At 72.2% G+C, this 54,135-nt stretch carries 56 protein-coding genes (2 of these 56 cut by a window edge); 30 read left to right on the plus strand and 26 right to left on the minus strand.

Annotation, left to right across the window (positions count from 1 at the left end; all coding sequences use genetic code 11):
- The 4 genes in view from narH to ABD999_RS10405 are tightly spaced (each overlapping or abutting the next) and all read left to right on the plus strand, a layout consistent with a single transcriptional unit that may run on beyond the window.
- On the plus strand, nt 1-352 hold the final stretch of the coding sequence (narH, locus tag ABD999_RS10390) for a nitrate reductase subunit beta (protein ID WP_271277828.1). The gene continues 1,400 nt to the left of window position 1, outside the view; 352 of the gene's 1,752 nt are visible here — the last part of the coding sequence; its start codon lies off the left edge, out of view; its stop codon occupies nt 350-352.
- Entirely contained in the window at nt 352-1,032 is a 681-nt protein-coding gene (gene narJ / locus ABD999_RS10395; RefSeq protein ID WP_271277827.1) for a nitrate reductase molybdenum cofactor assembly chaperone, read from the plus strand. Before narH ends, narJ begins: the two co-directional genes overlap by 1 nt.
- Entirely contained in the window at nt 1,029-1,763 is a 735-nt protein-coding gene (narI, locus tag ABD999_RS10400; RefSeq protein ID WP_271277826.1) for a respiratory nitrate reductase subunit gamma, read from the plus strand. The genes narJ and narI overlap by 4 nt, the downstream gene beginning before the upstream one ends.
- The gene (locus ABD999_RS10405; RefSeq protein ID WP_148035467.1) at nt 1,760-2,335 is read left to right on the plus strand and encodes an HPP family protein; all 576 of its coding nucleotides are present in this window, start codon (nt 1,760-1,762) and stop codon (nt 2,333-2,335) included. The genes narI and ABD999_RS10405 overlap by 4 nt, the downstream gene beginning before the upstream one ends.
- Nucleotides 2,336-2,358: 23 nt before the next feature.
- On the opposite strand, the gene ABD999_RS10410 is transcribed toward ABD999_RS10405, so the two are convergent.
- On the minus strand, nt 2,359-2,937 hold the full coding sequence (locus ABD999_RS10410; RefSeq protein ID WP_261808946.1) for a hemerythrin domain-containing protein: 579 nt from the start codon (nt 2,935-2,937) through the stop codon (nt 2,359-2,361).
- 189 nt (nt 2,938-3,126) lie between these two features.
- On the opposite strand from ABD999_RS10410, the gene ABD999_RS10415 reads away from it, so the two are divergent.
- Together ABD999_RS10415 and ABD999_RS10420 are read left to right on the plus strand one after the other, a co-directional pair.
- Entirely contained in the window at nt 3,127-4,326 is a 1,200-nt protein-coding gene (locus tag ABD999_RS10415) for a hypothetical protein (protein WP_271277825.1), read from the plus strand.
- A complete protein-coding gene (locus ABD999_RS10420) occupies nt 4,323-4,955 on the plus strand; it encodes a hypothetical protein (protein WP_271277824.1) in 633 nt (210 codons plus the stop codon). Before ABD999_RS10415 ends, ABD999_RS10420 begins: the two co-directional genes overlap by 4 nt.
- A gap of 5 nt (nt 4,956-4,960) precedes the next feature.
- Here ABD999_RS10420 and ABD999_RS10425 read toward each other — a convergent pair whose 3' ends face one another.
- Genes ABD999_RS10425 through ABD999_RS10450 form a run of 6 tightly spaced genes read right to left on the minus strand, consistent with a single transcriptional unit; the run spans nt 4,961 to nt 9,966 of the window.
- Entirely contained in the window at nt 4,961-5,776 is an 816-nt protein-coding gene (locus ABD999_RS10425; RefSeq protein ID WP_271277823.1) for an SAM-dependent methyltransferase, read from the minus strand.
- Nucleotides 5,777-5,823: 47 nt separating this feature from the next.
- Nucleotides 5,824-6,780, minus strand: coding sequence for a quinone oxidoreductase family protein (locus tag ABD999_RS10430; RefSeq protein ID WP_345482657.1), 957 nt, complete (start codon nt 6,778-6,780; stop codon nt 5,824-5,826).
- A 2-nt stretch (nt 6,781-6,782) separates the two neighbouring features.
- A complete protein-coding gene (locus ABD999_RS10435) occupies nt 6,783-7,142 on the minus strand; it encodes a hypothetical protein (protein WP_148035462.1) in 360 nt (119 codons plus the stop codon).
- Nucleotides 7,139-8,002 (minus strand): DODA-type extradiol aromatic ring-opening family dioxygenase, encoded by an 864-nt coding sequence (locus tag ABD999_RS10440; RefSeq protein WP_271276790.1) that lies wholly within the window; start codon nt 8,000-8,002, stop codon nt 7,139-7,141. The genes ABD999_RS10435 and ABD999_RS10440 overlap by 4 nt, the downstream gene beginning before the upstream one ends.
- Nucleotides 7,995-8,807: a citryl-CoA lyase gene (locus tag ABD999_RS10445; protein ID WP_271276791.1), complete on the minus strand. Its 813-nt coding sequence runs from the start codon at nt 8,805-8,807 to the stop codon at nt 7,995-7,997. Before ABD999_RS10445 ends, ABD999_RS10440 begins: the two co-directional genes overlap by 8 nt.
- Nucleotides 8,800-9,966: a CaiB/BaiF CoA transferase family protein gene (locus ABD999_RS10450; protein WP_271276792.1), complete on the minus strand. Its 1,167-nt coding sequence runs from the start codon at nt 9,964-9,966 to the stop codon at nt 8,800-8,802. Before ABD999_RS10450 ends, ABD999_RS10445 begins: the two co-directional genes overlap by 8 nt.
- 178 nt (nt 9,967-10,144) lie before the next feature.
- On the opposite strand from ABD999_RS10450, the gene ABD999_RS10455 reads away from it, so the two are divergent.
- Both ABD999_RS10455 and ABD999_RS10460 read left to right on the plus strand, forming a co-directional pair.
- On the plus strand, nt 10,145-11,581 hold the full coding sequence (locus tag ABD999_RS10455; RefSeq protein WP_271276793.1) for an amidohydrolase family protein: 1,437 nt from the start codon (nt 10,145-10,147) through the stop codon (nt 11,579-11,581).
- A 35-nt stretch (nt 11,582-11,616) separates the two neighbouring features.
- Nucleotides 11,617-12,417, plus strand: coding sequence for an IclR family transcriptional regulator domain-containing protein (locus ABD999_RS10460; protein WP_219542879.1), 801 nt, complete (start codon nt 11,617-11,619; stop codon nt 12,415-12,417).
- On the opposite strand, the gene ABD999_RS10465 is transcribed toward ABD999_RS10460, so the two are convergent.
- Complete coding sequence (locus ABD999_RS10465) at nt 12,404-13,360, minus strand: NAD-dependent epimerase/dehydratase family protein (RefSeq protein WP_148035456.1); 957 nt, start codon at nt 13,358-13,360, stop codon at nt 12,404-12,406. The genes ABD999_RS10460 and ABD999_RS10465 overlap by 14 nt on opposite strands.
- 59 nt (nt 13,361-13,419) lie before the next feature.
- Here ABD999_RS10465 and ABD999_RS10470 point away from each other — a divergent pair, with 59 nt between their 5' ends.
- The 5 genes from ABD999_RS10470 to ABD999_RS10490 all read left to right on the plus strand — a co-directional run bounded on the left by ABD999_RS10470 (nt 13,420) and on the right by ABD999_RS10490 (nt 18,455).
- A complete protein-coding gene (locus tag ABD999_RS10470; RefSeq protein ID WP_271276794.1) occupies nt 13,420-13,962 on the plus strand; it encodes a hypothetical protein in 543 nt (180 codons plus the stop codon).
- A gap of 44 nt (nt 13,963-14,006) precedes the next feature.
- The gene (locus ABD999_RS10475) at nt 14,007-14,162 is read left to right on the plus strand and encodes a hypothetical protein (RefSeq protein WP_271276795.1); all 156 of its coding nucleotides are present in this window, start codon (nt 14,007-14,009) and stop codon (nt 14,160-14,162) included.
- 198 nt (nt 14,163-14,360) lie between these two features.
- Nucleotides 14,361-15,518 (plus strand): AI-2E family transporter, encoded by a 1,158-nt coding sequence (locus tag ABD999_RS10480; protein ID WP_148035455.1) that lies wholly within the window; start codon nt 14,361-14,363, stop codon nt 15,516-15,518.
- 25 nt (nt 15,519-15,543) lie between these two features.
- Nucleotides 15,544-17,094, plus strand: coding sequence for a PucR family transcriptional regulator (locus ABD999_RS10485; RefSeq protein WP_271276796.1), 1,551 nt, complete (start codon nt 15,544-15,546; stop codon nt 17,092-17,094).
- 101 nt (nt 17,095-17,195) lie between these two features.
- On the plus strand, nt 17,196-18,455 hold the full coding sequence (locus ABD999_RS10490; protein WP_372452394.1) for an NAD(P)/FAD-dependent oxidoreductase: 1,260 nt from the start codon (nt 17,196-17,198) through the stop codon (nt 18,453-18,455).
- A 51-nt stretch (nt 18,456-18,506) separates the two neighbouring features.
- Here ABD999_RS10490 and ABD999_RS10495 read toward each other — a convergent pair whose 3' ends face one another.
- From ABD999_RS10495 to ABD999_RS10505, 3 genes are all read right to left on the minus strand, one after another.
- Nucleotides 18,507-18,803 carry a hypothetical protein gene (locus ABD999_RS10495; RefSeq protein WP_271276797.1) on the minus strand — a complete coding sequence of 99 codons (297 nt, stop codon included), beginning with the start codon at nt 18,801-18,803 and terminating at the stop codon, nt 18,507-18,509.
- Nucleotides 18,804-19,044: 241 nt separating this feature from the next.
- A complete protein-coding gene (locus tag ABD999_RS10500) occupies nt 19,045-20,298 on the minus strand; it encodes a C39 family peptidase (RefSeq protein ID WP_271276798.1) in 1,254 nt (417 codons plus the stop codon).
- Between the two features lie 80 nt (nt 20,299-20,378).
- Nucleotides 20,379-21,626 (minus strand): serine/threonine-protein kinase, encoded by a 1,248-nt coding sequence (locus tag ABD999_RS10505; RefSeq protein WP_271276799.1) that lies wholly within the window; start codon nt 21,624-21,626, stop codon nt 20,379-20,381.
- Nucleotides 21,627-21,918: 292 nt separating this feature from the next.
- Between ABD999_RS10505 and ABD999_RS10510 the strand changes: the two genes are divergently transcribed.
- Genes ABD999_RS10510 through ABD999_RS10520 form a run of 3 tightly spaced genes read left to right on the plus strand, consistent with a single transcriptional unit; the run spans nt 21,919 to nt 25,863 of the window.
- Nucleotides 21,919-22,950, plus strand: a complete 1,032-nt coding sequence (locus tag ABD999_RS10510) for an ABC transporter substrate-binding protein (protein WP_271276800.1) — start codon at nt 21,919-21,921, stop codon at nt 22,948-22,950.
- Nucleotides 22,951-22,999: 49 nt separating this feature from the next.
- A complete protein-coding gene (locus tag ABD999_RS10515; protein ID WP_271276801.1) occupies nt 23,000-24,739 on the plus strand; it encodes an ABC transporter permease in 1,740 nt (579 codons plus the stop codon).
- The gene (locus ABD999_RS10520) at nt 24,739-25,863 is read left to right on the plus strand and encodes an ABC transporter ATP-binding protein (protein WP_271276802.1); all 1,125 of its coding nucleotides are present in this window, start codon (nt 24,739-24,741) and stop codon (nt 25,861-25,863) included. Before ABD999_RS10515 ends, ABD999_RS10520 begins: the two co-directional genes overlap by 1 nt.
- A gap of 34 nt (nt 25,864-25,897) precedes the next feature.
- On the opposite strand, the gene ABD999_RS10525 is transcribed toward ABD999_RS10520, so the two are convergent.
- On the minus strand, nt 25,898-27,070 hold the full coding sequence (locus tag ABD999_RS10525; RefSeq protein WP_271276803.1) for an NAD(P)/FAD-dependent oxidoreductase: 1,173 nt from the start codon (nt 27,068-27,070) through the stop codon (nt 25,898-25,900).
- A gap of 120 nt (nt 27,071-27,190) precedes the next feature.
- Here ABD999_RS10525 and ABD999_RS10530 point away from each other — a divergent pair, with 120 nt between their 5' ends.
- From ABD999_RS10530 to ABD999_RS10540, 3 genes are read left to right on the plus strand one after another with little or no spacing between them, the layout of a single operon-like run.
- Nucleotides 27,191-28,429 carry a cytochrome P450 gene (locus tag ABD999_RS10530; RefSeq protein WP_271276804.1) on the plus strand — a complete coding sequence of 413 codons (1,239 nt, stop codon included), beginning with the start codon at nt 27,191-27,193 and terminating at the stop codon, nt 28,427-28,429.
- On the plus strand, nt 28,426-29,403 hold the full coding sequence (locus ABD999_RS10535) for an SDR family oxidoreductase (RefSeq protein WP_271276805.1): 978 nt from the start codon (nt 28,426-28,428) through the stop codon (nt 29,401-29,403). The genes ABD999_RS10530 and ABD999_RS10535 overlap by 4 nt, the downstream gene beginning before the upstream one ends.
- 14 nt (nt 29,404-29,417) lie before the next feature.
- Complete coding sequence (locus tag ABD999_RS10540) at nt 29,418-29,825, plus strand: nuclear transport factor 2 family protein (protein WP_271276806.1); 408 nt, start codon at nt 29,418-29,420, stop codon at nt 29,823-29,825.
- A gap of 5 nt (nt 29,826-29,830) precedes the next feature.
- Here the strand turns inward: ABD999_RS10540 and ABD999_RS10545 are convergent, their stop codons facing one another.
- The gene (locus ABD999_RS10545) at nt 29,831-30,184 is read right to left on the minus strand and encodes a DUF488 domain-containing protein (protein WP_261808945.1); all 354 of its coding nucleotides are present in this window, start codon (nt 30,182-30,184) and stop codon (nt 29,831-29,833) included.
- Between the two features lie 181 nt (nt 30,185-30,365).
- On the opposite strand from ABD999_RS10545, the gene ABD999_RS10550 reads away from it, so the two are divergent.
- From ABD999_RS10550 to ABD999_RS10560, 3 genes are all read left to right on the plus strand, one after another.
- Nucleotides 30,366-30,905: a DoxX family membrane protein gene (locus tag ABD999_RS10550; RefSeq protein ID WP_271276807.1), complete on the plus strand. Its 540-nt coding sequence runs from the start codon at nt 30,366-30,368 to the stop codon at nt 30,903-30,905.
- Between the two features lie 122 nt (nt 30,906-31,027).
- Nucleotides 31,028-31,222: a CsbD family protein gene (locus tag ABD999_RS10555; protein ID WP_271276808.1), complete on the plus strand. Its 195-nt coding sequence runs from the start codon at nt 31,028-31,030 to the stop codon at nt 31,220-31,222.
- Between the two features lie 100 nt (nt 31,223-31,322).
- Complete coding sequence (locus ABD999_RS10560) at nt 31,323-35,015, plus strand: AAA family ATPase (protein WP_271276809.1); 3,693 nt, start codon at nt 31,323-31,325, stop codon at nt 35,013-35,015.
- A 283-nt stretch (nt 35,016-35,298) separates the two neighbouring features.
- Here the strand turns inward: ABD999_RS10560 and ABD999_RS10565 are convergent, their stop codons facing one another.
- Nucleotides 35,299-36,045, minus strand: coding sequence for a GntR family transcriptional regulator (locus tag ABD999_RS10565; protein WP_271276810.1), 747 nt, complete (start codon nt 36,043-36,045; stop codon nt 35,299-35,301).
- 55 nt (nt 36,046-36,100) lie between these two features.
- On the minus strand, nt 36,101-37,054 hold the full coding sequence (locus tag ABD999_RS10570) for a MaoC family dehydratase (RefSeq protein ID WP_261808944.1): 954 nt from the start codon (nt 37,052-37,054) through the stop codon (nt 36,101-36,103).
- A gap of 136 nt (nt 37,055-37,190) precedes the next feature.
- On the opposite strand from ABD999_RS10570, the gene ABD999_RS10575 reads away from it, so the two are divergent.
- The 3 genes from ABD999_RS10575 (at nt 37,191) to ABD999_RS10585 (ending at nt 40,340) form a co-directional block, all read left to right on the plus strand.
- The gene (locus ABD999_RS10575) at nt 37,191-38,387 is read left to right on the plus strand and encodes an acyl-CoA dehydrogenase family protein (RefSeq protein WP_148035436.1); all 1,197 of its coding nucleotides are present in this window, start codon (nt 37,191-37,193) and stop codon (nt 38,385-38,387) included.
- Between the two features lie 72 nt (nt 38,388-38,459).
- Nucleotides 38,460-39,329 (plus strand): amidohydrolase family protein, encoded by an 870-nt coding sequence (locus ABD999_RS10580; protein WP_271276811.1) that lies wholly within the window; start codon nt 38,460-38,462, stop codon nt 39,327-39,329.
- A gap of 9 nt (nt 39,330-39,338) precedes the next feature.
- On the plus strand, nt 39,339-40,340 hold the full coding sequence (locus tag ABD999_RS10585) for an LLM class flavin-dependent oxidoreductase (RefSeq protein WP_219542896.1): 1,002 nt from the start codon (nt 39,339-39,341) through the stop codon (nt 40,338-40,340).
- Between the two features lie 50 nt (nt 40,341-40,390).
- On the opposite strand, the gene ABD999_RS10590 is transcribed toward ABD999_RS10585, so the two are convergent.
- From ABD999_RS10590 to ABD999_RS10615, 6 genes are read right to left on the minus strand one after another with little or no spacing between them, the layout of a single operon-like run.
- On the minus strand, nt 40,391-40,849 hold the full coding sequence (locus tag ABD999_RS10590) for a MaoC family dehydratase (RefSeq protein ID WP_271276812.1): 459 nt from the start codon (nt 40,847-40,849) through the stop codon (nt 40,391-40,393).
- Entirely contained in the window at nt 40,849-41,604 is a 756-nt protein-coding gene (gene fabG, locus ABD999_RS10595; protein WP_271276813.1) for a 3-oxoacyl-ACP reductase FabG, read from the minus strand. Before fabG ends, ABD999_RS10590 begins: the two co-directional genes overlap by 1 nt.
- Before the next feature lie 43 nt (nt 41,605-41,647).
- Nucleotides 41,648-42,439, minus strand: coding sequence for an enoyl-CoA hydratase/isomerase family protein (locus tag ABD999_RS10600; RefSeq protein WP_271276814.1), 792 nt, complete (start codon nt 42,437-42,439; stop codon nt 41,648-41,650).
- An 18-nt stretch (nt 42,440-42,457) separates the two neighbouring features.
- Nucleotides 42,458-43,603, minus strand: coding sequence for an acyl-CoA dehydrogenase family protein (locus tag ABD999_RS10605; protein WP_271276815.1), 1,146 nt, complete (start codon nt 43,601-43,603; stop codon nt 42,458-42,460).
- Nucleotides 43,600-44,802 carry a CaiB/BaiF CoA transferase family protein gene (locus tag ABD999_RS10610; protein ID WP_271276816.1) on the minus strand — a complete coding sequence of 401 codons (1,203 nt, stop codon included), beginning with the start codon at nt 44,800-44,802 and terminating at the stop codon, nt 43,600-43,602. Before ABD999_RS10610 ends, ABD999_RS10605 begins: the two co-directional genes overlap by 4 nt.
- Nucleotides 44,799-46,073, minus strand: coding sequence for a hotdog family protein (locus tag ABD999_RS10615; RefSeq protein ID WP_219542899.1), 1,275 nt, complete (start codon nt 46,071-46,073; stop codon nt 44,799-44,801). The genes ABD999_RS10610 and ABD999_RS10615 overlap by 4 nt, the downstream gene beginning before the upstream one ends.
- Nucleotides 46,074-46,147: 74 nt before the next feature.
- On the opposite strand from ABD999_RS10615, the gene ABD999_RS10620 reads away from it, so the two are divergent.
- The 3 genes from ABD999_RS10620 (at nt 46,148) to ABD999_RS10630 (ending at nt 48,978) form a co-directional block, all read left to right on the plus strand.
- Nucleotides 46,148-47,002 (plus strand): enoyl-CoA hydratase/isomerase family protein, encoded by an 855-nt coding sequence (locus tag ABD999_RS10620; protein ID WP_271276817.1) that lies wholly within the window; start codon nt 46,148-46,150, stop codon nt 47,000-47,002.
- Nucleotides 46,999-48,282, plus strand: a complete 1,284-nt coding sequence (locus ABD999_RS10625) for an acyl-CoA dehydrogenase family protein (RefSeq protein WP_271276818.1) — start codon at nt 46,999-47,001, stop codon at nt 48,280-48,282. The genes ABD999_RS10620 and ABD999_RS10625 overlap by 4 nt, the downstream gene beginning before the upstream one ends.
- A 93-nt stretch (nt 48,283-48,375) precedes the next feature.
- Nucleotides 48,376-48,978, plus strand: a complete 603-nt coding sequence (locus ABD999_RS10630) for a hypothetical protein (RefSeq protein WP_271276819.1) — start codon at nt 48,376-48,378, stop codon at nt 48,976-48,978.
- 1 nt (nt 48,979) lies between these two features.
- Here the strand turns inward: ABD999_RS10630 and ABD999_RS10635 are convergent, their stop codons facing one another.
- The 5 genes from ABD999_RS10635 to ABD999_RS10655 all read right to left on the minus strand — a co-directional run bounded on the left by ABD999_RS10635 (nt 48,980) and on the right by ABD999_RS10655 (nt 51,592).
- A complete protein-coding gene (locus tag ABD999_RS10635; RefSeq protein WP_271276820.1) occupies nt 48,980-49,420 on the minus strand; it encodes a tetratricopeptide repeat protein in 441 nt (146 codons plus the stop codon).
- Nucleotides 49,417-50,133, minus strand: coding sequence for a hypothetical protein (locus tag ABD999_RS10640; RefSeq protein ID WP_271276821.1), 717 nt, complete (start codon nt 50,131-50,133; stop codon nt 49,417-49,419). The genes ABD999_RS10635 and ABD999_RS10640 overlap by 4 nt, the downstream gene beginning before the upstream one ends.
- Nucleotides 50,126-50,362, minus strand: coding sequence for a hypothetical protein (locus ABD999_RS10645; RefSeq protein WP_271276822.1), 237 nt, complete (start codon nt 50,360-50,362; stop codon nt 50,126-50,128). The genes ABD999_RS10640 and ABD999_RS10645 overlap by 8 nt, the downstream gene beginning before the upstream one ends.
- The gene (locus ABD999_RS10650; protein WP_271276823.1) at nt 50,359-50,955 is read right to left on the minus strand and encodes a hypothetical protein; all 597 of its coding nucleotides are present in this window, start codon (nt 50,953-50,955) and stop codon (nt 50,359-50,361) included. The genes ABD999_RS10645 and ABD999_RS10650 overlap by 4 nt, the downstream gene beginning before the upstream one ends.
- A 79-nt stretch (nt 50,956-51,034) precedes the next feature.
- Complete coding sequence (locus ABD999_RS10655; protein WP_271276824.1) at nt 51,035-51,592, minus strand: TetR/AcrR family transcriptional regulator; 558 nt, start codon at nt 51,590-51,592, stop codon at nt 51,035-51,037.
- A gap of 53 nt (nt 51,593-51,645) precedes the next feature.
- Between ABD999_RS10655 and ABD999_RS10660 the strand changes: the two genes are divergently transcribed.
- Together ABD999_RS10660 and ABD999_RS10665 are read left to right on the plus strand one after the other, a co-directional pair.
- Nucleotides 51,646-52,794: an FAD-dependent monooxygenase gene (locus ABD999_RS10660; RefSeq protein WP_271276825.1), complete on the plus strand. Its 1,149-nt coding sequence runs from the start codon at nt 51,646-51,648 to the stop codon at nt 52,792-52,794.
- A 104-nt stretch (nt 52,795-52,898) separates the two neighbouring features.
- Nucleotides 52,899-54,135, plus strand: the 5' portion of a protein-coding gene (locus ABD999_RS10665; protein ID WP_345482658.1) for an OmpA family protein. It continues 305 nt past the right edge of the window; the window shows 1,237 of its 1,542 coding nt (coding positions 1-1,237); the start codon lies at nt 52,899-52,901; its stop codon lies off the right edge, out of view.

Here is a 54,135-nt window from a genome sequence, read left to right on the forward strand (position 1 = left end):
CGTACGGAGCCTGGAGGAGACCGCGCTGAGCGGATGCAGCCTCGACTACGAGGGCGGCCCGGGGATGGGCGGCACCGAGTCGTCGGGGCCGTTCGGCGAGGCGTCCGGCCGGCCGGCGCCGCAGGCCGTGGAGACCTTCCACGTCCTGCGGCAGCGCCAGACCTCGGAGTCGGCCGCCGACACCTCCGGCCACGAGGGCCGGATCAACCTGCTCAACTGGGACGGCCGCGGCCTCCCCGAGGGGCTGTTCCCGTACCGGTCGAAAAGCCGGGGCGGTCAGGTGGACAGGGGCGAGGACCTGGGCGCCGAACCCGGCGAGATCAGCGAGCGGCGCGAGCGCGGAGAGTCGTGATGAAGCCACCCTGGACCTCGCGGCGGCCCCGGCTGTCCGCCGACGGCGTGGCCGTGGTGCGGCGGGCGGCCGGGATGTGCCTGCGCTACCCCGACCGGGCCCTGTTCGACCGGCTGCCGCTGATCAGGGCCGCGCTCGCCGAGACCGGCGCGCACCCGCCGGTGTCCGCCGTCGCCGAGTTCGCGGAGCACCTGGCGGGCCTGGAGCCGCTGCGGGCCGAGGAGCACTACGTGGCGGTCTTCGACGTCCGCAACCGCCGCTCGCTGCACCTGACCTGGTGGACCGACGGCGACACCCGCCGCCGGGGGTTCTCCCTCGCCGCGATCAAGGCGCGCTACCGGGCGCACGGCCTGACGCCTCCGGGCAGGGACGAGCTGCCCGACTACCTGCCCGTCGTCCTGGAGTACGCGACCCTGGAGCGCGAGGACGGCACAGAGCTGCTCCAGGAGCACCGGGCCGGGCTCGAACTGCTGAGGTTCGCCCTGGTCAAAGCCGCCACGCCGTACGCGCGACTGCTGGAGGCGGTGTGCGGCACGCTGCCCGGGGCCTCTCCCGGCACCCCCGAGGAGGCCGCCCGGATGGCCCGCCGCCCGATCGGCGGCGGACCCGAACTGGTCGGGCTGGACACCATCGGACTCCCCTCGTCGCTTCCCTTCGCCACCACCGGGGGTCTCAAGTGATCTCGCCCGTCGACGTCTTCCTGTGGGGCGCGTTCCCCTACATCGCCGTGGCGATCCTCGTCACCGGCCTCGTCTGGCGATACCGCTACGACAAGTTCGGCTGGACGACCCGCTCGTCCGAGCTGTACGAGTCGCGGCTGCTGCGGTGGGGGAGCCCGATGTTCCACATCGGGCTGCTCGTCGTGCTGATGGGCCACATCCTCGGCCTGTTCATCCCGGACAGCTGGACGGCCGCGATCGGGGTCAGCGAGACCACTTACAGCTTCCTGGCGATCTCGCTCGGCGTCGCCGCCGGCGTGCTCACCTACGCCGGCATCGCCCTGCTCGTATGGCGGCGGCGCACCACCGGGCCGGTCTTCCTGGCCACGACCGTCAACGACAAGTTCATGTACGTCGTCCTGGTCGCGGCGCTGACGCTCGGGCTGGCCACCACGCTGATCAACGCCTCGACGCTGCACTACAACTACCGCGTCGACGTCTCGCCCTGGGTGCGCAGCCTCTTCGTGTTCCAGCCCGAGGTGGCGCTCATGGCGCGCACGCCGATCGAGTACCGCGTCCACGCGATCTCCGGGCTGGTGCTGTTCGCGATCGTGCCCTTCACCCGGCTGGTCCACGCGTTCACCGCGCCCGTGCACTACCTGTTCAGGCCGTACATCGTCTACCGGGCCCGCGACCCGCGGAACATCGGCACCGCGGCGCTCCGGCCGGGGTGGAAGCGGAGCGACGTATGACCCGCGAGGCGAAGCCCTACTATCTGGAGTCGCTGGAGGACCGGTATCCCAGGTGGGCGGTGCGTTCGGTCTACACGGGCGTCAACAGCTTCATCTCGATCTTCCTCATGGCGATCATCGCCTACAACACCCACGCCCCGTTCGTCTTCCCGTCACTCGGGCCCACGGCCTTCCTGCTGTTCTACACGCCGCTGGCGGCCGCGTCCGCCCCGCACAACACCCTGGTCGGGCACCTGATCGGCCTGCTGGCCGGATGGTTCTCGCTGGCGGTCACCGGGCTGCTCGCCGTGCCGCCCGACCTGGAGAAGATCGACTGGCAGCGGATCCTGGCCTGCGCCATCGCGCTCGGCCTGACCTGCGGGCTGATGCCGATCTTCCAGGCGGCGCATCCGCCGGCCGGCGCCACCACCCTGATCGTCTCGCTGGGCCTGATACGGACCCCGGAACACCTGCTGATCATGATGGTCGCGGTGTTCGTCATCGTCCTGCAGGGCTTCGTCATCAACCGGGCGGCCGGCCTGCCCTATCCGATGTGGCGCAAGCGCGCGCAGAACGCGCCGCCGGACGACTGACAGGCCGGCCGAGGCGGCCCCGGTCAGTGTTTCTTGTCCCTGGCCTTCCTGATGACGTCCCTGGCACGGTCCATCATCGCCATCGGGGTGCCCACGAGCAGGTTCTTGGTCGCCGACTCGGTGCCGGGATGCGGGTGGGTCGGGGCCATGGCCTCGGCGGCCTTGACGCCGGCGCCCAGCGCGCGCCGCTCGGCCTGGGAGGTGTGCTGGACGACCTTCGCGAACTCGTACCGCTCCTCGGCGCGGGCGTGCGCCTCGACGGCGGCGCGCAGCGCCAGGAGGTTGCGCATGAAGTTCGGCGCGTCCGGGCCGGCCTGGTCCATCTCCTGGAGGAGCTTCTTGGCCTCGTGCTCCTCTTCGAGGCGGTCCTGGACGACCCCCGCGCCGCCGTCGAGCTTGGTGCGGGCGTAGGGGTGGAGGATCTCCTCCTCGGCCGTCTCGTGCACGGCCAGCAGCCGCACGAGGCGGGTGAAGGACTCGCCGCGCCGCTCTGGCGGCGCCTGCTCGACTTCGTCGAACAGATTCCTGATCATGCCGTGCTGGGCGATCAGAAGTTCGATGACGTCCGTCTCTTCCATCTTCTCGGGAACTGTCTTCGTCACGGTCCATCTCCTCTCGGATTACGGCGGGTGCCTACCCGTGGTCCGGCTGGTCACGCATGCGCTTGCCGTTTCTGGAGGGACCGGCGGTGAGCTGAGGAGATTGCACCCGAAAGCCTCGGGTAGGCCCGATTCGGACGTCGCCCACCCCCCGGCGCACGCGAGTCGAGCAGCCGAAGGAGCGCGAAACACATGACCTTCAATCCCTTGCGGGAGCGGGGCATCCCGCTGGACAAGCAGATACGTAACTGGCGTGAGCTGAACGTCATGCCCATCGACCCCGATCACGCGGACCCGTACACGCGCTGCCGCGTCATCGCGATGAACGGCATCGAGACCGAGGCGATCTTCTTCAGCCACCACATGGCCCGGCACTGCCCGAGCATCGACATCAAGCAGCAGCTCGCCCGGGTCCGTTACATCGAGGCCCAGCAGCAGAAGGTGGTCAACTGGCTGCTGCCGGGCGTCGCCTCGGTGCTGGAGACCACCATCGCCTACGAGCAGGTCGCCGTCGACCTGACCGCCTGGGTCGCCCGGATGGAGCCCGACCCGTACCTCAAGCAGGCCTACCAGTTCGGTGTCCTGGAGGACTTCGACCACCTCTACAGGTACTCCAACCTGTACGAGATGATCGAGCACCGCAAGGCCGAGAAGATCGTCGACAACCTGACCGAGATCATGCCGGGCAGGCCGACCCCCCTGCACCACCGCGACCCGATGGACAACGTCCGCGACCCGTACGACAGGTCGACCGCGGCGCCCATCTCCAAGCTGCACGCGCTCACCATCATGGCCGCCGAGCAGCAGACGATGAACTTCTACATGAACGTCGGCCCGACCTACATGGAGCCGATCGCCCGCCAGCTCTACCAGGAGATCGGGCTGATCGAGGAGGAGCACGTCACCCACTACGAGTCGCTGGTCGACCCGGGCGAGAGCTGGTGGGAGATGCTGCTCAACCACGAGTACAACGAGTGCTACCTCTACCACTCGTTCATGGAGACCGAGTCCGACCCGAAGGTGAAGAACATCTGGGAGCTCCACCTCAACATGGAGCTGGAGCACCTGCGCCTGGCCGCCGAGCTGTTCAAGACGCACGACGGCCGCGACCCGGAGCAGGTGCTGGCGCCGGAGCTGCCGGCCCCGGTCACGTTCGAGCCGAACAAGGACTACATCCGCGAGCTGCTCGCCACCCAGATCGACTACACCACGCTGGGCACCGGCTACGTCCAGGAGGCCCACGAGCGGTTCGAGAGGATGCAGGAGCAGCTCATGGGCGGCGAGCCCGCGCCGTCGCAGGTGGCGATGCAGGAGAACGTGCACAAGTCCGGCGAGGAGTACCGGCTGGAGACCGAAGGTCCCCACCCGGTGCCGAGTCTCAGGCGCCGATGAGGAGACTAGCCACGCTCGGGGCCCGGCTGCGTCGCGGCCGGGTCCTGCACCCGAGGGGCCGCCTGCTGGCCGGCACGCTGGAGGTGACCGGCGCGGGCGGGCTCGGCGTGCCGGTCCTGGACGAGCGCGGACAGTACGAGGTGATCGCCCGGCTGTCGAAGGGCGGCTCGCTGCCCGGCCGCCTGCCCGACGTGCTCGGCCTGGCGGTGCGCCTGCCCGGCCCGGTCGACCTGTTGTTGTCCACCTGCGGGGCGGCGCCGTGGCTGCTGCGACCCAGGGCCGGGTTCACCGCGGGCCCGTACTCCAGCGTGGTGCCGTACGGCAGCGACGCCGGGCCTGTCTGGCTGGTCGCCGTGCCCGAGGGCGAGGACGTGCCGGCCGATCCCGCCCTGCTGCCCGCGGCGCTCAGGCGCGGCCCGCTGCTGTTCCACCTGCTGGCCGCGCGCCGGGACACGCCCGCCCGGCCGCTGGCGACCCTCAGGGTACGGGCGACGCTGTCGGAGCGCGCGGACCTGTCCTTCGACCCGGTGCGGCACGGGCACCCGTCGCTGCGGATCGAGGGGTCGCTCGCCCGTCTGCGGCGCGGCGCCTACCAGGGCTCCCGGGAGGGACGCCACGCCGAGCTCTGAGCCCGTCAGCCCGGCTTGCGGCCGACTCCGGCGGCGATCCAGGTCTTGACGGCCTCGGCGTCGGACACCGGGGTGTGCGGCCGCCACTGCCTGACGTAGACGAAGCCGGGCTCGATCAGCTCCAGGCCGTCGAAGAAGCGCTTCGCCTCCGCCATGGTGCGGGGGCCGCCCGAGGGGCGCTTGAGCGCGTCGCGGTAGATGTCGGCGACCGCCTCGGCGATGTCGGGCCGCGTGTCGAACACCGCGTGGGTGATCGCGACGTAGCTGCCGGGCGCGAGCCGGTCGCACAGGGCGGCCACGCTCTCGTAAGCGCCGAAGTCGTCGGGGATGTACTGCAGCATGCCGAAGAGCAGCACCATCACCGGCTGGGAGAGGTCGATGAGCCGCCGCGTCACCGGATGGTCGAGGATCGCGTCAGGCTCCAGGATGACGCCCTCCGCCACCCCGGTGCGCTCGTTGGTGGCCAGGAGGGCGCGGGCGTGGTTGAGCGCGACCGGGTCGTCGGCGACGTAGACGGCCCTGGACTCGGGCGCCAGCTCCTGGGCGATCTGGTGGACGTTGCGCTCGACCGGCAGCCAGGCGCCGATCTGCAGGAACTGCCGCACGCCCGCCTCGACCAGATGGGCGACCACCCGCTGGCGGAACTCCTGGACGTGCTCGCCCATGGCCTTGGCCTCGGGGGCCAGCGCGAGCACCTTCTCCGCCAGCTCGCGGTCGATGGCGAAGTTGTCCTTGCCGCCGGCGAAGTAGTTGTTGATCCGAGCGACACTGGGCGTGCTGGCCGACACGCCGGGGCTCGGCGGCTGAGTGGCATCGCTCATGAGTGATCTCCTGTTCGCGGAGCGCTACGGACAACGGTAGCGGCTTCTCAACGGACGGAAAGGACGATCCGCCCCGAAGGAGCGCCCGCCGCCTGACGTTGCCACGCTTTTTCCGCGTAGTCGAGCGGCATGATCTCATGAACGACCGACAACGCGCCGCGCGCCGCGTGTCCGGCGATCTCGGTGATGGCGGCGGCGCGCTGGGCCGGAGTCAGCTCGTTGTTGGTGTAGCCCAGCAGCCGCAGCGACTTGCCGCGCAGCGTCGAGGAGTCGATCGGGCTGGTCTCGGAGGCGGAGCCGCCGAGGTTGACCAGGCGCCCGCCGGGGCGCAGCACCCGGGTCGCCGCCGCGGCCGGCACTCCGAAGAGCGGGTCGAGCACCAGGTCGGCGGGGCCGTCGAGGGCCGCGGCCAGCCGGGCGGCCAGCTCGCCGGCGTCGTCGCCGTCGAGCGGGACCACCGCGTCGGCCCCGGCCCGCTCGGCGCGCTCCCGCGCGGCGGCGGAACGCGCGGCGGCGACCACCCGCCGGGCGCCGGCCAGCCGGGCGAGCTGCACGGCCGCCTGCCCGACGGTCCCGCCCGCGCCCAGCACGATCACCTGCTCGCCCGGCCTGAGCTCGCCGCGCCAGCCGAGCGCCATGTAGGCGGCCACGGCCGACAGGCCCAGCGCCGCCACGGCCACCGGGTCGGCGCCGGGCGGCAGCTCCACCAGGTCGCTCTCGGGCACCGCGGCCAGCTCGGCCATGCTGCCGTCGCCCGGCGCCATCCCCGCCGTGGTGGGGAACCAGACGGTCCGGCCGCCGACGGTGCCCACCCCCTGGACGCCCGGCACGTACGGGGTCGGCGGGGTGCCGAAGTAGGACGTGCCGGTCGCGCAGAGCAGGTCGAGCGGTGTCACCGGGGCGGCGGACACCTCGACGAGCACCTCGCCGGGCCCGGGCGCGGGCGCGGGGCGCTCGGCCACCGCTGGCGGCTCTCCGCAGGTGTGGATCTGGGCGGCGCGCATGGTCAGGTCGCGATGTCCGGGTAGGGCAGGCTCATGTGGGCCAGCTTACGGGCGTACTCCTTCTGGAACCCGAGAGGCTCGTAGTCGCGCTCGAACATGGCGATGAAGAGCGTGAGCGTGAGGAACGGGTGCGCGCCCATCTCGAACAGCCGCACGTAGTCGTGCGCGGCCAGCGCCTCCCGCTCGGCGTCGTCGAAGCGCAGCCAGGTCGACGCCTCGCCGCCGTGGCAGTTGAGCACGAGGTTGGCCCGCGTCGACTCCCACCACTCGACCGTGCCGCGCGGGTCCTCGCGGTAGCGCTCGACCAGCTCGGGGTCGCGGTCGACGGTGAACAGGAACTTGTTCAGCAAATACTTGCTCACGACCGGCCTCCGCGCGGGTACCAGGTGAAGTACGCCTCCATGGTGTGGAACAGATCGTAGGTGTCGACGTAGTCGGCCTTCTGGCCCTCGCCCGCGACGCCCATCATCAGCATGAAGTCCATGAACCCGTGGGTGGCGTTGCCCGGCGCGTGCAGGCTGTCGAGCGTGACCTCCGCCAGGCAGCCCTCGATGTCGCCGCCCGCGATCCACTCGACGGCCTTGGCGTCGAACTCCGGGTCCGGCCCGTGCGGCCCGAACTGGCGCGGCCCGCCCAGCTCCAGCGACAGGTGGCCGGTGCCGATGACGGCGACCCGCTGGTCCGACGGCCACGACTCGACCAGCTGCCGGATCGTGCGGCCCAGGTCCACGAACCGTTTCGGCCGAGGCAGCGGCGGCGCGAAGATGTTGGTGTAGACGGGCACGATCGGCAGGTCGTTCTGCGGGCGCAGGGTGATGATCGGGCACGTGATCGAGTGGTCGATCCGCAGCTCGTTGGAGAAGGCCAGGTCGAAGCCCGCGTCGAGGCCCTCGCGCAGCACGTGGGAGGAGAGGTCCTCCTGGCCGGTGAAGAGCATCCGGGGCAGCCCGAACTCGCGCTCCTCGTTGTACCAGTTCGCGTCGTAGTAGGGCGCCTTGCCGACCAGGAACTGCGGCATGTTGTCGAGCCAGAGCTGATGGAAGTGGTCGGACCCGACCATCACCAGCACGTCGGGCCTGGCCCTGGTGAGGGTCTCACGGAACGCCTCCACCTTGCGCACCCACTCGTCGGCGAACGGCGGCCGGTCCTCACCGGTGGCCGTGCTGGCGCGGTAGTAGAACGGATGGTGGGTGGATGCGATCACGGCGACGAGTTCAGCCATGCGTGCCTCCAGGGGGGTACGGGTCGGGGGCGACGGACCGGTTGTTGAGATCGACCGACAGGAAGATGTCGTTGGCCACCGGGTGGCGCAGCTCCTCGGCGAGCTGGCCGATCAGTCCGGCGGTCCTGGCGAGCAGGGCGAAGCCGCGCAGCAGCTCCAGCGGCAGCCCGAGGTCGGCCAGCGCCGCCCCGCAGACGCCGGCCCCGTTCAGCGGGAGCGTCTTGCCGAGCACCTCGGGGTGGACGCGGCCGATGGCGGCGAACAGCGACAGGTGGGGCCCGTAGAGCCCTTCCTCGGCGGCGATCCGCAGCAGCCGTGGGGTGCGCGGGTCGCCGTTCTTGTGCACGTGGTGGCCGAGCCCGGGGACGAACCTGCCCTCCGCGCGCCGGGCGCGCACGGTCTCCAGGGCGAGCGCGTCCCACCCGGCGTCGTCCTCCGGCGGCTCGCCGGCGGACTCCAGCACGGCGTGCAGGAACCGGCCGCAGTCCTCGGTCACGCCGAGGAACCGGGACCCGCCGCCGAGCAGCCCCGCCGCCAGCGCGCCCTGGATCGAGTCGGGCGCCGACAGGTAGGTGAGCCGGGTGACGATCGCGGTGGGCGTGAACCCGTGGTCGGCCAGCGCGGCGAGCACGGCCTCGAACACGCGCGTCTCGCCGGGTGACGGCCTGCGCTGGGCGGCCAGCCAGAACGCCAGCTCGCCGAAGCCCACCTGGCCCATCACGTCCTCGGCGAGGTCGTGGCCCAGCAGGGTGATCTTCTCGACCGAGGACGCGCCGAGCGCGGTCGGATACTCCCGGTCAGCCACGATCGCCGCCTTCCCCGCCCGGCTCGGACAGCCAGGCGCGCAGTTCCGCGCCGTGCTCGTCCAGCTCGGGCGGCGGCAGCTCGTACGTGAGCGCGCTCTCGGAGAACCGGATCGGGTGCCGCGTCGTCGGCACCGCCCGCTCGCCCTCGCCGACCGCCACGACCGGGTCCAGCCCGAACCGCTCGGCCATCGCGAACCCGCCGTCGACGGTGTTGATCGGCCCGCTCGGCACCCCCGCCTCGACCAGCAGGTCGAACCACTCCACGGCGGTCTTGGCGCGCAGCCGGTCCACGAGGATCGGCCGCAGCTCCTCCCGGTTGGCGGTCCGCCCCGCGTTGCGGGCGAAGCGCGGGTCGTCGGCCACCTCGGGGATGCCGAGCACCTCGCACAGCTTGCGGAACTGGCCGTCGTTCCCGGTCGCCACGATCAGGTCGGTGTCGGCGGCCGGCAGCGGCTCGTACGGGAACACGCTCGGATGCGCGTTGCCCATCCGGAACGGCACCACGCCACCCGCCACGTAGGCGGAGCTCTGGTTGACCATCGCCGTCAGCGCCGACGACAGCAGATTGATCTCGACGTGCTGCCCCCGGCCGGTGGCGTCCCGATGGCGCAGCGCGGCCAGGATGCCGATGACCGCGTGGTTGCCCGCCATCACGTCGAACACCGAGATGCCGGCCCGGTACGGCGGGCCCTCCGGGTCGCCGGTGAGGCTCATCAGACCGGACATGGCCTGCACCATCAGGTCGTAACCGGGCACATTGGCCCCAAGGCCGGAGCCGAACCCGCTGATGGACGCGTACACGATGCCCGGGTTCGCCTCCAGCACCGCGTCGAAGCCGAGGCCGTACTTGTCCAGCCCGCCCGGCTTGAAGTTCTCGATCAGCACGTCGGCCCGCCGCGCCAGCTCCCTGGCCAGCCCGGCGTCCTCCTCGTCGCGCAGGTCCAGCGCGATCGACCGCTTCCCCCGGTTGACGCCCAGGTAGTAGGTGGCCGCCTCGCCACGGGCCGGCGGTGTCCACGACCGGGTGTCGTCCCCCTTGGGCCCCTCGACCTTGACCACCTCGGCCCCGAGGTCGGCCAGGAGCATCGTGGCGTACGGGCCCGCCAGCACGCGGGAGAAGTCGGCCACCAGCACACCGGACAGTGGTCCTGCTGTCATCCGGCTCCGCCCTCCATATCCGTTACACGGACAGATGTCCGTGACGCACATTCTCACCATCCAACAGGAGAAGCGTCAACCATTGACAGGCCGCCCGAGCGTCATCAGAGTGTCCCTTAACCAGCGGTGACCGTATGACGGACAGTCGTACGCAGAATTCGGGGTGAGGGAGTCCACCATGACAGAATTCGAGGCCGGACGCCCCGTGGTGCTGCGGGGCGGCACGGTGCTGCCGATGACCGACGGCCACGAGGTGCTCTCCGGCGTCGACGTGCTCGTCGAGGGCGACCGGATCGCCGCCGTGGGGCCGGAGCTCGCGGTGCCCGACGGCACGATCGAGATCGACGCCACCGACGGCATCGTCATGCCCGGCATGATCGACACCCACCGGCACATGTGGCAGACCGCCATGCGCGGCTACGGCGCCGACTGGACGCTGACCCAGTACTTCGTCTGGTACTACCTGGAACACGGCAGGCTGTTCCGCCCCGAGGACGTGCACGCGGGCAACACGCTCGCCGCCATCGAGGCGATCGACGCCGGCGTCACCACGGTCGTCGACTGGTCGCACGGCCTGCAGACCGTCGACCACGCCGACGCCGCCGTGGACGCGCTCCAGTCGGTGCCCGGCCGGTTCGTGCTCGCGTACGGCAACATCCAGGCGCCGCCCGCCGAGTGGACCGCCGCGCCGGAGTTCCGCGACTTCGTGAGCCGCCGCATCACCGGCGACGACATGCTCGGCTTCCAGCTCGCCTTCGACGTGGTGGGCGACCCCGCCTTCCCGGAGAAGCCCGCCTTCGAGGTGGCCCGCGACCTGGGCGTCTCCGTCACCACCCACGCGGGCGTCTGGGGCGCCACCAGTGACGAGGGCATCAGGCAGATGTACGAGCACGGGTTCATGACCCCGGGCACCGTCTACGTGCACGCCGCCACGCTGGAGCCCGACTCCTACCACCGCATCGCCGCCACCGGCGGTTCCATCTCGGTGTCCACCGAGAGCGAGCAGAGCGCCGGCCAGGGCTACCCGCCCACCTGGGCGATCCGCCTGCACGGCATCCCGGTCTCGCTGTCGATGGACACCAGCGTCTGGTGGAGCGGCGACCTGTTCTCCGCCATGCGCACCACGCTCGGCGCCGACCGCTCCCGCGCCCACCTGGAGGCGCACGCCAAGGGCGACACCGTCACGCACTGCGCGCTCCGCGCCGACCAGGTCGTCGAGTGGGCGACCAGGGGCGGCGCGCGGGCGCTCGGCCGCGACGACCTCGGCAGCCTGGAGCCCGGCAAGAAGGCCGACCTGGTGCTCATCAAGAACGACCGGTCGCCGGTGTCGTTCCCGCTGCTCAACCCGTACGGGCACGTCGCCTTCCAGGCGCAGCGCGGCGACGTGCACACGGTGGTCGTCAACGGCCGGGTGGTCAAGCACGAGCACGAGCTGGTCGGCGTCGACCTGGCCGCGGCCCGCCGCCAGGTGGAGTCGACGGTCGAGTACCTGCGCTCCACCATGGGGGAGGAAACCTGGCTGAAGGGCATGAACCCCGACATCACGGAAACGAAGATCCTCGACAACCCGTACACGTACACCGACTACCGAAGCTCCGCCACGCGCGACCGTTAAAGTCCTACCCGTGAGACCTGCTGAGCGAGGCGTCGATGGCACGCGCTGACACCGGACCCGATTTCATCGAGGCGCTGGCCCGCGGCCTCGACGTGATCAAGGCGTTCCAGCCCGGCCGGCCCGTCATGACGCTGACCGAGGTGGCGACCGCGACCGGGCTGGCCCGGCCGACGGCCCGCCGCATCCTGCTGACGCTGAGCGAGCTCGGCTACGCGCGGGCCGAGCAGGGCGGGTTCGCGCTCACGCCGCGGGTGCTGGAGCTGGGCGTGTCGTACGTGCGCTCGATGGGGCTCTGGGAGGTCGCCAGGCCCCACCTGGAGTGGCTGGTCGCGCGGACGCACGAGTCGTCGTCGATCGCCCAGCTCGACGGGTCCGACATCGTGTACGTGGCGAGGGTGGCGGTCCCCAAGATCGTCACCCTCTCGGTGCAGATCGGCACCCGGTTCCCGGCGCTGCAGACCTCGCTGGGCAAGGTGCTGCTGGCCGCGCTGCCGCCCGCCGAGGTGGAGCGGGTGCTGGCCGAGCCGAGCCGGTCGGGCATCACGCCGCGCTGGCGGCCCGGCCGCGAGGAGCGCGAGAGCGCGCTGCGCGCGGTGCGGGCCAAGGGCTGGGCGCTCACCGACGAGGAGCTGGCGCTCGGCATCAGGTCGGTGGCCGCCCCGCTGCGCGACGGCATGGGCAACGTGATCGCCGCCGTCAACGTCAACGCGCACGCCGCCGAGACCTCGGTGGAGAAGCTCACCGAGGAGCATCTCCCGCTGCTGCTCAAGACCGCCGGCGCGATCAGCGCCGACTGGTCGCAGTATGCGGCGGTGCCGCAGGTCACCGCGTCTTGACGACACCCTCCCCGACCAGCCGGTCGACCGACTCGCGGATCGCCTCGAAGGGCGAGTAGCGCGGCCGGAACCCGAGCAGCCGCGCCGCCTTCTCCATGCCGCAGTGGGGGCTGTGCGCGATGTGGTCCCAGGTGGCGTCGGCGTCCTCGGCCGAAACGGTCTCCTTCCACCGCTCCCACGGCAGGAACGACAGCCGCGCCTCCCGCCCGAACCAGCCGGCCGCCGTCTCGGCGTAGCCACGCAGCGTGACCGCGGAGTCGGCGACGCAGTGGAACGCCTCGCCGAGCGTGACCGAGCGGCCCGCGAGCGCGGCCATGAACAGCCGGGCCACGTCGTCGGCGTGGACGTGCTGGAGGGTCTCCAGGCCCAGGTTGGGCAGCGCCAGCTCGCCGCCGTCGGCGAGGATCTGGAAGGTGACCGGGTTGACGTTGCCCGCCGGCGTGACCGGCACCCAGCCGGGCCCGACGATGTGGCCCGGGTGGATCACCGTGGCGGGGAAGCCGTCGCGCTGCGCCCGGTCGAGCAGGTAGGCCTCGATCGCGGCCTTCTTGACGCCGTAGTCGCCGAAGGGCCGGCGCGGGGCGTCCTCGGTGGTGGGCACGTGGACGCTGGGGCCGTGGACCCAGACCGTGCCGCAGTGGAGGAAGTGGCGGATCCGGCCCGCCAGCGCGTCGGCCAGGTGGCGGGCGCTGGACTCCTCGAAGCAGATGAGGTCGATGACCGCGTCGGGCTCCAGCCCGGCGACGCGGTCGCCGAACGTGCCGGCCGCCTCCTCGGCCGCCCGGTCGGCGGTCACCGTGGTGACCCGCTGCCAGGCGCCGTGGGGGGTGTAGGGCCGCCGCGTGCCGCGGCTCACGGCGACCACGTCGTGACCCGCCTCGACGAGCCGGGGAACCAGGTAGGTGCCGATGTGGCCGCTGGCACCGATCACCACTACGCGCATGGCGCAAGCTTAGAACGCCGCCCGGTTTGCCGACATCCCGCGAGGGCAGCCGCGGGAACATGGCCGAAAGGAGCAGCCGCCGGGCCGACGCCGTCCGGCTGGCGCGTGCGCAAGGACTGTTCAACATGGCGTGCGGGCTCTGGCCCTCACTGTCCATGTCCAGCTACGAGAAGGTGTACGGGGCCAAGACCGACCGGTTCCTGGTCCGTACCGTCGGGAGTCTGCTCGTCGGAGTCGGGCTCAACCAGTTGCGGGCCGCCGCCCGCCCGGAGGGGCTGCCGTACGCCAAGCGCCTCGGCACCTCGGCGGCCCTGACCCAGCTGCGCCTGGACCTGATCAACGTGTTCACCGGCCGGGTCCCGCCCACGTACCTGATCGACGCCGCCGCCCAGGCGGGCTGGCTCTACGCGTGGCGGCGGACCGCCGAGCCGCCGCCGGCCCGTACCGGGACGAAGATCGCCACCCAGCTCGGCGTGGCGCTCGCGGGTGCCGCGATCGGCGGCGGCGCGGCGTGGGCCGGCGACGCGCTGGGACGGCGTGCCGCTCGGCCCGCGGGCGAGGGGGCGGTCACCGTGCCGAGTCCGGAGGTGCAGCCCGTCTGAGGTGACCCGCCCGGGGTCAGGGGACGGGGGACAAGGGGGAGAACATGAGCGAGCAACCAGGTCATGAGGTCGAGCGCGACATCAGGGAGGCGGCGGAGACCTCGCCCCGCCCGGCGGGCGCCACTCCCGGGATCGAGGACAGCATCGACGAGCACGAGCTGCGCCGGCTCACCGAGCTCAACCCGGACGACTTCGAGTGACGGCCGGCGGGCCGCCTTCACCGGCCGCCCGAGAACCGCGCTGAACCGCCGCCCCGGCGTTCGCCTCGGGAACCGCCCGACCGGTTCTTGCCACGCTGCCTGCGAGGACGGACGATCACGCGTGCCGCCAGGTGTGAAAGCCGCGTAAAACGGCATGTTCCTGGCAGATCGTAGGCGGAGACGCACGCGGGAGGGTCCATGACGACGGGAAAGAAGGCGGAGCCCGCGCCGGCGGCGACCGTCCGGGTGCTGTTCTCGCCGGGGAACGTCTGGCGGGCCGCGCTCGTCGTCGTCGGCGTCCTGGCCCTGGCGATGTTCCTGCGGTTCGTGCTGACCGACGCGGGCTCGTTCCTCTTCCTCGTCGTGATCGCCTGGTTCCTGTCGCTGGCGATGGAGCCGGCGGTGGGCAGGCTCGCGCGGCACATGCGGCGTGGCGCCGCGGCCGCGGTGGTGATGGCCGGGCTCGGCCTGTTCGCCGCGATCTTCCTGGTGCTGTTCGGGCAGCTCTTCGTGGAGCAGGTGGCGCTGCTGGTCAAGGGCCTGCCGGACGTGCTGGCCGCCGCGACGGAGTGGGTCAACCGGCAGTTCGGGACGAACTACAACGTCTCCGACATCCTGGAATCGGTCAAGCTGACGCCCCAGGAGGCCGCCGGATACGCGCAGGGGGTCCTGGCGGGCGTGCTCGGCGTGCTGGGCACCGTGGCCGGGATGGTGTTCAACATCTTCGCGCTCATGCTGCTGACCTTCTACCTGTCGGCCGACGGGCCGCGCGCCCGCCAGTGGCTGGCGCGGCGGCTGCCCGGCCGCTTCCAGCAGGTCTTCACCAGCGTGTGGGACATCTCGCTGGCCAAGACCGGCGGCTACGTGGCCGCCCGGGTGATCCTGTCACTGATCAACAGCACCGCCTCGACCATCGTGTTCCTGGCGCTCGGCATGCCGTCGTGGCTCGCGCTGGGCGTGTGGACCGGGGTGGTGGCCCAGTTCGTGCCCACCATCGGCACGTACATCGCGATCGCGCTGCCCGTCGTGGTCGGGCTGGTCTCGGACCGGCCGTGGATCGGGCTCGCGGCGCTCGCCTGGGGCATCCTCTACCAGCAGGTGGAGAACCTCACCCTGGAGCCCAGGATCAGCGCGTGGGGGGTGGACATCCATCCCGGGGTCTCGTTCTCGGCCGCGATCACCGGAGCGCTGCTGTTCGGCGTGACGGGGGCGCTGCTGGCGATCCCGACGGTGGCGATGCTCCTGGCGCTGCTGGACACCTTCGGCACCCGCCACAAGCTCGAACCACCGGTCCAGGCCCCCCAGCCCGAAGAACCGCCGAAGGAACCGCCCGCCGGCCAGAAGCAACCGGGCTGACCAGGCCGGGTACGCTTCGGCGGAGATGCTGAAGCTCGATCGGTTGGTGAACGTCCTCGGTGGATACGGGACGCGCCTGGTGTGCGCGCCCGCCTCCCGGGACGTGCCGCTGCGCAGCGTGGTGGTCCACGACCCGGCCGATCCGCGACCGGCGACCGGCGACGTCTTCCTGGCCGTCGGGGTCGGGTCCGCGCCGGAGGCGGTGCGGTTGGGCGCCGCCGCGCGGGCCGCCGCGGTGCTGGTGCGCGACAGCGACAGCGACAGCGGCAGCGACGGCGGCGACGGCGACGACGCGGCGGCCGAGGGCCGGGCCGCGGGGGTCGCGGTGCTGCTGGTCGACCCGGCCGTGTCATGGAGCCAGTTGCTCGGGATCGTGTACGGGCTGGTGCTCGAAGGGCGTGAGACCGAGGCGGGCCGGGGCCCGACCGACCTGTTCGCGTTCGCCGACACGCTGGCCGGAGAGCTGGGCTACCCGGTCACCGTCGAGGACCAGATGTCGCGGGTGCTCGCCTACTCCGGCTCGCAGCAGACCGCCGACCCGGTGCGGCTGGAGACGATCCTCGGCCGGCGGGTGCCCGAGGAGATGCGCGGGCTGCTGGAAGGCAAGGGCGTCTTCTCCCACCTGGCCGCCTCCGACGAGCCGCTGTTCGTGGAGCCGTCGCCCGAACACGGGCTGCGCGGCCGCATGGTGGTGGCGGTGCGGGCCGGGCGCGAGCTGCTCGGGTCCATCTGGGTCGAGTGCCAGCGTCCCCTCGCCGGGCGGCAGCGCGACCGGCTGGCCGACGGGGCCAGGGCCGTGGCGCTCCACCTGCTGCGCTCCCGGGTGAGCGCCGACCTCGAACGCCAGGTGGAGTCCGACCTGGTGATCCAGCTCGTGGAGGGCACCACCGACGCCCCGGCGCTGATCAGCAGGCTCGGGCTGCCCGGCGGCCAGTTCCGGGTGATCGCGCTGCAGGCGCACGTCGGCGCGGAGCGGCACGCGGCGGTGCTCACCGCGTTCGAGCGGGCGACCACCGGGTTCGGCTGGTCGCGGCCGGGCCGCAGCGCGCTGTTCGGCAACACGCTCTACACGGTGCTGCCGTGCGGGAACGACGCCGCCCCGGCCCGCGACTGGGTGCGCGCCATCGTGTCCGTGCTGCCGCGCGGCGTCATCGTGCCCGCCGGGGTGGGCGGGCCGGCCGAGCCGGCGCAGCTGCCCGCGAGCAGGCAGGAGGCCGACGAGAGCCTGGCCCTGCGCGCGGCCGTGCCCGCGGGGCCCGTCGTGTACGACGAGTCGTGGGACGAGATCCTGCTCCAGCGGCTGCGCGCCGCCGCCTCCTCCGGCCGCACCCCGGCCCGCGGTCCCGTCGCCGACCTGACCCGCCACGACACCGAACACGGCACCCGCTACGTCGAGACCCTGCGGGCCTGGCTGGAGGCGCAGGGCGACCTCGCGGCCGTGGCCACCCGGCTCGGCGTGCACCCGAACACGGTGCGCTACCGGCTGCGGAAGATGGCCGCCGTCACCAGCCTGGAGCTCGACCGGCCGGAGAAGCGCCTGGCCATGATCATCGGGCTCGCGCTCCACCAGGGCTGAGCCTTTGTCGCCGATGGACAAAGAGGCGTTGGGCGGTTGTTCTCCCAGCACAGCGCCTTTTGCTCGCGTACCGGTAATCCTTCCCTTATCTGAGGAAGGGGATGGCAGCAATGGGCATCGACGGTGGGCCGCGTACGGCTGTGGTGATCGGCGCCGGTGTGGTGGGTCTGTCCACCGCCTGGTTCCTGCAGGAACGCGGCGTGGAGGTCACCGTGGTCGACCGCGACGGGGTCGCCGCGGGCGCGTCATGGGGCAACGCGGGCTGGCTGTCCCCGGGGCTGGCCATTCCGCTCAACGAGCCCGGCGTGCTCCGTTACGGGCTGCGCTCGCTGCTCGACAAGAACGCTCCGCTGCACGTCCCGGTGACCCCCGACGTGGGGCTGTGGTCGTTCCTGACCCGGTTCGCGCTGCACTGCAACTGGCGCTCGTGGGGCCGCGCCGTGCGGGCCAACCTCCCGTTCAACGAGGAGTGCCTGGAAGCGTTCGACGTGCTCACCGGCAACGGCGTCGAGGCTCCCACCATCGAGGCGCCGATCATGGCGGCGTTCGAGACCCAGAAGCAGGCGGTCTCGTTGCTGCACGAGCTGCGCCGCATCAACGACTCCGGCCTGGAGATCCGCTACGCCGCGTTCGAGGGTGACGAGCTGCGCGCGCAGATGCCGCAGCTCTCGGCCGGCGCCACCGCCGGTGTCCGGCTCGACGGCCAGCGCTACATCGACCCCGGCGCGTTCACGCACGCCCTGGCCGCCGCCGTCACCGCGCGCGGCGGCGAGATCCGGCCGGGCTTCCGGGTCACCGGTGTGACGTCCGAGGCCGGCGGGCACGTGGTCCGGTCCGGCGCGGGCGACGAGGTCAAGGCCGACGCCGTGGTGCTCGCCACCGGCGCCTGGCTGAACAAGCTCGGCGCGGAGTGGGGCGTGCGGACGCGCGTCCAGGCCGGGCGCGGCTACTCGTTCACGGTGCCGACCGACGAGCCGGTGCCGAGCCCCCTCTACCTGGCGGCCGTGCGCGTCGCCTGCACCCCGTACCAGGGCAAGCTGCGGGTGGCGGGCACGATGGAGTTCCGCGACGCGGACGCGCCGCTGTTCGAGCGCCGGGTCGAGGCGATCATCAAGTCGGCCCGGCCGCTCATGACCGGCGTGCGCTGGGAGGAGCGGACCGACACCTGGGTCGGCGCGCGTCCCGTCACCCCCGACGGCAAGCCGCTGGTCGGCGCGACCCGGGTGCCCGGCGTCTACGTGGCGGGCGGGCACGGCATGTGGGGCGTCACGCACGGCCCGGCCACCGGCCGCATGCTGGCCGAGCAGATCACCACGGGCAAGACCTCCGCGATCCTGCGCGAGTTCGATCCCACCCGCTGACACACGCGAAAGGCCACCGCCCCTGGAGGCGGTGGCCTTTCCTGCTTCGGCTCAGAAGCCGATGGACTGGTTCCTCAGCCGGTAGCCGTTCGGGCAGTCGAGCACGTGGCGGCGACCGGTGAACTCCTCCCTGACCTCCACGATCCGGGTGCCGCTGTCGCACCGGATCCAGTGGACGTAGTCGCCCCGGTTGCGGCAGGTGGCCAGCGAGGCGTTGCCGTTGTCGACGGTGCGCAGCTGGCACTCGAAGCGCTCGCCGGTGGCGGCGCTCGCGCTCCCGCCCATCGCGAGGAGCCCGGTGGCGAGCATGGCGGGAACGGCAAGCGAGATGAGGGTCCGCTTGAGCATGAAAACCTCCTGAACGAGGCGATACTTGGCTGTATCGCACCTTTCGTTACGGCGCGTTCACGCCGCGTAGCCATGCTGTCCCCCTGGGCGCGCGAAGCGGGGGACTGGCAGGGCCGAAGAGGTTCAAATCTCCGTCACGTCGGCGGGGCTTCTCGGGCATAGCGGTGTGAACCCCACGGGAACGGGAAGACGGCCCGAACACCATGATCCACCCTGTCCACGGACGTTACGCATCCACACATCACCAGTTGGCGGGCAGGCCGGGCGTGGTCGCGGGCAGGTCGTGGCCCGGCGGGTGGATGACGTAGACCACGCCGCCGCTGCTGGAGCCGCGCAGCCAGACGTTCTCGAAGGCGGCCCGAGGATAGACGCGGCGGACGGCGGCGTTGGTGGCCGAGGCCGGGTCGTTGGCGATGACGTCGCCATCGGCGGTGAAGCCGACCACGACCATGATGTGGCCGTTCGTGCCGTAGCCCGCGCCGGGCAGCTCGTTCTTCTTGAACGACTGCGAGGTGATGACCGGGATGCCCGCGGTGATCAGCTTCTCCAGCTCGGTGAGCGTGCGCAGCCGGGTGACGAAGCCGTCCATGCCGTAGCGGCCCGCGTAGGCGGTGTTGAACGGCCAGTTGCCGGCGCCCTGGTAGGCGTGGTCGTAGGTGTGGCGGGCGGCGTGGTCGACCTCCGGATCGGGATCCGACGGGTCGACCCAGGCGGTGTCCTCCGCGCTCGGCCAGCGGCCCCAGTAGCCGAGCACCATCGTGGTCGAGGTGGGGCTGCACCAGGCCTGGCCGCCGCCGTCCCACTCGGGGTAGTGGCCGGAGTGGACGCTCTGCGAGCGGCGCGGCACGTCCAGCTCGGAGCCCCAGGCGCCGCCGCCGGGGCTCACCGGCACGGTCTTGCGGTCGGGCACGTTGGAGGCCATGGCGCCGAGCGTGCGCACCCGAGGCACGACGGACGAGCCGGGCGCGCGGTAGAGGGTGACGCGCAGCTGGTAGGCCGAGATCTGCCTGCCCTCCGCCGCGACCAGCGTGTCGACGGCCACCCGGGCGTCGTCGTCGCCCTGGCCCGGCACCGACGTGCGGTCGATGTCGCCCTCGCCGTAGGCCCACCGGCCGAGCACGTACCACTTCGTCAGCCCGGAGGAGTTACGGGCGCGCGCCTCGACCTGCACCCAGCTGCCCGCGGGGACGTCGGCCGTCCAGGACGCGATCAGCTCGGTGGCGGTGAACTCCAGCGGCCGCTCGGGGCCGGTCCAGCGGGCGTACTCCCACGTCCTGGTGCCGAGGCGGTCGGTGTAGGAGGTGGTGCCGGCGGCGGTGGCGAAGGCGAGCCCGTCGCCCGCGCTGGTTCCCTCGGGCGTGCCGGCGGCGAAGTCGGCCCGGTCGAACACCACGTCGGCGGCGCCCGCGGCGGGCTTCTTCGGGGCGGCCTCGGCGGGCGCCGTGAGCGCGGTCGCAAGGAGGACGGTGGAGAGGAACGCGGTCAGCGTGCGCATGGACCCACCTTCGTCGGACGCGGCCTGGTCAGCCGACAGTAGGCGCGCCGCCCGGGTCACGCATCGGGGAATCTACGTAGTCACTTGTAGTGACCCTTGGCCTTCCCCTGGGGCTGTGAGTTGCCGGGCGTCTTCGTACGGGCCCGGCCGGAACCGTCGGCCGCCCGTCTGGCGGGGGACGTGGTGTGTCCGGTGACGGCGGTGCGCTGCGTGTGCTCCGTGCGGACCTGGACGCCCTGCTCGCGGGCTTCTCCGGCGCGCGGCCGCGACGAGGGCTCGGCCCTCATGACACCGCTGGGCGCGTCGGCCGTCGGCTGCGGCATCGGGTGGGCGTGCCGGCGCGGCGCGGACGCCGAGTTCAGCGACACGGTGGCGATGACGGTGGTGACCAGGGCCGCGACCGCGGCGGCCTCCCGCCACCGCGAGGCCATCAGCCGCCCGGCCCTGGCGGCCCTCGGCGCCGTCGCCGCGGTCAACGGCCGGGTCCTGGCACGCTTGGACCGGCCGGGCACCTGCCGCAGCAGCTCCTGCGCCCGCGCGGCGTCGGCGCGCTCGGACGGGTCCTTGGTCAGCATCGCCGTGATGACCGGCGCCAGCTCGCCCGCCTGCTCGAAGGGCGCCGGGTCGCGGGTGAGCACGGCGTTGAGCGTGTCGGCCCGGCTGCCGCCCTGGGCGAACGGCGCCCGCCCCTCCACGGCGGTGTAGAGCGTGGCGCCCAGGGACCACACGTCGGACAGCGCGGTCGCCCGCTCGCCGGAGGCGCGCTCGGGGGCGAGGTAGGCGGGCGTGCCCATCACCATGCCCTGCTGGGTGAGCGTGGAGTCGTCGTCGAGCGTGGTGGCCAGCCCGAAGTCGGTGAGCACGGCGTGGCCGTCGGCGGTGAGCAGGATGTTGGCCGGCTTGACGTCGCGGTGCAGCACCCCGGCGGCGTGCGCGGCGCGCAGCGCGGCCAGCACCTCCAGCCCGATCCGGGTGACGGTCGGCACCGCCAGCGCGCCGCGGTCGTAGATCTCGTCGGCCAGGCTCCGCGACCGGACCAGCTGCATGACGATCCACGGCCGGTCGTTGGCCAGCACCACGTCGTACACGGCGGCGATGTGCGGGTGGTGGAGCCGGGCGGCGATGCGCGCCTCCCGCATGGTGCGCTCGATCAGGACGTCGCGGTGCTCGGGCGGCGAGGCCGGGATGGACAGCTCCTTGATCGCCACCTCTCGGTCGAGCAGCTCGTCGTAGGCCCGCCAGACCGTGCCCATGCCGCCCCGGCCCAGCTCGGACCGCAGCCGGTAGCGTCCGGTCAGTAACCGTCCCTCGTCGCGCGCGTCGAGCATGGCAGCAGACTTACCCGACCGTCGCCGCCCCACACAACGCGTCCTCCGGACTCCGTTTGAATATCGTTGTCATGGACGCCCTGGACGGGCCCTCCGACCCGTACGCCCCGACTCTGCCGGAATCGGCCCCGGGCCGCGCTGATCCATGCATACCATTAACCGCATACTGTCCCTTGTCCTGCTTGATAATCATCCCTATGATTCGCCTAAAGACGGGCCTGTGGCACGGTTGTCTACCCTGCCCGCCAGGCTGACGAGCAGAGGATTTGGATCAGTGGGAAGAACCACCCGAGTGGGCATCGCAGTGGTCGCGGCGGCACTGCTGGCGGCGTGCGGCGGCCAGGCGGCCGCCCCTGGCGGGGGCGGCATGTCGACGGCGGCCTCGACCTGGGACGAGGTCCTGAAGAAGGCGTCTGAAGAGGGCACGGTGTCGCTGTACTCGGCCCTGCTCCCCGAGGTGAACAAGGAGCTCGAGACCCGCTTCGAGAAGACGTACCCGGACATCGACCTCAAGATCACGCGCATCGTCGGACCTGAGGTCAGCGCCAAGCTCGACGCCGAGCTCAAGTCCGGGTCGCTCGGGGCCGACATCGTCAACCACGTCAACTACGAGTGGGCGAAGACCAAGGCGGACGAGGGGCTCTTCGCCGAGCCAGTCGGCCCCAACGGCGCCGGTCCCGAATGGAAGGGCACCCCTTACCTGATCGACGATGTCCTGCAGACGTCCGCGCTCACCGCGCTCGGCATCGCGTGGAACACGGAGAAGGTGACCGACCCGCCGGCCACCTACGAGGGTCTCGTCGACCCGAAGTACGGCGGCGGCCAGCTCGGGCTCGTGGACAACCTGGCCGCTCCCATGGCCGACCTGTACGCCTGGCTCGAGGACACCTACGGCGCCGACTACCTGACGAAGCTGGCGGCGCTCAAGCCGAAGTTCTACCCGAGCGCCGTCCCGCTGCAGGAGGCGCTGCTGTCCGGCGAGATCTCCATCGCCCTGTGGGGCGCCAACTCGACGGTCAAGCCGATCAAGGCCTCGGGCGGTCCCATCGACTGGCTCATGCCCGACCCCGGCTGGGCGCCGATGAACCTGGGCTACATGTTCAAGGAGTCGAACAACCCGAACGCGGCCCAGGTGCTGTTCGACTTCATGGCGTCCGCGGAGGGCCAGGAGTCGCTGGCCAAGGACAACCTCAGCGTCCTGCCGAACGTCGCCGGCGCGGTCGAGGCCCCGAAGGAGCTCACCCTGCTCGACCTCACCCGGGCGACCAAGCCCGGCTGGCTCGGGTCGGCGCAGAGCGAGTGGAAGCAGACCTTCGGTCGCTGACGCCCGTCTCTCCCTTCTCCACCAGTCCGCTCCATCGGAGGCCGTAGTAGTGAAAAGCATCAGTGAGGCGCCGCCGGCGGCGGCCCGGCGCGGCACGGACCCGAAGGGTGGGACCAGGTCCGGCCTCTCCCGCCGGAGAGCGCTGCGCCGCCATGCCCTGCCGATCGCCGCGATCATCGTGATCGGGTACCTCGTGCTGGCGCCCCTCGTCCGCCTGCAGCTTCTCGCGCTGGCGGACGGCGGCGCCGGCTACGCCCGCGGCTTCGGCACCGCCGACATCGCGCGCACGATCCTCACGACGCTGCTGCTCGGCCTCGGCTCCCTCGTCATCGGGCTGGTGTTCGGGGCGGTGCTGGCGTGGTACTCGATCCAGCTGCCGCCCCGGGCGCGCTGGATGGCGTCGCTCCCGATCCTGCCCATCGTGGTGCCGCCGGTCGCCAGCATGATCGGGTGGGGGCTGCTCCTCGCCCCGAACTCCGGCACGGTCAACCGGTTCATCCGGTCGCTGCCCTTCTGGACCGGCGGCGACACCGGGCCGATCGACGTCTTCACCGTCCCGTGGATCGTGTTCCTGACCGCGCTCGGGCTGACGTCGTTCGTGTACGTGTTCCTGCGGGCGGGCCTGCTGCGGGTCAACTACGAGCTGGTCGAGGCCGGGCGCACGGCCGGGGACGGGCCGGTGGGCGTCTTCTTCCGCATCCTGCTGCCCGTCGTGCGGCCCTCGCTCATCTACGGCGGCGCGGTGGCGCTGCTGCTCGGCCTGGGCCAGTTCACGGCGCCCCTGCTGCTCGGCTCGATCAAGAACGTCAAGGTCCTGACGACCGAGGTGTACTTCTTCGCCAACGCCGGCCTGGCGGACTACGGCGCCGCCGCCGCGGTCGCGTCCCCGCTCCTGCTGGTCGGGTTCGGCATCGTCGCCCTGCAGCGGATGCTCCTCGGCGAGGAGCGGCGGTTCGTCACCGACGGGGGGAAGACCTCCCGCTACTCCGCGCGGCGCAGCCCGGCCGCGGTCGTCGTCATCGGGCTGTTCTCCGCCGTCGTGGCGCTGCTGCCGCTGCTGGCGCTGATCGCCGCCTCCCTGTCGCCGTTCTGGACCGGCCAGATCGACGTGAGCACGTGGAGCCTCAAGAACTTCCGCGAGCTGTGGGACACGCCGACGGCGGTCAGCGCCGTCCAGACGAGCCTCGTCGCCTCGGGCATCTCCGTGCTCGTGTCGCTGCCGATCGGGTACGTGCTGGCGGACATCCTGCACCGCCGCTCGCTCGACGCCCGCGTCCGCGCGATCGTCGACATCCTGGTCTCGCTGCCGCTGGGGGTGCCCGCGGTGGTGTTCGGCGCCGGGTTCCTGTTCACCTACACCGCGCCGCCGTTCGTCCTGTACGGCACGCCGTGGGTCCTCGTGGTGGTCTACGTGACGCTGATGCTGCCGTTCGCCACCCGCATGCAGCTCGCGGCCCGCATGTCGCTCGGCGACAGCTACCAGGAGGCCGCCCGGGTCAGCGGGGCCGGGCCGGTGCGCACGCACCTCCAGGTCGTCATCCCGATGATCCGCGGCTCGCTCGGCGGCGCGGCCGCGCTCATCTTCGTCCTGCTCACCCACGAGTTCGCCGCGTCGCTGCTGGTGCGGTCGACCCGGACCCAGGTCATGGGCACGACCCTGTACGACCTGTGGCTCAACGTTTCCTACCCTCTGGTCGCCGCCATGGGACTGGTGATGTGCCTGGTGACGGCCGCGGGCGTCATCCTCGCGGTACGGCTCGGGGGCTCCAAAGCATTGGAGAGTTTGTGATGTTCGGTATCGAGAACCTGACGAAGACCTTCGGGTCCGGAGCGGGCCGTTTCACCGCGATCGACGGGCTGAACCTCGACATCCAGGAGGGCGAGCTGGTCGTGCTCCTCGGGCAGAGCGGTTGCGGGAAGACCACGGCGCTGCGCTGCGTGGCGGGCCTGGAGAGCGCCGACGAGGGCGTGATCCGCTTCGGGGACACCGTGGTGTTCGACTCCGGCAGGGGCGTCGACGTCGCCCCGGAGAAGCGCGAGCTGGGCATGGTCTTCCAGTCGTACGCGCTGTGGCCGCACAGGACGGTGCGTCAGAACATCAGCTACCCGCTCAAGGTGCGCAAGCTGACCAAGGCGCTCAAGGAGGAGAAGTGGGTCGAGCAGGCGGCCGACCTGGTCGACTGCGGGCCCCTGCTCGACCGCTACCCGCACCAGCTGTCCGGCGGCCAGCAGCAGCGGGTGGCGCTGGCGCGCGGCCTCGTGTCACGGCCCCGCCTGGTGCTCATGGACGAGCCCCTCAGCAACCTGGACGCCCTCCTGCGGGTCCGCGTCCGCAACGAGCTGCACGAACTGCACCAGCGCCTGGGCTTCGCGGGCCTGTACGTGACCCACGACCAGTCCGAGGCGATGGCCCTCGGTGACCGGGTCGCCGTCATGAACAAGGGCCGGATCGAGCAGATCGGCACACCCCAGGACGTCTTCGAACGTCCCGAGACGTCCTACGTCGCCAACTTCGTCGGTATCACGAACGTCCTGGACCTGGTCCGCGAGGACGGCCGGTGGCGGCTCAAGGCGGCGCCCGACGAGCCCGTGGAGCCGGCGTCGCTCCCGGAGGAGCTCGGGGCGGGGTGCCAGGTGCGGTTCCGGCAGTCCGACGCCGTGATCGTGCCCGCCCCCACGTCCCGGTCGTGCCTGCGTTTCCAGGCCACCGTGGCCGACTCCGTGTACGTGGGCCGCAGCTACGACGTCAGCGTCAGCCTGGGCGACGTCCGGCTCAACGCGCGCGCGGACGCGGCCGTCGCGGCGGGTCTCGACAGGGGCAAGCCGGTCACCGTCGAGGTGCCGTGGCCGGCCTGCGTCTGGTTCGGGACCGACGGCCTGCGGGTGCCGGTGGGTGACCTCGTCCCGTCATGAGGGCCGCCGGGCCGGCATGCCGGCCCGGCCGCTCTCACGCGACGATCGCGCCGATGGCCGTCGCGTCGAAGGCCGTGTTCACGTGCGGCCGGCACCGGTTGAGAGCCAGGGGCATGTCCAGCGCGGCGACGCCGGTCACGATCCCGTCCCTGGTGTAGACCGCGAGGAAGCCGTGCTCGTCGTCGCGCAGGACGCGCAGGTCGTCCGAGGGGGCAGGGGTGCCCAGGCACTGCAGCTTGGAGCCGTGCTGATCGCTCCAGAAGTACGGGACGTCGGAGAGGCGCCGGGGCGGCGCGTCCGGCCGGGCGATGTTGTGGCCGACGACCACCGCCGTCGCGACCGCGTGGTTCCAGTGTTCGGTGCGCCCGTGGCCGGCGATGCTCGCCACGTCGCCGACGGCGTGGACTCCCTCGACGGGCGTGGCCCCGGTCTCGTCGCACGGCACCCCGGCGGCCGCGTCCAGCCCCGAACCGGCGAGCCACTCGACGTTGGGTACGCCGCCGATCGCGCCGACCACGACGTCCGTCGGCAGGGCTTCGCCGTCGTCGAGCGTGACCGTGAAGCGGCCGGCCTCCGGCTCGGCGCCTGTGATGCGACGCCCGAGACGGAGGCCGACGCCGTGCCGGCGGTGCAGCGCGGTGACGCGTTCCGCCACGGTGGGCCCCAGCGCCCAGAGCGGTGCGGACCCGGCCTCGACGACGGTTACGGACCGCCCGAGGCTCCTGGCCGCCGAGGCGATCTCCAGGCCGAGGAAGCCGGCGCCCACCACGGTGACGTGCGCCGCGGCGAGGACGGCGTCCCGTACCTTGCGGGAGTCCTCCCAGGTGCGCAGGGTCAGCACGGGCAGCGCGGGGTGGATGGCGGGCAGCGCCCGCGCCCGTACGCCCGTCGCGACCACCAGGTGCTCGAACGGCAGGCGGGCGCCGTCGGAGAGGACGAGCCGTTTGTTCTCTCCGTCCAGCCGGGTCGCGCGGACGCCGCGGATCACCTCGATGCCCTGGTCGGCGAGGGCCTCGCCGGACCGCAGCGGCGCCGGCTCCGCCGAGTCGCCGACGAGCGCCGCCTTCGACAGGGGCGGCCGGTCGTAGGGCAGCCAGGGCTCGTCACCCACGATCGTGATCGGCCCGGCATGCCCGAACCGCCGCAGGTTCTCCGCGGTGCGAAGCGCCGCGAGACCACCACCGGCGATGACGACGGGTCCTGGCATCTGCTCTCCTCGGGTGCTGTCTTGACTTTACGCCCATATCAAGGATAACAATTCCTACCATAATCATAGTTGGAGCCCAGGCGTCCGGGCTCTGGTCGTAAGCAGTGCGGAGGGGCAGGCATGACACGCTCATCTATCCTCGATCCGGAGGTCGCGGCGGATCCCCACGCCTTCTATCGGGAACTCCGCGCCGACGCCCCCGTCCTCCAGGACGCGCGGCTCGGATCGTTCCTGGTGAGCACGTACCGCGGCGTCTCCTCGGTCTACAAGGACGCGCGCTTCTCGACCCGCGCCTACACCGGGACCCTTGAGGCCATCCACGGCCGGACGGTCCTGTCGATGGACGGGCTCCTGCACGCGAAGAACCGCGCCCTGCTCACCCCGCACTTCCGCGGCCAGGGCCTCGACCGCGTGCACGCCCTCATCCACCGCACGGCCGGCAAGATCCTGGAGCAGATCGTCCCGCGCCGCGCCCAGCGGCTGGCCGACGAGATGCGCGACAGCGCGGACGGCTCGCGCGTCGACCTCGTGGCGGGGTTCGCGCATCGGTACCCGATCGCGGTGATCGCCGACATGCTCGGGCTGCCGGAGTCCGACCACGAGCTGTTCGCGGGGTGGTACGGCAAGATCATGGCGTTCGTCAGCAACCTCTCCGGCGACGAGGAGGTGCACCGTCAGGGCCTCCAGGCCAGGGCGGACCTGGCCGGCTACATGGCCCCGCTGATCGCGTACCGTCGCGAGCACCCCGGCGACGACCTGATATCGATGCTCGTCCAGTCCCAGGTGGACGACTACCGCATGACCGACGACGAGGTGCGCGCGTACATCAGCCTCCTGCTGACCGCCGGTGGCGAGACGACCGACAAGGCGTTCGGGAGCCTGTGCAAGAACCTGCTGGTCGGCGGCGAGTGGGCCCGGGTGCGCGACAACCGCGCCCTGGTGGACGCGGCGATCGCCGAGACGCTGCGCTTCTCCCCGCCCAGCCAGATCACCACCCGCATGTGCGAGGAGGACGTCGAGCTGGAGGGCGTCCAGGTGCCCGCCGGGTCGACCATGCTGCTGATCGCGGCCTCGGCCAACCGGGACGAGTCGCGCTTCGAGAGGTCCGAGGAGTTCGTCATCGGCCGCCCCGACCTCGACCCGGGCCGGGCCTTCAGCGGAGCGGCGGGCCACCTCTCCTTCGGCACGGGCCGCCACTTCTGCCTCGGCGCGATGCTCGCCAAGACGGAGATGGAGGTCGGGCTCAACCTGCTCCTCGACTCGTTCCCCGGCATGCGGCTGGCCGACGACGCCGAGCCGGTCGACGTCGGCCTGCGCACCCGCGGCCCGCGCGACCTCTACGTGAACCTGGCCGCATGAGCAGGCTCGACGGCAAGGTGGCGCTCGTGTCGGGCGGCGCGGCGGGCCTCGGCGCGGCCTACTGCCGGGCTCTTGCCGCCGAAGGCGCGCGGGTCGTGGTGACCGACGTGGCCGCCGAGGCGGCGCGGGCGGTCGCCGGGGACTGCGGGCCGCACGCCTCGTCCGTGGCGCTCGACGTCGTGGACGAGTCCGCGTGGGCTGCCGCGACCGACCACTGCCGCCGGCGCTACGGGCGCCTCGACGTGCTGGTCAACAACGCCGGCATCGTGCACAGGACCGCCCTCATGGAGACGGACGCGGCATCCTTCCAGCGGGTGCTGGAGGTGAACGCGTTCGGCACGTTCCTGGGCATGAAGGCGGTCGTCCCCCTCATGCGCGAAGGCGGCGGCGGCTCCATCGTCAACGTGTCGAGCACGGCCGGGGTGACCGGCTTCCCCGGCATCATCGGCTACACGGCAGGCAAGTGGGCGGTGCGCGGGATGACCAAGGCCGCCGCCGTCGAGCTCGCCCCGTACGGGGTGCGCGTGAACACGATCGTGCCCGGCCTCGTCGAGACCCCCATGACCGCCGGCTTCGCCGGCCCGGGCGGCAGCCTGCGGCGGAAGAAGGGGTCGGTGGACGAGGTCGCGCCGTTGGTCGTGTTCCTCGCCTCGGACGAGTCGGCTTTCTGCACGGGCGCCGACTTCGTCGCCGACGGCGGCGAGACCGCGGCGACACCCGCCGTGCGGAGTTCCCATGAGGTTCGGCAGGAAGGGACGCTGATGAGCGCCTACAAGATAGAAGTGGACCTGGACCAGTGCCAGGCGCACGGGATGTGCGTCGCCACGGCGCCCGGGCTGTTCGGGATGAGGCCCGACGACTCGAAGGCGATGCCGCTGGCCGACGTCGTGAGCGGTCCGGAGGCCGAGGAGGCGGGCCTGGCGGCCGAAGGGTGCCCCGAGCTCGCGATCACGCTCAGACCGCTCGGCGACTGACAGAGGGAGGAGCCATGCCCGACTGGGCCGCACTCAACACCCTCCTCGGTGACTTCGCCTGGGGTCTCGACACGAAGGACCCGGACGCGGTCCTGGCCTGCTACTGGCCGGGGGCGCGCTACAGCGTCCAGGCCGCCGACGGCACGCTCCACGGCCCCCACGAGGGCCACGACGCGATCCGCGCGCACTTCGGCGGGACGATCGGCCGGCAGACGGACACCCGGCGGCACGTGATCACCAATGTCCGCGTCGCCTCCGTCGCGGGTGCCACCTCGACGGTCGCCGCCTACCTGACGCTCATGGTCACCGTCGACGGGGTGCTGCGGCCGAGGTGCACCGGGACCTACCGCTTCGTCGTCCGGGAGGAGGGCGGCGAGCTCAGGTTCGACGAGAGCTCCGTCACCCTCGACGGCGCGTTCTGACGCCTTCAGCCGGGGTGCTCCAGCAGGTAGTCGCGGAGCACCACGGCCTGGTTGTGCTCGGTGTCCTTGGCCGAGTAGAGCAGGGTCACCGGCCCTTCGGCGGCGGCGTCGAGCAGCGGGCGCAGCGACTCGCGGCCGGCGTCCAGCTCGGCCCGGTAGCGTACGGCGAACTCGGCGAACCGCTCGGGCCGGTGGCCGAACCACTGGCGCAGTTCCTTCGACGGCGCGGCGTCCCGCAGCCAGCCGTCGAGCCGCAGGTCGTCCTTGCGCACGCCGCGCGGCCACACCCGGTCCACCAGGAACACGGCGCCCTCGGCCGGCCGGTCTTCGTACACGCGCTGGATGGTGATGGATCCCACGTCTGCTCGCCTACCCTCTTCCGGCCAGGACACCACGCGGTGGCCGGGAGAAGGTAGGGGCGGACGGCGTACGGACGGGTGCCGAAGGTCCCATCGAGCCGGGGTCGTACGGCTCTGCCCGCGTGATCGCCGGTGCGGTGAACTGTAACCAGCAGCAGGCACCCCTGAAAGGACAGGAGCCATGGCCACCACGTACGACCGCCCCACGGCACGCAGGATCCCGGTGCAGATTCCCGAGGCGCACACCCGCCGCCCCGTCGACTACGTGTGGGCCATCGCCCGGATCGCACTGGGCTGGACCTTCCTGTGGGCCTTCCTCGACAAGACCTTCGGCCTGGGCTTCGCCACCACGGCCGAGAAGGCCTGGCTGGCGGGCGGCAGCCCGACCACCGGCTTCCTGAAGGGCACCGAGGAGAACGCGCTCGGCGGCTTCTTCACCGCACTCGCCGGACACGCCTGGGTCGACTGGCTGTTCATGCTCGGCCTCCTCGGCATCGGCCTCGCGCTCATGCTCGGCATCGGCACCCGGGTCGCGGCGGTCGCCGGCGGCCTGATGATGGTGATGATGTGGGCGGCGGCGCTGCCCCTGACCACCAACCCCTTCATGGACGAGCACCTCATCTACACCGTCGTCCTGGCCGGTCTGGCCATGGCCAACGCGGGCGAAACCCTCGGCCTCGGCAAGACGGCCATCGTCCAGCGGTACCCGATACTCAGGTAACCCCTTCCCCACCGGAGCCCGGTCCTCGTCAGAGGGCCGGGCTTCCGCCTTGACGTTTCCCGGTGGCGGCCTCGGATAGAGGAAGCCCGGAGTTCTTTCATCGAGAAGGATGGGGGCCGGCCATGGGCGCCGACGACAAGATTTCCAACAAGGCCGAAGAGATGAAGGGCCGTGCCAAGGAAGGCATGGGCCGCGCCACGGACGACGAGCGTCTTGAGGCGGAGGGCCGCGCCGACCAGAGCAAGAGCAAGGTCAAGCAGGCCGGTGAGAAGGCCAAGGACGCCGCCAAGCACGTCAAGGACGCCTTCAAGCACTGACCGCACGGCACTGAGGACACGCGGGCCGCCGCCGGATCGACCGGGGCGGCCCTGCCCATGACCGGATTCTGTCGGTGCGGCAGGCTACGTTGCCAGTGTCATGAACGGGACGGCACGCGATCTCATCGGCAGGGACCACCCCGCCGGGCTGCTGCGTGCCGAGATCGGCCGGGTGATCGACAGCCACGGGGGGCTGGTGCTGGTCACCGGCGAGGCCGGCATCGGCAAGACCACGCTCGTCAGCAGCGCGGCGGCGCAGGCCCGCGGCAGGGGAGCGCTGGTCGCGGCGGGCTCCTGCTGGGAGGCCGGCAGCGCGCCGGGCTACTGGCCGTGGGTGCAGGCGCTGCGCGCCCTGCGCCGCGCCGCCGGGCCCGAGCGGTGGGCGGAGGCCAGGCAGTCCGCCGGCGACGTGCTGGCCGTGCTGCTCGGCGAGGCCGCGGCGGGGGAGACGGCGCCCGACGGCTTCCAGGTCTACGACGCCGTCACCGACGCCCTGGTGGTGCTGGCGCAGCGGCAGCCGGTGGTCGTCGTCCTCGACGACCTCCACTTCGCCGACCCCGCCTCGCTGCGGCTGCTCGCGTTCGCGGCCCAGCAGACCTGGTTCGAGCGGCTGCTGCTGATCGGCACCTACCGCGACACCGAGGTCGAGGCCGCCGACCACCCGCTGCGCGAGCTGTTGTCACCGCTCGCGCTCAAGGCCACCACCATCACCCTCACCGGTCTCGACGCGGCCGGCGTGGCCGCGCTCATGACCCGCACCGTCGGCGCCGACCCGCCGCCCGACCTGGTCTCCGAGGTCCACGTCCGCACGGGCGGCAACCCGTTCTTCGTCGAGCAGACCGCCCGCCTGTGGCACAGCGGCGGCTCGGCCGGCGCCGTCCCCCCGGGCGTGCGCGACGCCCTGCTGCGGCGGCTCTCCCTGCTGCCCGAGCCCGTCTCGCGGCTGCTGCCGATCGCCGCCGTGCTCGGCAGGCGCTTCCCCCGGCAGCTGCTGGCCGCCGCCGCCCGGCAGCCGACCGCGCACGTCGACCGGCTCCTGGAGCTGGCGGTCGTCGCCAAGCTGGTGACCGCCGAAGGCGGCGGGGTCTTCGCCTTCGCCCACGACCTCGTCCGCGAGACCCTGTACGACTCGCTCGACGACCCGGGCGCCCTGCACGGCGCCGTCGTCGACGCCGTCGACCGCGACCCCGGCCTGGCCGCCCGGATGCTGCCGGGCCACCTGGCCCGCCACGCCCACCTGGCCGGTGACCGGGTCGACCCCGAGCGGGTGGTCGAGCTCCAGCTCGCCGCCGCCCGCGACGCCGGCCGCCGCATCGCGGCCGAGGAGCATCTCGGCCACCTGCGCCGTGCCCACCAGCTGAGCCGCGCCACCTCTCCCCGCACCCGCGCCAAGGCGGCGCTCAGCCTCGGCTTCGAGCTGTCCCACGTCGGCGAGCGCGAGACCGCGCGGCGGCTGTTCGGCGAGGCCTGGGCCATCGCCCGCGAGCTGGACGACCGCGAGCTGCTCACCCGCGTCGCGCTCACCTGGCTGCGCAAGTTCGGGCTGTCCGACGCGCTGCCGCACCTCCGCGAGGCGCACGCCGCGCTCGTCGGCGGCGCCGCGCCCGACGACCGGCTCGCGCTCGACCTCGTCTTCCACCTCGCTGCCCGGGCGCGCGCCGGCGGCGACGACGACGCGCTGGTCTTCAGCCTCTGGGCACACCACGACATCCTCAAAGGGCCCGACACCGCCGGAGAGCGGATGCGGCTGGTGGAGGAGCTGATCGGCCTGGCCCGGCGCACCGGCGACCCCGAGCTCGAACACTTCGCCTCCGCGCTGCGCTGGGTCGCCATGATCGAGCAGGGCGACCCGGGCTACCTCGACCGGTTCCACGACTACCAGGCTCTAGGGCGGCGCAGCGAGCTGCCCAGCGTCGACCTCAACACCGCCGTCGACGCCAGCATCGTCGCCGCGCTCGGCGGTCGCCTGGCCGAGGCGGAGAAGCTGCTGGCCGAGGTGCGCGACAGCGACGCCAGGAAACACCCCCACTACATCGACATGCTCCTCCACCACCAGTGGTCGATCCTGTCGCTGCAGGGCAGGTTCGGCGAGCAGGAGGAGGTCGTCCGGCTGCTCCGGGGCAGCGGCCACCTCTGCCCCGGCCTGCTGGAAGGCCTGACCGCGCTCCACACCGGCGACCTCGACACGGCGCTGCGCCGGCTGGCCGAGGGCGAGCCGCGCAACCGCATCGCCCAGCCGCTGTGGCTGCGCTTCCTGGCGGAGACGGCGGCCGCGGCCCACGACCCCGACCTGTGCGCGCGGGCCCGCGCCGCGCTGGAGCCGCACCGCGGGCGGTGGGCGGTCTCGCTCATGGGCTGGGACGTCAGCGGGCCGTTCGACCTGTGGCTGGCGCTCATCGACGCGGCCGACGAGCGCTGGGACGAGGCGATCGCCGGCTTCACCGCCGCCCAGCGGTCGGCCGACCGCATGCGCGCCCGCCCGTGGTCGGTGCTGGCCCGCGTCCACCTGGCCGACGCTCTCTTGTCCCGCGCCGCCCCGGGCGACCTCCCCGCGGCCCGCGCCCTCCTGGAACACGCGGGCCAGGAGGCGACGACCCTGGGCATGCGCCACCTGACGGCCCGCGTCCATGACCTCCTCCCGGACACCACCCCTGCTTCCCCGGCACCGCCGGGCACCGACGAATCCGACGGCGCTGGCCGGTCGGGGGATGCCGGTGGGGTGTTGGGCGCCGGCTGGTCGGGGGCTGGTGAGGTGGTGGGCGCTGGCCGGTCAGGGGATGTCGGTGAGCTGCTGGGCGCAAGCCTGTCCGGGGATGCCGATGTAGTGAGGGGCGCTGGTCAGTCAAGGGGCGCCGGTGAGGTAACCGGCGCTGGTCGGTCGGGGGATGACGGTGAGGTGACCGGCGCTGGCCGGTCAGGGGGTGCCAGTGAGGTGACGGGCGCGAGTCTGTCCGGGAGTGCCGGTGTAGTGAGGGGCGCTGGCCGGTCGGGGGATACCGGTGAAGTGATGGGCGCGGGTCAATCCGGGGGTGCCGGTGAAGACACGGGCGCGGGTCTGTCTGGGAGTGCCGGTTCGGTGCTGGGCGGGCACTCGTCGAGGAGTGCCCGTTCGCGGGCAGGGCCGTCCGAGGGCTCGGGTGTGGGTCCTTCGGTGGGTGCACGCCCTGTGGCTGGGGTCGGGCCGGGTGATGCGGCTGTCGGGTTCGACGGTGCGTACGGTGCGGCGGGTCGGGGCCCAGGAGGTGGCGGTCCGAGGTTCAGCAGGGAGGGGGCCGTCTGGTCGCTGGTGTTCGCCGGGCGGGCGGTGCACGTGCCCGACGCGAAAGGGCTGCGCGACCTGCACACGCTGCTGGGCAGCCCGGGGACCGACATGCCGGCCGTACGGTTGCTCGATCCGGAGGGCGGCGAGCTGGTGGTGGCCGCCCGGCGGATGGGCGGTGACGACGTCCTCGACGAGGAGGCCAAGGCCCGTTACCGGCACCACCTGACCCTGCTGGACGAGGAGATCGACCGCGCGACCGAGCTGGGCGACGACCGGCGGGCCGCCGAGCTCGACGGCGAGCGCGCGGCCCTGCTGGAGGAGCTGCGCCGCGCGGCCGGCCTAGGCGGGCGCTCCCGCCGCCTGGGCGACGAGGCCGAACGCGCCCGCAAAACGGTCACGGCCCGCATCCGCGACGTGCTGCGCAAGCTCGACCGCGCCCACCCCGAGCTGGCCGCCCACCTCCGCGCCACGGTCTCCACCGGCTCCACCTGCCGCTACCAACCCGACACCCCCATCACCTGGCGCCTGTGACGACGCGGCGGTCAGGTGACGCTGCGGTGCAGGTGGGTGGGGCAGGACCCCGGCACCCGCGCCTGTGACACTGCGGCGGTCAGGTGACGCTGCGGTGCAGGTGGGTGGGGTAGAACCCGGCACCCACGCCCGTAATACTGCGGCGGTCAGGTGATGCTGTGGTGCAGGTGGGTGGGGTAGGACCTCGACACCCCCCTGTCACTAGGCGTCTGTGACGCGCGGTGGTCAGGTGGCGTAGGTGGGTGGTAGGACCCGAATACCCGCGCCTGTGACGCTGTGGGGGTCAGGTGATGCTGCGGCGGAGGTGGGTGCGGTAGGAGTAGTGCTCCGGGAGGAAGTGGCTGATCGCCAGCTCGACCGGGGTGCCTTCGGTGTCGTGGTAGAGGCGGTCGATCCGCAGGAGTGGGTGGCCGGGGGCGCAGCCGAGGTGGCGGGCCGTGGCCGGGTCGGCGGCGGCGACGGTGATGCTCTGGTCGGCCTCCGCGATGGGCGCGCCGAGCCGGGTGTCGAGCAGCCCGATGACGGTGAACGCGCTGGTGGCTCCCTCGGCCGCCAGCTCCGGCACGTCCCGTAGCAGTCCGCCCACGTGCGGCGGCAGGAACACGGTGGTGAGGCAGAACGGCACCGCGTCGTGCAGCCGCCGGAACGCCAGGCTGCTCACGGCGTCGCTGGCCAGCCGGAGCCGGCCGGCCGCCGCCACGTCCACCCGCCGGTGCAGCGGCACGGTGATGTCCATCCGCGTGTCCACCGACAGCGCCATGAGGTCCTCGACCGAGCCGAACTGGCGCAGGTAGGTGCCTTCGCGCGGGCTGGCGAACGTGCCCCGCCCGGGGACCCTGTAGACCAGGCCCTCGGCGACCAGGTCCTGGAACGCGCGTCGTACCGTCTGCCTGCTCACCCCGTGACGTTCGGCGAGCTCGGCCTCGGTGGGGAGCCGCCGCCCGTCCGCGTAGCGGCCCGACAGGATGTCGCCGCGGACCTCGCGGGCGAGCGCGCTGTAGCTGCTCTCCCTGCGCCCGGTGCTCGCCATCGCCCGACCTCCCGTCGACCCCGCGGCAGCCTACCGGCCCGCGCCGGCTTTCCGATCACGCGAGCACCGCCGCGAAACGCCAGTCGAGGACGTCGGTGGAGCGGTTGGCGCGGACCCGCGAGCGCAGGTGCGCCAGCGTGCCGGACGGCAGCGGGTCCAGCCGCTCGACCTCGACGGTGCTGGTGAGCGTGTCGTTCTCGCGCACCGGGCCGAGGTGGTCGCAGCCGTGCCAGCCGACGACGGTGACCAGCGAGGGCAGCGCCCGCACGGCCTGGTGGAGCGCGATCCCGATGGTGTGCCCGCCGTAGACCAGGCGCTCGCCCGCCGCCGCGTCGTGGTGCACCTTGGCGACGTTGAGCGTGAGCCGGGCCAGCTCGGGGGCCGACGAGACCACGTCGCCGCCCGCCACCTCGAACACGTCGCCGGCGCTCAACGCCCCGCCCTGGGGGTGGGCGGACAGGTCCCAGCCGGCCGTCACCGCGGCCAGCTCGTCGTGCCCCGGCGCGGCGCCGACGGCCGACAGGTCCTCGGCGTGGCCGGTGTCGAGGTCGCCGTCGCGCAGCGGCAGCATCGCGCACCGCCAGAAGTCGAGGACCGGGCGGCCCTCCTGGTCGGTGGTGCTGATCCGGAGGGCGGCCAGCCCGGTCGGCGCGCGGCCGGGGCGGCGCGAGTTCTGCCGCAGCCCGGCCACCTCGGTCACCGTCGTGAGCGTGTCGCCGATCGCGGGCGCCCGCCGGAACACCACGCCTCGGTAGAACAGGTTGGCCACCACGGTGTGGGTGGCGACCGTGGACTGGCCGATGGCGACGTCCCAGACCAGGTGGGGCGCGGCGAGGGCCGCGCCGGCGACCCGGCGCGACAGGCCGTGGTCGAGCGCCAGCGGCAGCCGGCAGCCGACGATCGCCTGGTGGGCCGCCGCCAGCCCTTCGGTGAGCGTGATGGCCGGGGCGCCGTCGAACCGCATCCCGGCGCGCAGGTCCTCGAAGTACGGGCCGTCCACGATCGCCACCGGCTGTCTCCTGCTCTCGTGCGGAAATATACGGCCAAATCAAAACCGGCCCGCCGCGTGGCTGTCAACCCGCCCTTGTGACGCGTACCGGGCATGTGTCATAAATATGGCCGTACAAATCGACGAGGAGGTACGCATGGGACGGCTCGCGCAGACCGACGGACTCACCGACGTGCAGCGGGAGATTCTCCGCACGGTCAGGGAGTTCGCGGACAAGGAGATCCTGCCCGTGGCCCAGCGTCTCGAGCGCGAGGACGCGTACCCGCAGGAGATCGTCGAAGGCATGCGCGAGATGGGGCTGTTCGGGCTGACCATCCCGGAGGAGTACGGCGGGCTGGGCGAGTCGCTGCTGACCTACGCCCTGGCCGTGGAGGAGATCGCCCGGGGCTGGATGAGCGTGTCGGGCATCGTCAACACCCACTTCATCGTCGCGTACATGATCATGAAGCACGGCACCGAGGAGCAGCGGCGGCACTACCTGCCGCGGATGGCCACCGGCGAGGTGCGCGGCGCGTTCTCGATGTCGGAGCCCGGCTGCGGGTCGGACGTCTCGGCGATCACGACGAGGGCCGCGCGCGACGGCGACGGGTACGTGATCGACGGTCAGAAGATGTGGCTCACCAACGGCGGCACGGCCAACCTGGTCGCGGTGCTGGTGAAGACGGACGAGGGCGCGGACTCGGTCTATCGGAACATGACCACGTTCCTGGTCGAGAAGGAGCCGGGATACGGCGAGGTCGAGCCGGGGCTGACCATCCCCGGCAAGATCTCGAAGATGGGCTACAAGGGCGTCGACACCACCGAGATGGTCTTCGACGGCTACCGCGCCCCCGCCTCGCAGGTGCTGGGTGGGACCCCCGGGCGCGGCTTCTACCAGATGATGGACGGCGTCGAGGTCGGCCGGGTGAACGTCGCCGCCCGCGGCTGCGGGGTCGCGCTGCGCGCCTTCGAGCTGGCGGTCCGCTACGCGCAGGAGCGCCGGACGTTCGGCAAGCGGATCGCCGAGCACCAGGCGGTGCAGTTCAGGCTCGCCGACATGGCCACCAAGGTCGAGGCCGCGCACCAGATGATGGTCATGGCCGCGCGCAAGAAGGACGCCGGGCAGCGCAACGACCTGGAGGCGGGGATGGCGAAGTATCTCGCCTCCGAATACTGCCGGGACGTCGTGGAGGAGTCCTTCCGCATCCACGGCGGCTACGCCTACTCCACCGAGTACGAGATCGAGCGCCTCTACCGGGAGGCCCCGATGCTGCTCATCGGCGAGGGCACGGCGGACATCCAGCGCATGATCATCGGCCGCCGGCTGCTGGAGGAGTACGGGCTGCCCGGGTGATGTCGTGGACAGGGGCCCAGCTGAGACGGTATCTTAGCTATTGTTGTAATGATTCAAGTGAGGTGGCCTCCGGTGCGCTTCGTTGACAGCCACATGCACCTGTGGCATCTGACCGAGCACAAGTGGTATCCCGCCCTCGACCCGCCCGAGGACTCCGATGACTTCGGCATCGGCGACATGGCCGGCCTGCGGCGCGACTACTTGCCTGAGCACTACCTGGCCGACGCCGCGGGCTCCGGCCTCGACGTGGTCAAGGCCGTGCACGTCTCGGCCGTCACGGCCCCCGGCACCCACCTGGACGAGGCCCGCTGGCTCGACCGGGTCGCCACCGAACACGGCCTGGTCGGCGCCGTCATCGGCGCCGTCGAGCCGGGCGCGGACGCCGAGACCGTCGCCGCCGACCTCGCCGAGCAGGCCAAGAGCCCGCTGTTCAGGGGCATCAGGGTGCTGTACGGGTTCGACCCGGCCGACCCGGTCACCCGGCGGCTGGCCGAGCTGCTCGACGCCGGCGGCCACGTCTTCGACGTCGTCATCCACCCCGGCGAGGTCGACGGCTGGCTGCCGCTGCTGCGCGACTTCCCCGGCCTCGCCGTCGTGCTGGAGCACGCTGGCTGGCCCGACGGCGGCGACCCCGACCAGTTCACCGCCTGGCGCGAGGGCCTGACCCGGCTCGCCTCGCTGGCCAACGTCGACTGCAAGATCTCCGGCCTGCCCATGAGCCTGCACACGCTCGACGCCGGGACCCTGCGCCCGTGGATCCAGGCATGCCTGGACGTCTTCGGCGTCGACCGCTCCTTCTTCGGCAGCAACTTCCCCGTCGACTCGCTCTTCGGCGGCTACGACAAGGTCGCCGAGGCCTACCTGGGCGCCACCGGCGACCTGACCGCCGCCGAGCGCGACCGGGTGTTCGCCGCCAACGCCGAGCGCCGCTACCGGATCTGAGGAGAGACCGTGCACGTCGGATTCACCATGGACATGCGCAACCCGCACGGGCGGCCGTGGCGCGACCACTGGGAGGACTGCCTCCACCTCATGTGCGAGGCCGAGGCCATGGGCTTCGACTACGTCATGGTGCAGGAGCACTTCTTCCAGCCGGACGGGTACGCGCCGTCCGTGCCGATCTTCCTCACCATGCTGGCGGAGCGCACCAGGACCATCAGGATCGGCTCGTACGTCTACATCCTCCCGCTGCACCACGCGGCCATGCTGGCGCAGGAGACGGCGGTCCTCGACCACGTGTCCGAGGGCCGGCTGGACGTGACGGTCGGCTCCGGCCACAGCGCCGCCGAGTACCACGCGCTCGGCTACTCGCCCAAGACCAGGCCGTCCCGCATGCAGGAGGGCCTGGAGGTGCTCAAGCTGGCCTGGACCCAGCGGCCCTTCAGCTACAGCGGCCGCTACTACGACCTCAAGGACGTCACCGTCGCCCCCGCGCCGCTGCAGCAGCCGCACCCGCCGCTCTGGGTGGCCGCCACCGCGCCGCCCGCCGCCCGCCGCGCCGGCAGGATGGGCGCCAACCTGCACGGCGCCTCCGTGGACCCCGAGTTCCACCAGGCCTACTTCGAGGGCCTGGCCGAGGCCGGCGTCGAGCGCGACCAGGTGCGGGTGTCGAACCCGTGGGCGATCACCGTCACCGACGAGAACCCCGACGCCGTCTGGGAGCGCCGCAAGGACCTCATCTTCGAGCGCTGGGACTTCTACCGGCGCATCCGCGACGAGATGGGCGACCCCGACCTGCAGTACGGTCTCGCACCCACCCCCGAGGCCTACCGCGACTACGAGATCATCGGCGACGCCGACACCGTGATCGGGACGCTGGAGGGCCTGGTCAAGGGCCTGCCGCTGACCGACATCGTGCACTCCGGCCCGGCGGGCGGCACGCCGCCCGAGGAGGCGTACGAGGACCTCAAGCGGTTCGCCGACCGCGTGCTGCCGACGCTCAAGAGCTGGTAGCCGACGCCCGCCCCCTCCGGTTACTGCGCTCCGGAGGGGGCGGGCCCCTTTCAGCTCTGCGGGTAGTAGAGCGAGATCGTCTCGGCCACGCAGGCAGGTTTCGTCCCGCCCTCGATCTCCATCGTCGAGCCCAGCACGGCCATGACGCCGCCGTTGGACTCCTTGGCCTCCCGCAGCTCGGTGGTGACCCGCACCCGCGAGCCGACCGGCACCGGGCTGGGGAAGCGCACCTTGTTCAGCCCGTAGTTGACCGACATCCGCAGGCCCTCGATCCGGTAGATCGTGCCGACCAGGACCGGCAGCAGCGACAGCGACAGGTAGCCGTGCGCGATCGTGGTGCCGAAGGGCCCCTCGGCGGCCCGTACCGGATCGACGTGGATCCACTGGTGGTCGCCGGTGGCGTCGGCGAACGTGCCGACCCGCTCCTGCCCGATCTCCAGCCAGTCACTGGTGCCGAGCGTCCGCCCGGCCTGCGCGGTGAACTCGGCGAGGTTCTCGAAGACGCGCATCACATGTGCCTCCCGCCGGCGACCTCCACCGTGATGCCGGTGATGAACGACGACAGGTCGGAGGCCAGGAAGAGTGCGGCGTTGGCGATGTCCTCCGGCTCGCCGATGCGGCCCAGCGGGATGTTGTCGAGCATCTTCTGCAGCGCCTCGGGCGGCATGCCGGCGGTCATGGCCGTACGGATCGGGCCGGGCTGGATGGCGTTGACCCGGATCTGGTGGCGGGCGAGCTCGCGGGCGGAGGCCTTGGTGAGGCCGATCATGCCGGCCTTGGCGGAGCTGTAGTTCGTCTGCCCGAAGTTTCCGGCTTTTCCGGAAATGGAGGAGATGTTGATGACGGCGCCGTACCGCTGCTCCCGCATGATCCGCGCCGCGGCCCGGGTGCCCAGCCAGGCCCCGGTCAGGTGGACGTCCACCACCTTCTTGAAGTCCTCCAGGGTCATCTTCGGCATCGTGGCGTCGCGGGTGATGCCGGCGTTGTTGACCATGACGTCGAGCGACCCGAAGGCGTTCTTGCACGCGTCGGCCAGCGCCTCGACGGCCGCCTCGTCGGTCACGTCGCACGGCACCGCGACCGCCTTCAGGCCCTGGGCCTCCAGGTCGGCGGCCGCCTGCTTGGCACCCTCCGCGTTGACGTCGCTGACCACCACGGACGCGCCGTGGCGGGCCAGGACCGTCGCGATCGCCAGGCCGATGCCCTGCGCCGAGCCGGTGACCACGGCCGCGCGGCCTTCGAGCAGGTTCATCTCCATACCCATCCTCTTCTCTCTTTCAGCCCAGCGGGTCGATCGTGCTCGTGCTTCACTCAGCCCAGCGGGGTTCGCGCTTCTCGACGAAGGCGAGGGGGCCCTCGCTCTGGTCATGATGCCCCCACATGCCCACGAGGTGCTGGGTGCCCACCTTGCAGGCGTCCGTCAGCCCCAGCTCCAGCGCCGCCCACAGGGCCTTCTTGGTGGCGGCCATCGCGGCGGGGGAGTTGCGGGCAATCTTCTCGGCCAGCTCCTGCGCGGCCTCGCGCAGCTGCTCCGGCGGGTCCACGACCTGGCTGACCAGGCCCAGTTCGAGGGCGCGCTGGGCGGGCATCCGCTCGTGCGACCCGACCAGCGCCATCCGCATCACCGCCTCGAACGGGATCTTCTTGGCCAGCCCGATCATCTCGATGGCGGTCACCTGGCCGACGCTCACGTGCGGGTCGAAGAACGTGGCGTCGGACGCGGCGATCACGATGTCGGCGTCGGCCACGAAGTGCAGCCCGCCGCCGGCGCAGATGCCGTTCACGGCGGCGATGACCGGTTTGGAGACGTTCTGGTGCCAGGAGGTGAAGTGCAGGTCGAAGTTCATCAGGCTGTCCTGGTAGCGCTGCATGCCCACACCGTCACCGGCTATCTCCGCGAGGTCCGCCCCCGTCTGGAAGGCACGGCCCTCACCGGTGTGCACGATCACCCGGACCGACGGGTCCCGGTCCAGCTCAAGCCAGGCCTCGGCCAGCTCGTCGCGCATCGCGTTGTTCATCGCGTTCAGCACGCCGGGGCGGGCGTTGATCAGCCATCCGACGCGGCCGTGCCGTTCCACCTTGATGGTCTCGTACGTCATGCTCGTGTCCCTCTCGTGTCAGACGACCTCGCGCTCGAGCATCCCGGCGAGCGCGGTCACGTGCTCGCCGGCCTCCCCGAGCAGGTGAGCGCTCGTACGCGCCCGCTTGAAGTAGAGGTGGGCGTCATGCTCCCAGGTGAAGCCGACGCCGCCGTGCAGCTGGATCGTCTGGGCGGTGACCCAGGACGCGGCCTTGCCCGCCATGAGCGCGGCCACCCGCGAGTCCCGCGCGAGCGCCGCGCCCTCCGAGCGGGTCGCCGTGTAGACGGCTGAGCGCGCGGACTCGACCTTGATCAGCGCGTCGGCGAGCCGCTCCTTGATGACCTGGAACGAGCCGATCGGGCGGGCGAACTGGATGCGCGTCTTCGCGTACTCGACCGTCATGTCCAGGCACCGCTGCGCGACCCCGGTCTGCTCGGCCGCGAGCAACGCCCGCGACACGTCAGCGGCCCCGGCCAGCTCACCCGCGCACCCGACCGGTCCGACGAGCACGGCCGGCGTGCCGTCGAACTTCACCCGCGCCATCTTCCTGGTCAGATCCAGCGTGACCAGCGACTCCACGCCCACCCCCGGATGCGCGTCGCGCCCGTCCGGGCCCCCCGCTGGAGCCGTGGCGCGCTCGACCGCGAACACGGCTGGTCCGTCGGGTGTGTTCGCGACGACCAGCAGCAGGTCCGCCGTGGCGCCGTCGACGACGTGGGTCTTGGCGCCGTCGAGCCGCCAGGCGTCGCCGTCGCGGCGGGCGGTGGTGCGGATGGCCTGGACGTCCCAGCGGGCGCCGGCCTCGGCCAGCGCGACGGTGGCGGTCAGGTCGCCGCTCGCGATGCGCGGCCCGTACGCGTCGAGCGCGACGTCGTCGCCGAGCGCGAGCAGCAGCGGCACGGCCAGCACCGACGTGCCGAACAGCGGCGAGCAGGCCAGCCAGGCGCCGCACTCCTCGGCGGCCACGGCGAACTCCGCCGCACCGAGCCCGCTGCCGCCACACCGCTCAGGCAGCATCAGACCGGGCAGGTCGAGCTGCACCAGGGCACGCCACGTGGGCTCGTCCCATCCACTCCCGGTCAGCATCGCCGCCCTGACCCGGGCCGAGGTGCTGACCTGCGACAGCGCGCCCCGCACGCTCTCGCGGAACTCCTCAAGGTCCTCTTCGGAGGTAACGGTCACGGCCTCTCCTCACTCGTCCGGACGGCGCCCTCGGCGCGCAGCTTCGCGATGGCCGCCGCGTCGTACCCCAGCTCCCGCAGCACCGCCTCGGTGTGCTCGCCCAGACCGGGGACCGGGCCGGTGGGTGGCTGCCAGGCGGCGGTCACCGGAGGGGGGAGCGGGGCGGAGACCGGGCCGGCGGGGGCGGGCACGGTCAGCCAGCGGTCGCGGGCCACGAGCTGGGGGTGGTCGACGACGGCGGCCAGGTCGTTGACGAGCCCGCAGCCGATCCCGGCCGCGTGCAGGGCGGCCACGGCGCGGTCGGCGTCCATGGCCCCGATGGCGTCCGCCACCAGCCCGTCGATGACGTCGCGGTGCGCGACGCGCGCCTGGTTGGTCGCGTACCGGGGGTCGTCGGCCAGCTCCGGCCGCCCCAGCACCGACGCGGCCAGCTTGGCCCACTCGCGGTCGTTCTGCACGCTCACCGTGACCAGCCGCCCGTCGGCCGCCCGGTAGGCGTCGTACGGCGCGATGGCCGGATGGCTCATCCCGGGGGCGAGCGCGGGTTGGGTGCCGTGCCTGCGCACCACCAGCGGGTACCCCATCCAGTCCGCCATCGCGTCCAGCATGGACACCTCCAGCACGCACCCCTCGCCGGTGGCGGAACGCCGCAGCAGCGCCGCCAGCACGCTGGAGAAGGCGAACATGCCCGCCGCGATGTCGGCCACCGAGATGCCCGGCTTGACCGGCTCCTCCGGGCTGCCAGTGATCGCCGTCAGCCCGGACTCCGCCTGGACGAGCAGGTCGTACGCCTTGCGCCCGTCGTAGGGCCCGCCGGTGCCGTACCCGGAGATCTCGCACACCACCAGGCGCGGGTGGGCGGCGCGCAGCGACGCGCCGTCCAGCCCCAGCCGGGCGGCCGCCCCCGGCACCAGGTTGTGCGTGAACACGTCGGCCCTGGCAAGCAGCTCGCCGACGACCCGCCGGCCCCCGGGCGTCTTGACGTCCAGGGCCAGCGACTCCTTGTTCCTGTTGGCCCAGGCGAAGTGCGCCCCGGTGCCGTTGGCGTGGGTGTCGAAGGCGCGGGCGAAGTCGCCGCCGTCGGGCCGCTCCACCTTGATCACCCGCGCGCCCAGGTCGGCGAGCTGGCGGGTGGCGTACGGGGCGGACACGGCCTGCTCCATCGAGACGACCAGCACGCCGTCGAGCGGCCTGGTCATGTCCGGGAGAAGTGCCGGATCGCGGCCTGCAGGGTGCCGTCGAGCGTGGTCGCGCCGCCCATCGGCTCGGGCAGGGCGACGGGGCCGTGCTCGCGGCTCGGCAGCAGGATGGTGGCGGTGGCCGGCGCGGTGACCTCGCCGCGCTGGTTGGTGGCGGCCAGCTCCAGGTCCACGGCCGGGTGGACGCCGTTGCCGTCCTCCATGAGGTGCTTGCGCACCACCTTGCCGGTGATCCACTGGGCGTCGCCGACGTAGTTGAACTTGCGGAACTCCACCCGGATCCGCCACAGCCAGGCGTCGTCGCCCATCCAGTCGGTGCAGGCGTGGATCATCCACGTCTCGCGCATCCGCCCGTAGTCGAAGGTGGTCGGGTTGCCGGAGCGGCGGGCGAACTCGGGGTCCCAGTGGACCCGCTGCATCGCGTCCCACACGCCCAGGTCGTCGCGGTGGTAGAAGCGCGGGATGCGCTGCCGGTTGCGGTGGCCCAGCCGCAGCGGCGCGACCCCGTACACGCCCATCCCCATGCCGGTGTGCCAGCAGACCATGTCCGTCACCGTCAGCGGGCCCTTGACCAGCGGGGCGATCTCCTCGCCCTCCTCGACGTCCTCGAACCAGCGCGGCTCCGCGCCGCGCGCCCGCTCGGCGGCGTACTGGGCGTCGATCTCGGCGATCTTCTCCTCGGTCCACGGCTCGATCGCGACGTCGTCGTACTTCTTGCGCTTGCGCGCCTCGTCACGCTCGGTACGGATCATCAGCCGGTACTGGCCGGCCAGCGGGGTGCCGTCGGCGGTGGCGAAGACGTTGGCGTTCCACTCGTGCACGGCCCGGCCGCTGAACTCGCTGGGCTTGTCGAGCACGCCCACGAGCGCGTTGCGCCGGTGCACGGCCCGGCCTTCGTAGAGCGGGTTCCACCACTCGCGCTCGCAGGCCGAGTAGAAGGCGTGCACGCCGCGCAGCGGGTCGCCCCTGACCTCGTCCTGCCGGGCCAGGTCGGCCTCGGTGAGCACGTCCTCGCCGATCAGGCTGTCGCCGCCGACCAGCGGGAACGGGGCGATGGGCTGCCCCCAGCGGGAGCGGGCGGCGTGGTCGGGGTCGCACCACAGCGGGTTGTCGTCGCCGTACGCGCGGGCCACGATCCGGAACGCGTCGGTGCCCGGACGCAGGTAGTGGGGCGGGACGGGGTTGGGCTGGGGGATGCCGATGCGTGCCCGCAGCGCCTCCACCCCCTCGTCCGTGATCCGGGGGCGGGTCTTCTCTTCCGTCGGAGCCATGTAACCTGTCCGCCTTCTCTCGCCTTTTCTTTGCTATCTTATATATAACTATGGCAGAGGGAACAGGGGGTCGGATGGCGTACGAGACGCTGGCGGTCGAGCGCCGCGGCCCGGTCGGCTGGCTGGAGTTCGACCGGCCGCGGGCGGGCAACGCCATGGACGCCGTGATGATGGCCGAGCTGCCGCTCGCCTGGCGCGAGCTGGACGCCGACGACGACGTACGCTGCATCGTCGTCACCGGCCGCGGCCGTGCCTTCCAGACGGGGCTCGACATGGCCGCGCTCGCCCGCGATCCCGCCAGCCTGCGCGAGTCGAGCCGCCGCACCCGTGCCGGGGAGCTGGAGCTGACCGGCTGGCATCTCGGCGTCCGCACCCCCGTGGTGGCCGCGGTCAACGGCGTCTGCGCGGGCGGCGGGCTGCACTTCGTGGTCGACGCCGACATCGTCCTGGCCTCCGCTTCCGCCACCTTCCTCGACCCGCACGTCAGCGTCGGCCAGGTCAGCGCCTGGGAGGCGATCGGCCTGGTGCGCCGGATATCCGCCACGACCGCCGCCCGGCTCGCGCTGATCGGCGTCCACGAGCGGCTCGACGCGGCACGCGCGTACCAGCTCGGCCTGGTCAGCGAGGTCGTCGAGCCCGACGCCCTGCGGGACGCGGCCCAGCGGGTCGCCGAGACCGTCGCCGCCGCCGACCCCGCGCACGCCCGCGCGCTCAAGCAGGCCCTCTGGCGCGCCCAGGAACTCGGCCGCACCGCCGCCCGCGCGGAGGCCGCCCGCACGGAGGCCGCCCGCACGGAGGCCCACGTGGAGGCCCACGTGGAGGCCTGCGCGGAGGCTCGCCCGGAGTCCGGCCGTGCTGAGGCAGGGTCTTTTGACGCCATTCGCTCTCAGGGCGCGAGCCCTCACGCTGACGGGGAGATCCACCCATGACCGCACTGCCCACCGGCCCGGACGTCACCCCAGGCGAGGCCGTGGAGGCCGCCCGTGGCTGGATCGCGGCCCACCTGCCCACCGCCTGGCGCGAGGCCGGCGAGCAGGGTGGCCCGCGCGCCGTGCGCACCGTCCGGACCCGCGAGGAGTACCGCGCGTGGTACCCCGAGTTCGGCGCGTCCGGCCTGGTCGCGGCCACCTGGGAGGTCGACTACGGCGGCCTCGGCTGGTCGCGCAGGGCCGCCGTGGCCGCCGACGAGGCGCTGCGCCCCTACCACCTGCCCCGGCTCAACCCGCTCGGCCTCAACCTGGCGGCCCCCGCCCTGTTCGCCCACGGCACGGAGGAACAACGGCGGCGCTTCCTCAAGCCGATCACCAGGGCCGAGGAGATCTGGTGCCAGCTTTTCAGCGAGCCAGGCTCCGGAAGTGACCTCGCCTCCCTCTCCACCAGGGCCGAGCTCGACGGCGACACCTGGGTCGTGCACGGCCAGAAGGTGTGGACCACCTGGGCCGACCAGGCCGACTACGCGGTGCTGCTCGCCCGTACCGACCCCGACGCCCCCAAGCACCAGGGCATCACCTACTTCCTCCTCGCCATGCGCCAGCCCGGCGTCGAGGTGCGGCCGCTGCCGCACATCGGCGGCGAGGCCGAGTTCTTCGAGGTGTTCTTCGACGGCGCCCGCGTCCCCGACGCGCACCGGCTCGGCGACCCCGGCAACGGCTGGCGGGTCGCCCAGGCCACCCTCGCCGGCGAGCGTCAGATGGTGTCGGGCGGCGGCTCCGTCGGCGTCGACCGCATCGGCGGCGTCAGCGCCTCGCACCTCGTCCGCCTGGCCCGCCGCCGCACCGAGTCCGGTCTCCCCGGCGGCTGGGACGACCCGCTGGTCCGCGCCCGCATCGTGGAGCTGTGGTGCGAGGAACAGGTCCGCACTTGGACCAACCGCCGCGTCCGCGCCCGCCAGGCCGGCAACCTGCCCCCCGGCCCGGAGAGCTCGATCGGCAAGGTCCACGGCACCGACCTCAACCAGCGCATCCAGGAGACGGCCGCCACCCTGTCCGGCGAGGACGCCATCGCCTGGCCCGGCACGGCGTCGTCCCCCGCCGAGTACTGGGCCTCGATGCCCGCCGAGACCAGGGGGATGCTCCGCAGCCGCGCCAACACCATCGAGGGCGGCACCACCGAGGTCAACAAGAACGTCATCGCCGAACGCGTGCTCGGCCTCCCCAAGGACTTCGACCCGTACCGCGGCAAGCCCTGGCGCGACCTGCCCCGCAGCTGACCCGCGCCGCCCAGCCGACGGGAGAGTGGACATCCTGCCGCCCGGCAGGCTGAATGGTGGTCAGGGCAACGCATACGTGGCGAAAGGTGCGGGATGCGGCGCGAACAGGGAGCGGCGGCAACCGTCGAGCCGGTGCGGGCGCTGACCGCGCTGCTGGCCAAGGAGTTCCACTTCACCCAGGCCGACCTGGAGGAGAACCAGCTCGGCCGCCTGTCACACCGGCAGCGCCGCCGCCTGGTCCGCCGGATCGTCTACCACGCCCTGGTGTGGACCGCCGGTGGACTGATCGCCCTGACCGTGTTCGCGCTGCCGACGGTGCTCTTCTTCGTCCGCCTGGTGCGTGGCGAGCTCGAGACGTCCACCATGGAGACGGAGGGAGGTCTGTTCCCTGGCGTGGTGTTCGCGGTGATCGTCCTCTTCATCCTGGCCGTGGGCCCGTTCGACAGCCGGATGGCGGAGTTCGTCCACGTCCTGCGCGACCCGGCCCCGGTGAAGCACGCGATCGGCGAGATGGCCCGTGAGGGCGAGAACACCCATGTCCTGAAGATGTCCGGCCTGGCGTTCGCGCTGAAGAAGGTCCCGCCGCTCCTTCCCGCCGGGGACTGCCTGCTGTATTACGTGAACGTCTCGGCCCACCGGCCCATGGTGGTGTCGGCCGAGTTCCGGCTCTGGGACGCCGAGCCGGAGATGTCCTGATCTACCGAGGGTGCAGGGCGGTCAGCTTCTGCGCGATCCGCGCCATCCTCGCCGGATAGAACGCCGCCAGAACCGCGAGCTGCGCCGTTCCGACGCAGGTCATCGATTCGATGATCTCCGCCATCATGGGATCCCGGGACACCGCCTCCCGGTAGTCCTCCATGGCTCCCACGCGGTCCTGCAGATTGGCCCTGGCCATGCATCTCATCATGTACGCGGTGGCGACCGAAGGAGACTCCGGTCGCAGCTCGATGCAGGTCGTCAGCGCACTGACGGCGCGGGCGTCGTCGCCGCTCTGGTACGCGCAGAACCCGATCCCGAAGTGGGCATCGGGATCACCCGGATCGAGGCGGAGGGCGGTGGCGAAGCATTCGACCGCCGCGGCGATGTGCCCGGCGGCCATCAGTTCGTCGCCCCGCCGGACGTACTCGGAACCGTTCATGTCACTCCTGCCGCGGGCACGAAGACGGCGAACAGCACGCGCTCCATCGAGGCCGGCTCCAGAGCCCACAGGAACTGGTCCTGGTCCACGAGCCGGGCGTCCGCGCCGGCCTCGTTGTTCTCCGCGCAGAGCAGCGAGCGCAGCGGCCAGGGGTCCCAGTAGACGAAGCTCCCGGATGCGCGCTCGACGCCGCGGAGCAGCACGCAGTGACCGAAGCCCTTCACGCGATCGTAGACGAGGGCGGTGAAAGCCGGGGCCAGGGTGCCCCACCTTGCCAACTGCCCGCTCATCGGAGTACGCGCATCGAGCTCGATCTTCCATCGGCCGCGGACGTCCTGGACGAGGGCGGCCGGGTCGAGGGACGTGATCCGTTCGATCCTGGCCGTCGGCACTTCCGGCATGGCCGAGTTCAGCAGGCATCGCAACGGCCGGCCGGCGACGATCTGCGTCAGCAGGAAGCTCTCCTCCACGTCGAGCCCGTCGCCGAGGGGGATCTCGCGGTTCCTGGCCCGGTGTTCCCGGTAGTCGGCGATGACCCGATCCAGATCGAAGCGCGCCAGCCCCGCGGCGTCGTGGGGCGACTCGTGCTCCAGCAGCCAGATCTTGGCCAAGTAGTGCAGGAACTCCTGCATCAAGCCCGACAGGTCGGTGGGACCGCCTCCGGCCACGGCGGCCGGCGGCGCGGGTCCGCCGAATCGGATCAGCTCAGTCATCCGCCGGGCTCTCGGTCTCGCGGAGGCGTTCGGCTTCCTCGCGGGCCGCGTCGCGGGTCATGGCTCTGAGCCTGATCGGATCGACGATCCGCCCGTCGCAGCCTTCGAGATGCAGGTCCCACGCGGCTCGAATGCGAGCCCGGGGAGTGCCTCCTCTGCTGCCGGCGATCGACAGATCGCATAACGGGCACTGGAACTGGTGGCGCTGCCCGCCGAATGACACAGTCACCGCGTTCGCTCCTCACCGCGTCCACGGATGCGCGGCCATGCCGGCCGGTGGAGCTGGAAGTCCTGTCGTGCCAGCACCGCCCAGCCGAACTCGGCGACGGCGGCGGCTCCGACGAGTGCGCAGGCGATCCAGCGGGGTATCGCCTCACTCGCCCCGGCGTCCGCCGGAGGTGCGACACACAGGCTCAGGCCCGCGCCGAGCATGGCCACTCCTACGTTATAGAGAAGTACGGCCTTTCCGATCTTGGTCTTCCATTGCCGGAATTCCTCCCGCTGCCGGGAACGCAGAGTTTCCTCATGTCGTTCCAGATCGGCGGCCCCCCACCACTCCTCCAGGTCGCCCGCCGAATAGAGGAGTGCCCGGGCCTGGAATCCGTACTGAATGCTCCCCACAAGAACGATCATGGCGATGGAAAGGAATAACAAGGTCATTCCCGGCCACCGGAATTGTTCCCGATCGGCCCCCACCACGCCGATCATCGCCACGCCCGCCGCCACCAGCAGTGGCGCGGCGACGAAATGCGCCGCGTCCGCGGCGTGGCCATAGCCGAGCGGCGCCGGTTTGGACCACCGAGGCGGCTTGAACGACGGCATACGCGTCACGTTAGACCTGAATGGGATCGAGCAGAATGACCCGGATCACTGACGCGATGTGAAACACCGGAAACAAGGCTCAGGCGCAGCCGTCCACGATGACCCGCACCAGGTCGCGTACCAGATCCTTATTGACGTTCTCGGGCGGTGCGGTGACGAGGGTGAACAGGGCGCCCCCGTAAAGAGCGATCATCGCGGGGATCTTCTCGCGCGGGATGGTGAGGCCGAGCCGGTCGTGCTGCCCGGCGGTGATCTGTGAGGCCGTGTCGTGAAGGCCGGTGAGCGCCTGGGCCAGGGCCGGTCGCCGGGCGGCCTCCAGTTGGAGCTCGAAGATCGCCAGGTAGCGGGTGCGCAGGGTGGTCGCCGCGGCGAACAGCGATTCGGTCAGGAGGTCGACCAGGGGAGCGGGCCGCCCGACGGCCCGGCCGGTGTCGGCGTGATGCAGCTCGGCGACGCGTTCGGCCGCGGCCACCAGCAGCGCCTCCCGGCTGCGGAAGTAGTTGGAGGCCGTGCCCGGCGGGAGATCCGCCGCCTTCTCCACCGCGCGATGGGTCAGCCCGTGCACCCCCGACGACGCGAGCAACTCGATGGCGGCATCGGTCAGGGCCCGGCGACGGGCCGGATTGGCGGGCGGCATGCGGCCATGTTACCAATAGTCGTACTAGTACGATCGTAGTGAATGGAGGGCGCGTGAGGATCGCGGTGGTCGGCGCGGGGCTGGGCGGGGTGGCGGTCGCGGTGGGGCTGCACCGTGCGGGACACGAGGTGACACTCCTCGAACGGGGCGCCGCACTGCGCGAGAAGGGCACCGGGATCGCGATCATGCCCAACGGGCTGCGCGCACTCGACGCGCTGGGGCTGGCCGAGGACGTCCGCGGGCGGCACACGAAAGCCTTCGCCGGAGGGCTGCGCGACTGGCGCGGCCGGCCGCTGCTCGTCACCGACGTGATCCAGGCGCAGCAGGAGATCGGCGCGGTCGTCATCGTCGAGCGGGCGGAGCTCCACCAGGCGCTGCGCGCCCCGCTGCCCGCCGACCTGGTGCGCACCGCGACCCCGGTCGACCGTCTGGAGATCGGCGACTCCGAGGTGGCCGTGATCAGCGGGGGCCGTGCCGTCGCCGAAGCGGACGTCGTGGTCGCGGCCGACGGCATCGCCGGCGAGCTGCGCGCCCAGCTGTTCCCCCGCCACCCCGGTCTGCGCCGCACCGGCCGGCTGGACCTGCGCGGCATGCTGCCCCGCCCCGGCGACCTCACGCCGGACCTGCTCGCCTGCCAGCTGGTCGACCGCCGCAGCGGGGCGATGTTCGGCCTGTTCCCCGTCGGCGAGGACCGGCTCTACTGGTTCACCGACACCGCTCTGCGCGGCGCGCCGCCCGGCCCCGAGGAGGCGCGCGGGCAGATGCTGTCCCTGATGGCCGACTGGCACCCGCTGGTCACCAGGCTGATCGAGGACACGCCGCCCTCGGACATCCACGTCGACCCGATCGCCGGCCTGGCCGAACCTCTGCCCTCGTACGTGTCCGGCAGGGTCGCGCTGCTCGGCGACGCCGCGCACGGCATGCCACCCGATCTCGGCCAGGGCGCCAGCCAGGCGTTCCAGGACGCCGCCGCGCTCACCCGCCACCTCACCGGCGCCGAGCCGGCGGACGCCGCCGAGCGGCTGCTGCGCTACGACGCCGAGCGCCGGCCCAGCGCCAACCGCGTCATGCGGGGCGCGTTCCGGCAGTCACGGCTGACCTCGCGGACGGGCGTCACCGCGTGGCTCCGCGACGCGCTGCTGCGCGCGATACCGTCCCGCCTGGCCACCCGGCAGCTCGCGGCCCTCTGGCACACCGAGTGAGCGCTGATCCGCCCGCATCGCGGACGAGTCTGCTTAAATCCTGACTCGGACGGGATGCCGTTGTTCGAAGTCCTATCAACGGTCGGGCGGACGAGGGGATGACCATGCCGTTATGGCGCGCGGGCCGTAGGACCACGATCACGGCGAGCGCGCTGGCGGTCGTCGCGCTGCTGGCCGGGTGCGCCGCGCAGCCGCCCGCCAGCGCACCTGAGCCGTCGGCGCCGGCCGCGTCCCCGACCGCCCCCGAAGGGCCCGCCGCGCTGGCGACGCTGCGGGTCGGCGGCGAGGGGGACGGGTCCGGCACGGGCCGCATCGACGTGGTCGCGCTGGAACGGACGACCCCCGACACGGTCACCGCACGGCTGCGGATCAGCGCCGAGCGCGGCGAGGTCGATCTGGGCCAGTTCGGTCCCCCGGCGATCGCCGGCACCGTGGCCTACAACTACACCGCGTCCTCGGCGGGATTCTTCCTCCTCGACGAGCCACGGTTGTCGGTGTATCTGGCGATGAAGCGCGACAAGGAGGAGATGGGCGCGGCCTGCCTCTGCACCCAGCTGTCCGGGAAGGTGACGGTGACCTCCGAGCCCGCCCAGGCCTGGATCGTCTACCGGGTGCCCGCGGAGACCACCAGCGTCGCGGTGGGCCTGCTCGCCGCCGGTGTCACGGCCCCGTTGCCGATCGGTCCGCGCGGACAGGCCGCCGCGCCGGACGAGCCCGGCCCCGCCGCCATCGCCGCGGCCTTCCCCAACACCCGAGGTCTGGCCACCCACCTCAGCGGCGCCGCCGAGAAGGTCTCCGAGACCTCCGACAGAGTGGAGATCGCGCTCGACACCGACGTGCTGTTCGCCTTCGACAAGGCGAGCCTGACCTCCGAGGCGCGGGCCACGCTGCGCGGCACCGCCGAACGGATCCGCAGCCAGGCCGCCGGGACCGTGCGGATCGTCGGGCACACCGACGACGTCGGCGACGACACGTACAACCTGGGGCTTTCGCGCCGCCGCGCCGAAGCGGTGGAGCGGGCGCTCCGCGCCTCGGGAGCCGACGGCGACCTGACCTTCGAGGTCGAGGGCAAGGGCGAGCGCGAGCCGAAGGAGCAGGGCGGCTCGGAGGCGGCACGCGCCGCCAACCGCCGGGTCGAGGTGAGCTATCCGCGATCGGCCCCCACCGCGCAGGCCACCCCGTCCGTCCCGAAGCCGGAGGAGGGCCCGTCCGTGCCGGCCACCAGCGGGGCGACCGCCGCCGGGCTGCGGGGCATGGAGGGCGTCACCGCGGACCTGGTGGAACTGCGCCGGCTGAGCCCCACCACTCTGATCGCCACGTTCGACTTCCGCAACGAGAGCT

Origin of the sequence: Nonomuraea ferruginea, assembly GCF_039540635.1 — a bacterium.
GTDB lineage: Bacteria > Actinomycetota > Actinomycetes > Streptosporangiales > Streptosporangiaceae > Nonomuraea > Nonomuraea ferruginea.

Excerpts from the sequence above, each read along its gene's own strand:
- ABD999_RS10535 (WP_271276805.1), top strand. The coding sequence starts at position 28,426 with ATGAGCAGGCTCGACGGCAAGGTGGCGCTCGTGTCGGGCGGCGCGGCG.
- fabG (WP_271276813.1), bottom strand. The coding sequence starts at position 41,604 with ATGGGTATGGAGATGAACCTGCTCGAAGGCCGCGCGGCCGTGGTCACC.
- ABD999_RS10490 (WP_372452394.1), top strand. The coding sequence starts at position 17,196 with ATGGCAGCAATGGGCATCGACGGTGGGCCGCGTACGGCTGTGGTGATC.
- ABD999_RS10475 (WP_271276795.1), top strand. The coding sequence starts at position 14,007 with ATGAGCGAGCAACCAGGTCATGAGGTCGAGCGCGACATCAGGGAGGCG.
- ABD999_RS10530 (WP_271276804.1), top strand. The coding sequence starts at position 27,191 with ATGACACGCTCATCTATCCTCGATCCGGAGGTCGCGGCGGATCCCCAC.
- ABD999_RS10520 (WP_271276802.1), top strand. The coding sequence starts at position 24,739 with ATGTTCGGTATCGAGAACCTGACGAAGACCTTCGGGTCCGGAGCGGGC.
- ABD999_RS10465 (WP_148035456.1), bottom strand. The coding sequence starts at position 13,360 with ATGCGCGTAGTGGTGATCGGTGCCAGCGGCCACATCGGCACCTACCTG.
- ABD999_RS10630 (WP_271276819.1), top strand. The coding sequence starts at position 48,376 with ATGCGGCGCGAACAGGGAGCGGCGGCAACCGTCGAGCCGGTGCGGGCG.
- ABD999_RS10415 (WP_271277825.1), top strand. The coding sequence starts at position 3,127 with ATGACCTTCAATCCCTTGCGGGAGCGGGGCATCCCGCTGGACAAGCAG.
- ABD999_RS10430 (WP_345482657.1), bottom strand. The coding sequence starts at position 6,780 with ATGCGCGCCGCCCAGATCCACACCTGCGGAGAGCCGCCAGCGGTGGCC.
- narJ (WP_271277827.1), top strand. The coding sequence starts at position 352 with ATGAAGCCACCCTGGACCTCGCGGCGGCCCCGGCTGTCCGCCGACGGC.
- ABD999_RS10405 (WP_148035467.1), top strand. The coding sequence starts at position 1,760 with ATGACCCGCGAGGCGAAGCCCTACTATCTGGAGTCGCTGGAGGACCGG.
- ABD999_RS10460 (WP_219542879.1), top strand. The coding sequence starts at position 11,617 with ATGGCACGCGCTGACACCGGACCCGATTTCATCGAGGCGCTGGCCCGC.
- ABD999_RS10555 (WP_271276808.1), top strand. The coding sequence starts at position 31,028 with ATGGGCGCCGACGACAAGATTTCCAACAAGGCCGAAGAGATGAAGGGC.
- ABD999_RS10575 (WP_148035436.1), top strand. The coding sequence starts at position 37,191 with ATGGGACGGCTCGCGCAGACCGACGGACTCACCGACGTGCAGCGGGAG.
- ABD999_RS10600 (WP_271276814.1), bottom strand. The coding sequence starts at position 42,439 with ATGACGTACGAGACCATCAAGGTGGAACGGCACGGCCGCGTCGGATGG.
- ABD999_RS10425 (WP_271277823.1), bottom strand. The coding sequence starts at position 5,776 with ATGAGCGATGCCACTCAGCCGCCGAGCCCCGGCGTGTCGGCCAGCACG.
- ABD999_RS10655 (WP_271276824.1), bottom strand. The coding sequence starts at position 51,592 with ATGCCGCCCGCCAATCCGGCCCGTCGCCGGGCCCTGACCGATGCCGCC.
- ABD999_RS10440 (WP_271276790.1), bottom strand. The coding sequence starts at position 8,002 with ATGGCTGAACTCGTCGCCGTGATCGCATCCACCCACCATCCGTTCTAC.
- ABD999_RS10550 (WP_271276807.1), top strand. The coding sequence starts at position 30,366 with ATGGCCACCACGTACGACCGCCCCACGGCACGCAGGATCCCGGTGCAG.
- ABD999_RS10525 (WP_271276803.1), bottom strand. The coding sequence starts at position 27,070 with ATGCCAGGACCCGTCGTCATCGCCGGTGGTGGTCTCGCGGCGCTTCGC.
- ABD999_RS10560 (WP_271276809.1), top strand. The coding sequence starts at position 31,323 with ATGAACGGGACGGCACGCGATCTCATCGGCAGGGACCACCCCGCCGGG.
- ABD999_RS10640 (WP_271276821.1), bottom strand. The coding sequence starts at position 50,133 with ATGACTGAGCTGATCCGATTCGGCGGACCCGCGCCGCCGGCCGCCGTG.
- ABD999_RS10480 (WP_148035455.1), top strand. The coding sequence starts at position 14,361 with ATGACGACGGGAAAGAAGGCGGAGCCCGCGCCGGCGGCGACCGTCCGG.
- ABD999_RS10620 (WP_271276817.1), top strand. The coding sequence starts at position 46,148 with ATGGCGTACGAGACGCTGGCGGTCGAGCGCCGCGGCCCGGTCGGCTGG.
- ABD999_RS10540 (WP_271276806.1), top strand. The coding sequence starts at position 29,418 with ATGCCCGACTGGGCCGCACTCAACACCCTCCTCGGTGACTTCGCCTGG.
- ABD999_RS10610 (WP_271276816.1), bottom strand. The coding sequence starts at position 44,802 with ATGACCAGGCCGCTCGACGGCGTGCTGGTCGTCTCGATGGAGCAGGCC.
- ABD999_RS10505 (WP_271276799.1), bottom strand. The coding sequence starts at position 21,626 with ATGCTCGACGCGCGCGACGAGGGACGGTTACTGACCGGACGCTACCGG.
- ABD999_RS10420 (WP_271277824.1), top strand. The coding sequence starts at position 4,323 with ATGAGGAGACTAGCCACGCTCGGGGCCCGGCTGCGTCGCGGCCGGGTC.
- ABD999_RS10615 (WP_219542899.1), bottom strand. The coding sequence starts at position 46,073 with ATGGCTCCGACGGAAGAGAAGACCCGCCCCCGGATCACGGACGAGGGG.
- ABD999_RS10485 (WP_271276796.1), top strand. The coding sequence starts at position 15,544 with ATGCTGAAGCTCGATCGGTTGGTGAACGTCCTCGGTGGATACGGGACG.
- ABD999_RS10650 (WP_271276823.1), bottom strand. The coding sequence starts at position 50,955 with ATGCCGTCGTTCAAGCCGCCTCGGTGGTCCAAACCGGCGCCGCTCGGC.
- ABD999_RS10450 (WP_271276792.1), bottom strand. The coding sequence starts at position 9,966 with ATGACAGCAGGACCACTGTCCGGTGTGCTGGTGGCCGACTTCTCCCGC.
- ABD999_RS10565 (WP_271276810.1), bottom strand. The coding sequence starts at position 36,045 with ATGGCGAGCACCGGGCGCAGGGAGAGCAGCTACAGCGCGCTCGCCCGC.
- ABD999_RS10455 (WP_271276793.1), top strand. The coding sequence starts at position 10,145 with ATGACAGAATTCGAGGCCGGACGCCCCGTGGTGCTGCGGGGCGGCACG.
- ABD999_RS10635 (WP_271276820.1), bottom strand. The coding sequence starts at position 49,420 with ATGAACGGTTCCGAGTACGTCCGGCGGGGCGACGAACTGATGGCCGCC.
- ABD999_RS10590 (WP_271276812.1), bottom strand. The coding sequence starts at position 40,849 with ATGCGCGTCTTCGAGAACCTCGCCGAGTTCACCGCGCAGGCCGGGCGG.
- ABD999_RS10500 (WP_271276798.1), bottom strand. The coding sequence starts at position 20,298 with ATGCGCACGCTGACCGCGTTCCTCTCCACCGTCCTCCTTGCGACCGCG.
- ABD999_RS10625 (WP_271276818.1), top strand. The coding sequence starts at position 46,999 with ATGACCGCACTGCCCACCGGCCCGGACGTCACCCCAGGCGAGGCCGTG.
- ABD999_RS10470 (WP_271276794.1), top strand. The coding sequence starts at position 13,420 with ATGGCCGAAAGGAGCAGCCGCCGGGCCGACGCCGTCCGGCTGGCGCGT.
- ABD999_RS10495 (WP_271276797.1), bottom strand. The coding sequence starts at position 18,803 with ATGCTCAAGCGGACCCTCATCTCGCTTGCCGTTCCCGCCATGCTCGCC.